This window comes from Cyanobium sp. NIVA-CYA 375 (genome assembly GCF_056108345.1).
Genome location: NZ_JBSYHW010000009.1, coordinates 1 through 54,614 on the forward strand (window position 1 = coordinate 1; position 54,614 = coordinate 54,614).

General features: G+C 62.2%; 60 protein-coding genes (1 of these 60 running past the window's edge). 42 read left to right on the forward strand and 18 right to left on the reverse strand.

Going from position 1 to position 54,614, the window contains the following annotated elements:
* Together AC01FP_RS04045 and AC01FP_RS04050 are read left to right on the forward strand one after the other, a co-directional pair.
* Positions 1-366, forward strand: a 366-nt coding sequence (locus tag AC01FP_RS04045) for an SDR family NAD(P)-dependent oxidoreductase (RefSeq protein WP_474478333.1), incomplete at its 5' end; no start/stop codon positions are given.
* A 123-nt stretch (positions 367-489) separates the two neighbouring features.
* Positions 490-1,059 carry an oxygenase MpaB family protein gene (locus AC01FP_RS04050; RefSeq protein ID WP_474478334.1) on the forward strand — a complete coding sequence of 190 codons (570 nt, stop codon included), beginning with the start codon at positions 490-492 and terminating at the stop codon, positions 1,057-1,059.
* Here AC01FP_RS04050 and AC01FP_RS04055 read toward each other — a convergent pair.
* The 3 genes from AC01FP_RS04055 to AC01FP_RS04065 are packed head-to-tail and all read right to left on the reverse strand — an operon-like array spanning position 1,036 to position 4,300.
* Entirely contained in the window at positions 1,036-2,331 is a 1,296-nt protein-coding gene (locus AC01FP_RS04055) for a cation:proton antiporter domain-containing protein (protein WP_474478335.1), read from the reverse strand. The genes AC01FP_RS04050 and AC01FP_RS04055 overlap by 24 nt on opposite strands.
* Before the next feature lie 11 nt (positions 2,332-2,342).
* Positions 2,343-3,008, reverse strand: coding sequence for a cob(I)yrinic acid a,c-diamide adenosyltransferase (cobO, locus tag AC01FP_RS04060; RefSeq protein ID WP_474478395.1), 666 nt, complete (start codon positions 3,006-3,008; stop codon positions 2,343-2,345).
* Between the two features lie 38 nt (positions 3,009-3,046).
* Entirely contained in the window at positions 3,047-4,300 is a 1,254-nt protein-coding gene (locus tag AC01FP_RS04065; protein ID WP_474478336.1) for a site-specific integrase, read from the reverse strand.
* A 122-nt stretch (positions 4,301-4,422) separates the two neighbouring features.
* Between AC01FP_RS04065 and hemH the strand changes: the two genes are divergently transcribed.
* The 5 genes from hemH to AC01FP_RS04090 all read left to right on the forward strand — a co-directional run bounded on the left by hemH (position 4,423) and on the right by AC01FP_RS04090 (position 8,727).
* The gene (hemH, locus tag AC01FP_RS04070; RefSeq protein WP_474478337.1) at positions 4,423-5,598 is read left to right on the forward strand and encodes a ferrochelatase; all 1,176 of its coding nucleotides are present in this window, start codon (positions 4,423-4,425) and stop codon (positions 5,596-5,598) included.
* Entirely contained in the window at positions 5,579-6,202 is a 624-nt protein-coding gene (locus AC01FP_RS04075; protein WP_474478338.1) for a M23 family metallopeptidase, read from the forward strand. The genes hemH and AC01FP_RS04075 overlap by 20 nt, the downstream gene beginning before the upstream one ends.
* Positions 6,203-6,341: 139 nt before the next feature.
* Complete coding sequence (gene ilvB / locus AC01FP_RS04080) at positions 6,342-8,114, forward strand: biosynthetic-type acetolactate synthase large subunit (protein WP_474478396.1); 1,773 nt, start codon at positions 6,342-6,344, stop codon at positions 8,112-8,114.
* Between the two features lie 50 nt (positions 8,115-8,164).
* Positions 8,165-8,500, forward strand: a complete 336-nt coding sequence (locus AC01FP_RS04085) for a nuclease (RefSeq protein ID WP_474478339.1) — start codon at positions 8,165-8,167, stop codon at positions 8,498-8,500.
* A gap of 20 nt (positions 8,501-8,520) precedes the next feature.
* Positions 8,521-8,727 carry a GIVxVP protein gene (locus AC01FP_RS04090; RefSeq protein WP_474478340.1) on the forward strand — a complete coding sequence of 69 codons (207 nt, stop codon included), beginning with the start codon at positions 8,521-8,523 and terminating at the stop codon, positions 8,725-8,727.
* A gap of 23 nt (positions 8,728-8,750) precedes the next feature.
* Here AC01FP_RS04090 and AC01FP_RS04095 read toward each other — a convergent pair whose 3' ends face one another.
* Positions 8,751-9,191 (reverse strand): hypothetical protein, encoded by a 441-nt coding sequence (locus AC01FP_RS04095; protein WP_474478341.1) that lies wholly within the window; start codon positions 9,189-9,191, stop codon positions 8,751-8,753.
* A 149-nt stretch (positions 9,192-9,340) separates the two neighbouring features.
* On the opposite strand from AC01FP_RS04095, the gene ppsA reads away from it, so the two are divergent.
* Positions 9,341-11,746: a phosphoenolpyruvate synthase gene (gene ppsA, locus AC01FP_RS04100; RefSeq protein WP_474478342.1), complete on the forward strand. Its 2,406-nt coding sequence runs from the start codon at positions 9,341-9,343 to the stop codon at positions 11,744-11,746.
* Positions 11,747-11,751: 5 nt separating this feature from the next.
* On the opposite strand, the gene AC01FP_RS04105 is transcribed toward ppsA, so the two are convergent.
* Positions 11,752-12,819 carry a metallophosphoesterase family protein gene (locus tag AC01FP_RS04105; RefSeq protein ID WP_474478343.1) on the reverse strand — a complete coding sequence of 356 codons (1,068 nt, stop codon included), beginning with the start codon at positions 12,817-12,819 and terminating at the stop codon, positions 11,752-11,754.
* Positions 12,820-13,094: 275 nt separating this feature from the next.
* On the opposite strand from AC01FP_RS04105, the gene AC01FP_RS04110 reads away from it, so the two are divergent.
* Positions 13,095-14,798, forward strand: coding sequence for an NAD(P)/FAD-dependent oxidoreductase (locus AC01FP_RS04110; protein ID WP_474478398.1), 1,704 nt, complete (start codon positions 13,095-13,097; stop codon positions 14,796-14,798).
* On the opposite strand, the gene AC01FP_RS04115 is transcribed toward AC01FP_RS04110, so the two are convergent.
* The 4 genes from AC01FP_RS04115 to AC01FP_RS04130 all read right to left on the reverse strand — a co-directional run bounded on the left by AC01FP_RS04115 (position 14,737) and on the right by AC01FP_RS04130 (position 18,246).
* Complete coding sequence (locus AC01FP_RS04115) at positions 14,737-15,099, reverse strand: AbrB family transcriptional regulator (RefSeq protein WP_474478344.1); 363 nt, start codon at positions 15,097-15,099, stop codon at positions 14,737-14,739. The genes AC01FP_RS04110 and AC01FP_RS04115 overlap by 62 nt on opposite strands.
* Positions 15,100-15,247: 148 nt before the next feature.
* Entirely contained in the window at positions 15,248-16,075 is an 828-nt protein-coding gene (pgeF, locus tag AC01FP_RS04120; RefSeq protein ID WP_474478345.1) for a peptidoglycan editing factor PgeF, read from the reverse strand.
* A gap of 6 nt (positions 16,076-16,081) precedes the next feature.
* A complete protein-coding gene (locus AC01FP_RS04125) occupies positions 16,082-16,966 on the reverse strand; it encodes a Tab2 family RNA-binding protein (protein WP_474478346.1) in 885 nt (294 codons plus the stop codon).
* Positions 16,963-18,246 (reverse strand): S1 RNA-binding domain-containing protein, encoded by a 1,284-nt coding sequence (locus AC01FP_RS04130; RefSeq protein WP_474478347.1) that lies wholly within the window; start codon positions 18,244-18,246, stop codon positions 16,963-16,965. Before AC01FP_RS04130 ends, AC01FP_RS04125 begins: the two co-directional genes overlap by 4 nt.
* A 50-nt stretch (positions 18,247-18,296) precedes the next feature.
* On the opposite strand from AC01FP_RS04130, the gene AC01FP_RS04135 reads away from it, so the two are divergent.
* The 6 genes from AC01FP_RS04135 to folE all read left to right on the forward strand — a co-directional run bounded on the left by AC01FP_RS04135 (position 18,297) and on the right by folE (position 23,511).
* Entirely contained in the window at positions 18,297-19,100 is an 804-nt protein-coding gene (locus AC01FP_RS04135) for a creatininase family protein (protein WP_474478348.1), read from the forward strand.
* A 35-nt stretch (positions 19,101-19,135) separates the two neighbouring features.
* Positions 19,136-19,864: an aldehyde oxygenase (deformylating) gene (locus AC01FP_RS04140; protein ID WP_474478349.1), complete on the forward strand. Its 729-nt coding sequence runs from the start codon at positions 19,136-19,138 to the stop codon at positions 19,862-19,864.
* A 61-nt stretch (positions 19,865-19,925) separates the two neighbouring features.
* Positions 19,926-20,978 carry a long-chain acyl-[acyl-carrier-protein] reductase gene (locus AC01FP_RS04145; protein WP_474478350.1) on the forward strand — a complete coding sequence of 351 codons (1,053 nt, stop codon included), beginning with the start codon at positions 19,926-19,928 and terminating at the stop codon, positions 20,976-20,978.
* Between the two features lie 30 nt (positions 20,979-21,008).
* Positions 21,009-21,998, forward strand: a complete 990-nt coding sequence (locus AC01FP_RS04150) for an acetyl-CoA carboxylase carboxyltransferase subunit alpha (RefSeq protein WP_474478351.1) — start codon at positions 21,009-21,011, stop codon at positions 21,996-21,998.
* Between the two features lie 38 nt (positions 21,999-22,036).
* A complete protein-coding gene (locus AC01FP_RS04155) occupies positions 22,037-22,759 on the forward strand; it encodes an SDR family oxidoreductase (protein ID WP_474478352.1) in 723 nt (240 codons plus the stop codon).
* Between the two features lie 8 nt (positions 22,760-22,767).
* Positions 22,768-23,511, forward strand: coding sequence for a GTP cyclohydrolase I (folE, locus tag AC01FP_RS04160; protein WP_474478353.1), 744 nt, complete (start codon positions 22,768-22,770; stop codon positions 23,509-23,511).
* A gap of 62 nt (positions 23,512-23,573) precedes the next feature.
* Here folE and AC01FP_RS04165 read toward each other — a convergent pair whose 3' ends face one another.
* Positions 23,574-24,077 carry a hypothetical protein gene (locus tag AC01FP_RS04165; protein WP_474478354.1) on the reverse strand — a complete coding sequence of 168 codons (504 nt, stop codon included), beginning with the start codon at positions 24,075-24,077 and terminating at the stop codon, positions 23,574-23,576.
* A gap of 41 nt (positions 24,078-24,118) precedes the next feature.
* A complete protein-coding gene (locus AC01FP_RS04170; RefSeq protein ID WP_474478355.1) occupies positions 24,119-24,811 on the reverse strand; it encodes a phosphoribosylanthranilate isomerase in 693 nt (230 codons plus the stop codon).
* 56 nt (positions 24,812-24,867) lie between these two features.
* Between AC01FP_RS04170 and AC01FP_RS04175 the strand changes: the two genes are divergently transcribed.
* A complete protein-coding gene (locus tag AC01FP_RS04175) occupies positions 24,868-26,130 on the forward strand; it encodes a site-2 protease family protein (RefSeq protein WP_474478356.1) in 1,263 nt (420 codons plus the stop codon).
* Here AC01FP_RS04175 and AC01FP_RS04180 read toward each other — a convergent pair.
* The gene (locus AC01FP_RS04180) at positions 26,037-26,780 is read right to left on the reverse strand and encodes a lipoate--protein ligase family protein (protein ID WP_474478357.1); all 744 of its coding nucleotides are present in this window, start codon (positions 26,778-26,780) and stop codon (positions 26,037-26,039) included. The two genes, AC01FP_RS04175 and AC01FP_RS04180, sit on opposite strands and share 94 nt — an antisense overlap.
* Before the next feature lie 93 nt (positions 26,781-26,873).
* Between AC01FP_RS04180 and AC01FP_RS04185 the strand changes: the two genes are divergently transcribed.
* Positions 26,874-27,641 (forward strand): sulfite exporter TauE/SafE family protein, encoded by a 768-nt coding sequence (locus AC01FP_RS04185; protein WP_474478358.1) that lies wholly within the window; start codon positions 26,874-26,876, stop codon positions 27,639-27,641.
* Here the strand turns inward: AC01FP_RS04185 and AC01FP_RS04190 are convergent.
* Positions 27,624-28,103 (reverse strand): CRR6 family NdhI maturation factor, encoded by a 480-nt coding sequence (locus AC01FP_RS04190; RefSeq protein WP_474478359.1) that lies wholly within the window; start codon positions 28,101-28,103, stop codon positions 27,624-27,626. The genes AC01FP_RS04185 and AC01FP_RS04190 overlap by 18 nt on opposite strands.
* Positions 28,104-28,192: 89 nt before the next feature.
* Between AC01FP_RS04190 and psaM the strand changes: the two genes are divergently transcribed.
* The 3 genes from psaM to AC01FP_RS04205 all read left to right on the forward strand — a co-directional run bounded on the left by psaM (position 28,193) and on the right by AC01FP_RS04205 (position 29,813).
* Positions 28,193-28,297 carry a photosystem I reaction center subunit XII gene (psaM, locus tag AC01FP_RS04195; protein ID WP_197149960.1) on the forward strand — a complete coding sequence of 35 codons (105 nt, stop codon included), beginning with the start codon at positions 28,193-28,195 and terminating at the stop codon, positions 28,295-28,297.
* 86 nt (positions 28,298-28,383) lie between these two features.
* Positions 28,384-28,806 (forward strand): hypothetical protein, encoded by a 423-nt coding sequence (locus AC01FP_RS04200; protein ID WP_474478360.1) that lies wholly within the window; start codon positions 28,384-28,386, stop codon positions 28,804-28,806.
* Between the two features lie 26 nt (positions 28,807-28,832).
* Positions 28,833-29,813: a protochlorophyllide reductase gene (locus AC01FP_RS04205; protein WP_474478361.1), complete on the forward strand. Its 981-nt coding sequence runs from the start codon at positions 28,833-28,835 to the stop codon at positions 29,811-29,813.
* Here the strand turns inward: AC01FP_RS04205 and AC01FP_RS04210 are convergent.
* Entirely contained in the window at positions 29,810-30,283 is a 474-nt protein-coding gene (locus tag AC01FP_RS04210) for a hypothetical protein (protein WP_474478362.1), read from the reverse strand. The genes AC01FP_RS04205 and AC01FP_RS04210 overlap by 4 nt on opposite strands.
* A gap of 182 nt (positions 30,284-30,465) precedes the next feature.
* Between AC01FP_RS04210 and AC01FP_RS04215 the strand changes: the two genes are divergently transcribed.
* Complete coding sequence (locus AC01FP_RS04215) at positions 30,466-31,224, forward strand: BMC domain-containing protein (protein ID WP_474478399.1); 759 nt, start codon at positions 30,466-30,468, stop codon at positions 31,222-31,224.
* 28 nt (positions 31,225-31,252) lie between these two features.
* Here the strand turns inward: AC01FP_RS04215 and AC01FP_RS04220 are convergent, their stop codons facing one another.
* Positions 31,253-31,834: a non-canonical purine NTP pyrophosphatase gene (locus AC01FP_RS04220; protein WP_474478363.1), complete on the reverse strand. Its 582-nt coding sequence runs from the start codon at positions 31,832-31,834 to the stop codon at positions 31,253-31,255.
* 116 nt (positions 31,835-31,950) lie between these two features.
* Here AC01FP_RS04220 and AC01FP_RS04225 point away from each other — a divergent pair, with 116 nt between their 5' ends.
* The 17 genes from AC01FP_RS04225 to AC01FP_RS04305 all read left to right on the forward strand — a co-directional run bounded on the left by AC01FP_RS04225 (position 31,951) and on the right by AC01FP_RS04305 (position 47,750).
* Complete coding sequence (locus tag AC01FP_RS04225; protein WP_474478364.1) at positions 31,951-32,946, forward strand: sodium-dependent bicarbonate transport family permease; 996 nt, start codon at positions 31,951-31,953, stop codon at positions 32,944-32,946.
* Between the two features lie 4 nt (positions 32,947-32,950).
* On the forward strand, positions 32,951-33,232 hold the full coding sequence (locus tag AC01FP_RS04230; protein WP_474478366.1) for a P-II family nitrogen regulator: 282 nt from the start codon (positions 32,951-32,953) through the stop codon (positions 33,230-33,232).
* Between the two features lie 231 nt (positions 33,233-33,463).
* Positions 33,464-33,775: a BMC domain-containing protein gene (locus AC01FP_RS04235; protein ID WP_106502566.1), complete on the forward strand. Its 312-nt coding sequence runs from the start codon at positions 33,464-33,466 to the stop codon at positions 33,773-33,775.
* A gap of 68 nt (positions 33,776-33,843) precedes the next feature.
* Complete coding sequence (locus AC01FP_RS04240; protein WP_106502475.1) at positions 33,844-35,253, forward strand: form I ribulose bisphosphate carboxylase large subunit; 1,410 nt, start codon at positions 33,844-33,846, stop codon at positions 35,251-35,253.
* Between the two features lie 153 nt (positions 35,254-35,406).
* Positions 35,407-35,748: a ribulose bisphosphate carboxylase small subunit gene (locus tag AC01FP_RS04245; RefSeq protein WP_322765916.1), complete on the forward strand. Its 342-nt coding sequence runs from the start codon at positions 35,407-35,409 to the stop codon at positions 35,746-35,748.
* Between the two features lie 117 nt (positions 35,749-35,865).
* Positions 35,866-38,244 (forward strand): carboxysome assembly protein CsoS2, encoded by a 2,379-nt coding sequence (csoS2, locus tag AC01FP_RS04250; protein WP_474478368.1) that lies wholly within the window; start codon positions 35,866-35,868, stop codon positions 38,242-38,244.
* A gap of 7 nt (positions 38,245-38,251) precedes the next feature.
* Positions 38,252-39,757, forward strand: coding sequence for a carboxysome shell carbonic anhydrase (locus AC01FP_RS04255; RefSeq protein WP_474478369.1), 1,506 nt, complete (start codon positions 38,252-38,254; stop codon positions 39,755-39,757).
* Between the two features lies 1 nt (position 39,758).
* On the forward strand, positions 39,759-40,040 hold the full coding sequence (locus AC01FP_RS04260) for a carboxysome peptide A (protein ID WP_474478370.1): 282 nt from the start codon (positions 39,759-39,761) through the stop codon (positions 40,038-40,040).
* The gene (locus tag AC01FP_RS04265; RefSeq protein ID WP_254937079.1) at positions 40,040-40,291 is read left to right on the forward strand and encodes a carboxysome peptide B; all 252 of its coding nucleotides are present in this window, start codon (positions 40,040-40,042) and stop codon (positions 40,289-40,291) included. Before AC01FP_RS04260 ends, AC01FP_RS04265 begins: the two co-directional genes overlap by 1 nt.
* Before the next feature lie 63 nt (positions 40,292-40,354).
* Positions 40,355-40,984 (forward strand): BMC domain-containing protein, encoded by a 630-nt coding sequence (locus AC01FP_RS04270; RefSeq protein WP_474478372.1) that lies wholly within the window; start codon positions 40,355-40,357, stop codon positions 40,982-40,984.
* A 5-nt stretch (positions 40,985-40,989) separates the two neighbouring features.
* The gene (locus tag AC01FP_RS04275) at positions 40,990-41,457 is read left to right on the forward strand and encodes a ferritin-like domain-containing protein (protein ID WP_474478374.1); all 468 of its coding nucleotides are present in this window, start codon (positions 40,990-40,992) and stop codon (positions 41,455-41,457) included.
* A gap of 22 nt (positions 41,458-41,479) precedes the next feature.
* On the forward strand, positions 41,480-43,339 hold the full coding sequence (locus AC01FP_RS04280; protein ID WP_474478375.1) for an NAD(P)H-quinone oxidoreductase subunit F: 1,860 nt from the start codon (positions 41,480-41,482) through the stop codon (positions 43,337-43,339).
* Between the two features lie 7 nt (positions 43,340-43,346).
* Positions 43,347-44,891 (forward strand): NADH-quinone oxidoreductase subunit M, encoded by a 1,545-nt coding sequence (locus tag AC01FP_RS04285; RefSeq protein ID WP_474478401.1) that lies wholly within the window; start codon positions 43,347-43,349, stop codon positions 44,889-44,891.
* On the forward strand, positions 44,891-46,030 hold the full coding sequence (locus AC01FP_RS04290) for a CO2 hydration protein (RefSeq protein ID WP_474478376.1): 1,140 nt from the start codon (positions 44,891-44,893) through the stop codon (positions 46,028-46,030). The genes AC01FP_RS04285 and AC01FP_RS04290 overlap by 1 nt, the downstream gene beginning before the upstream one ends.
* A gap of 19 nt (positions 46,031-46,049) precedes the next feature.
* Positions 46,050-46,307 (forward strand): 4a-hydroxytetrahydrobiopterin dehydratase, encoded by a 258-nt coding sequence (locus AC01FP_RS04295; protein WP_474478377.1) that lies wholly within the window; start codon positions 46,050-46,052, stop codon positions 46,305-46,307.
* Positions 46,304-47,254, forward strand: coding sequence for a CbbX protein (cbbX, locus tag AC01FP_RS04300; RefSeq protein ID WP_474478378.1), 951 nt, complete (start codon positions 46,304-46,306; stop codon positions 47,252-47,254). The genes AC01FP_RS04295 and cbbX overlap by 4 nt, the downstream gene beginning before the upstream one ends.
* A 67-nt stretch (positions 47,255-47,321) precedes the next feature.
* Positions 47,322-47,750, forward strand: coding sequence for a hypothetical protein (locus AC01FP_RS04305; RefSeq protein ID WP_474478379.1), 429 nt, complete (start codon positions 47,322-47,324; stop codon positions 47,748-47,750).
* A gap of 23 nt (positions 47,751-47,773) precedes the next feature.
* On the opposite strand, the gene dnaA is transcribed toward AC01FP_RS04305, so the two are convergent.
* Entirely contained in the window at positions 47,774-49,201 is a 1,428-nt protein-coding gene (gene dnaA, locus AC01FP_RS04310) for a chromosomal replication initiator protein DnaA (protein WP_474478380.1), read from the reverse strand.
* A gap of 60 nt (positions 49,202-49,261) precedes the next feature.
* Here dnaA and AC01FP_RS04315 point away from each other — a divergent pair, with 60 nt between their 5' ends.
* The 3 genes from AC01FP_RS04315 to AC01FP_RS04325 are packed head-to-tail and all read left to right on the forward strand — an operon-like array spanning position 49,262 to position 51,716.
* The gene (locus AC01FP_RS04315) at positions 49,262-50,386 is read left to right on the forward strand and encodes a trypsin-like peptidase domain-containing protein (protein ID WP_474478381.1); all 1,125 of its coding nucleotides are present in this window, start codon (positions 49,262-49,264) and stop codon (positions 50,384-50,386) included.
* Positions 50,383-51,000: a TIGR04282 family arsenosugar biosynthesis glycosyltransferase gene (locus tag AC01FP_RS04320; RefSeq protein WP_474478382.1), complete on the forward strand. Its 618-nt coding sequence runs from the start codon at positions 50,383-50,385 to the stop codon at positions 50,998-51,000. The genes AC01FP_RS04315 and AC01FP_RS04320 overlap by 4 nt, the downstream gene beginning before the upstream one ends.
* On the forward strand, positions 50,991-51,716 hold the full coding sequence (locus AC01FP_RS04325; protein ID WP_474478383.1) for a TIGR04283 family arsenosugar biosynthesis glycosyltransferase: 726 nt from the start codon (positions 50,991-50,993) through the stop codon (positions 51,714-51,716). The genes AC01FP_RS04320 and AC01FP_RS04325 overlap by 10 nt, the downstream gene beginning before the upstream one ends.
* Here the strand turns inward: AC01FP_RS04325 and AC01FP_RS04330 are convergent.
* Positions 51,713-52,201 (reverse strand): GNAT family N-acetyltransferase, encoded by a 489-nt coding sequence (locus AC01FP_RS04330; protein WP_474478384.1) that lies wholly within the window; start codon positions 52,199-52,201, stop codon positions 51,713-51,715. The two genes, AC01FP_RS04325 and AC01FP_RS04330, sit on opposite strands and share 4 nt — an antisense overlap.
* 8 nt (positions 52,202-52,209) lie before the next feature.
* Here AC01FP_RS04330 and AC01FP_RS04335 point away from each other — a divergent pair, with 8 nt between their 5' ends.
* A complete protein-coding gene (locus AC01FP_RS04335; RefSeq protein WP_474478385.1) occupies positions 52,210-53,046 on the forward strand; it encodes an alpha/beta fold hydrolase in 837 nt (278 codons plus the stop codon).
* A 1-nt stretch (position 53,047) separates the two neighbouring features.
* Here AC01FP_RS04335 and AC01FP_RS04340 read toward each other — a convergent pair whose 3' ends face one another.
* Positions 53,048-54,614, reverse strand: partial view of an ABC transporter ATP-binding protein gene (locus AC01FP_RS04340; RefSeq protein WP_474478386.1) — the 3' portion only. 233 nt of this gene lie beyond the right edge of the window; the window shows 1,567 of its 1,800 coding nt (coding positions 234-1,800); its start codon lies beyond the right edge, outside the window; it ends in the stop codon at positions 53,048-53,050.

The following is a 54,614-nucleotide window of genomic DNA, read 5'->3' on the forward strand; positions in this document are numbered from 1 at the left end:
ATCAAGCAGAGACGCGGCAAAATTATCAATATTTCTTCGGTTGCTGCTGTGCTGGCACCTGTGGGCCATGCTGCCTACTCGGCCTCCAAGGGAGGCCTCAACTTGCTTACCCAGACGATGGCGGCCGAGTGGGCCCGTTACAACATCCAGGCGAATGCGGTTGCACCTACTGTGATTCTCACAGAGATGGGCCAGCAGGTGTGGGGAGAGGCCAATAAGGCAGAGCCGATGAAAGCGCGAATTCCCGCTGGACGCTTCGGTGAGCCATCCGAAGTTGCTGATCTAGTGCTATTCCTTTCATCCAATGCTTCCAACTTCATCTGTGGTCAAGTGATCCGTCTGGATGGCGGCCTGACTGCAGTTTGATATGTAAACGGGCGAATTGACTCACTCATGCAATCAAGCAAGAAATCTGAATACTTCCATGGCCGGAAGGGGTCTGAATGTGAATCGCAGAATGATCTCCTGGATCAACTCTGCCCCCACCCCATGACACTTGAGGCTTCCGAGGCCTGCTGTCACCGGCTGGCTGGTGTGCTCTTTCCCTGGGATGTAACCCGGGCCCTGGAACTGGCACTGCTGAAAACCTTTTGCGTTCCCTCGATCTCGGCGCTGCTGGCGCACACCGGCTTAATGGTGGCCGAGCTATTGCGTCACGGACTGGACAGCGCGCCAGGCGCGGCTGTGATCGACCGCATGAACCACATCCACGGCCACTACGCCATCACCAACGACGATTTCCTGTATGTGCTCTCCAGCTTCGTGGCCGAGCCGATCCGGTGGCTTGAGCGCTATGGCTGGCGTGGGCTCACAAACAAGGAGCGCGACCATCTGTTCCGCTTCTGGCAGGCGGTGGGGGAGCGGATGGAGCAGGAGATGTTCCGCTACGCCGCAAGCAACCAGAGAATTGTGGAGGCCACCCTGGCCCTGCGGCAACGCCTCGGCGGCGAGCCCTCGCCGCGCTTCTACTCGATGCACCCCACACCCAGCTACGGCCGCTGCTTTGCCCTCGAGCAACTGGGCCCGCCGCCGCTGTTACCGCAGTTGGCGCATCGCTAGCGGCTGCAGCACCAGATCGATCAGCACCACAGCGAAAATCAGGGCCAGGAGCTGCTCGGCGAGCGGTTCAACGGCAGCGGCCTTCATGCCCCCCAGGTGGGGCAGTTCCTCGGTGAGCGACACCGCGAGGGCCAGGGGCACGGCAGCGCGAAGCCCGCAGCCCGTCACGATCAGCCGCTCATTGCGGGGGAAGGCCGGCGGGCGCAGCACCACCCACACCCCCACCAGCCTGGCCAGGGGCAGCACCAGCGCCAGGGCCAGCCCCACCGGCAGCACCGCGACCAAGGCCTCCGGCTTCACCATCAGGCCAAGCAGCAGCAGCACCGTGAGTTCGGCGGCGGTGTTGAAGGGCTGCATCACCCGCCCCAGCGCCTGCTGCTCGAAACGAGCAATGCGATAACGGCCGTTGGAGAGACAGCCCCCGGCGATAAACACCGACAGCAGGCCGCCACCCCCCAGCAACTGGCCGAAGCCGTAGGCGACGAACGCCAGAGCGATCGCCACCAGCAGAAGCTGCTGGTCGGAGCGCACCAGCCAATCGATCAGGCGTGGAGCCAATCCGCCCACTGCCACGCCGGCCACCAGCCCGGCCAGCACATGCAGGGCCAGCTCTGCCAGTTGCTCCGGCAAGCGGCTAACTAGGGCGGCTTGCAAGGCCTCGTTTCCCCCATGGGCTTGGCCCTGCAGGATCGCCGAGGCAAACCCGAAGCCGAGCAGGGCCATCACGGTGCTGAGCGCTGCTTCGAATTGGAGCAGGTGGACCAGCGGGCCACGCACTCCGTGGCGTAGGGCCACCAGAAGATCCTCCAGGGCGCCGCTGTCGGTCGCCGCCAGGCAACACACCACTAACCAGACCACGGGCGCCGGCAGCCCTCCTGGCAGGGCAGGCGCCAGCAGCAGCAGCGCCATCCCCGTGATCCCCACCGTGATCAGCAGGCCCAGGGTGCCCAGCCGCAGGCCGGCGGCCTCCATGCCGCGGATGCGGCGCAGATCGGTGCGCAGGCCGGCATAGAAGAGCAGCAGCGCCAGGCTCACCCTGTGGAGCGTCTCGAGCTGCAAGGGGCCCAAGGGCTGGGCGCGGACCAGCAGATCGTTGGGGATGGCGAGGCCCAGCAGCAACACGGCCGCCGCCCCGGGCAGCCGCCAGTGTGCCGCCAGGCGATCGAGGGCCAAAGCAGCTAGATAGATCAGTCCCATGCCGAGGAAAAAGCCTCGCGGTAAGAGGGCCCCGGCCAGGTGGGCCTGCGTATCGGGCGAGGTTGTGAGCAGCATCAGCACCTGCTTCAGAACTCAATCCCCCGTTGGGCCTTCACCCCTTGCTCGCGGAAGGGGTGGCGCACCAGCTTCATCTCGGTTACCAGGTCGGCCCGCTCCAGCAGGGCCGGCGGCACGCCGCGGCCGGTGAGGGCCACATGGGTGAGCTCGGGCCGCAGTTCCAGCCCCTCGAGCACCTGTTCCACCGTCAGATAGCCCAGCTTGAGGGCCACGTTCACTTCATCGAGCACCACCAGCTTGCGGTGCCCGTCAGCCAGATAGCTGCAGGAGCGCTCCCAGGCCAGCTGTACTAGCTGACGATCGCGTTCGCGGTCCTGGGTTTCCCAGGTGAAGCCTTCGCCCAGGGCGTGCCAGGCCAGGGCGTCGCCAAACAACTCCAGGGCCTTGGCCTCGCCCGGCTGCCAGCCCCCCTTGATGAACTGCACCACCGCCACCGCGTCGCCGTGACCCAGGGTGCGCAGCGCCAGGCCAAGGGCCGCCGTGGTCTTGCCCTTGCCGTCGCCGGTGAACACCAGCACCAGCCCCTTCTCCAGGTTGCGCTCACCCACCCGCTGTCGCTGCACCTCCTGGCGGCGGGCCATGCGGCGTCGATAGCCATCAGCGTCTGCTTCCGGTGCCAGATCGCCGCCGGGGCCGAGCTCGGCAGCCACCGCATCGAGAGTCGACCCTGACACTGCGATGTCGGACTGGTTTGCGGCGCTATCGGGCTGGCTCACGGTGGGGCAATGGCACTGGCGGCACTCTGGCGCGCCAGGGCCGCATCCACCGCCTGCTGCTGGTCGCGTCGGGTGATCCAGTGGTGATAAGTGCGGGTATGAATAGCCACCGAGTGGCCCATCATCCGAGCCGCCACCGTGTCCGGTAGGCCGATGTGAACGGTGCGCACCGCCCAGGCATGGCGCAGGTCGTAGGGGGTGATCGGCAACTCGTAGCGGCGAAACTGCTCGGCCACCCGCCGGCCCACCTGCTGCAGAGTCGTGTGGCGCAGGTCGGTCGCCACTGGTGGCAGGGGGGGCTGGAGCGAGCCCAGTTGCTCCAGGCCGAAGTGCTCCACCCACTCCGGCTGGAAGGGCCACACCTGGTGCTCCCCGGTTTTGGAGGTGGGCAGAACCCGGATCACCCGGTCACCGCCAGAGGCCAGGGCCGAGAGGTCGGAGAAGAAGATCTCGTGGTTGCGCAGGCCGTAGGTGGCCATTAGGCCGTAGGCCAGGCGCCAGCGGGGATTGGGGATCTGGTCGACCAGGGCCAGGATCTGCTGATCGCCAGGCAGACGCCGGAACTGGGCTGCGTGCAGGCCGTAACCCGCTGCCCTCTCGCTCCAGTTCTCGGGCAGGGGCAAGCCCAGGTGGCGGGCCAGGGCCGCCAGGGCGGTGCCGCACTGCTGGCGGCTGCGGCTGCTGGCGGCATAGCTTTCTAGAGCCATCTCGAGCAAGGGCAGTCCCAGGGGCAGGTCTCGCTCGGCCGCAATCGCCGCCAGGCGCCGCAGGTAGGGCAGGTAGGCGCTGGTCCAGGTGGTGCGACAACCGGCGGGGTTGCGGCGGCGGCGGGGATCGGCAAAAAATGCCGCTTCGAAAGCTGCCAATCCATGGGGATCGCCAGCGGCGGGCTGAACAAGTGACAGTGGCGGTGACGGCCTCTGCGCTGGTCGAGCCCCCCAGGCACTCCAATCGAAGCGCCCTTGCTGCAGCTGACGCAAAACCTCTTTAAGCCGCTCCCTGGCCAGCCCAAGACCAGCAAGATCAGCTGGTAGCCCAAGACTGATGCGCTGCACCGGGTGCCGCCCCGAGCCCCGGCGGCAGGGCAGTGGCCCGCGCAGTCCCAACCGTTGGCCGCGCAGCTCTAACCGCAGGGAGACCCCGGCTTGGACCAAGGCTTGATTTGCATGGGCGAGGCCGAGCTGCAGGTTGGCCTCGGCTGCAATGGCAGCTGCATCTGCCAGATCCAGCTCCACCGCTGCTTTTGCCATGGGCCGAGCACAAAAGCTGACGTTCCAGCAAAGAAACTGACGTTATCGATCTACCGCCCTGGCCGCTAGGGGAGTAGCTGCAGCGTTACGCTCTCAATCTCTAAGCCGAGCGGAATGAGGGCATGGCCAAAGTTGGCGTGCTGCTGTTGAACCTCGGTGGGCCCGAGCGTATTCAGGACGTGGGGCCGTTTCTCTACAACCTGTTTTCTGATCCGGAAATCATTCGGCTGCCCAATCCAGCCCTTCAAAAACCGTTGGCCTGGTTGATCAGCAGCCTGCGGGCCGGCAAATCTCAGGAGGCCTACCGCTCCATTGGCGGAGGGTCACCGCTGCGGCGTATCACCGAGCAACAGGCCCGCGAATTGCAGAGCGAATTGCGCACTCGCGGCATTGAAGCCACCAGTTATGTGGCGATGCGCTACTGGCATCCATTCACTGAATCGGCAGTGGCTGACATCAAGGCCGATGGGGTGGAGGAGGTAGTAGTGCTGCCCCTCTACCCCCACTTCTCGATCAGCACCAGCGGCTCGAGCTTCCGCGAGCTGCAGCGGTTGCGCCAAGCCGACAGTGGCTTTTCACGGCTGCCGATCCGCTGCATTCGCAGCTACTACGACGATCCTGGCTACGTGGGTGCCATGGCTGGCCTGATTGCGCGCGAAATCCAGGCCTGCCCCGAGCCCTCAACGGCCCACGTGTTTTTCAGTGCCCACGGGGTGCCTAAGAGCTATGTGGAGGAGGCTGGCGATCCTTACCAAAAAGAGATCCAAGTCTGCGCCCAGCTGATCATGGAGCGCCTTGGTCATGATCTGGGCTTCACCAATCCCTCCACCTTGGCTTACCAAAGCCGGGTGGGTCCGGTTGAGTGGCTCAGGCCTTACACAGACGACGCCCTGCAGGATCTCGGCGCCGCCGGCGTGAAGGATCTAGTGGTGGTGCCGATCAGTTTCGTCAGCGAGCACATTGAAACCCTCGAGGAGATCGATATTGAGTATCGGGAGATAGCCACGGAGGCGGGGATCATCAACTTCAGGCGTGTGCCAGCCCTCGACACCACCCCGGCCTTCATCAATGGCTTGGCTGATCTGGTGCAGCAGGCCATGGCCGGGCCTGAGGTGAACCTCGACCAGGCCGCTGAATTGCCCAGCAAGGTGAAGCTCTATCCCCAAGACAAATGGGCCTGGGGCTGGAACAACAGCTCTGAAGTTTGGAATGGGCGTTTGGCGATGGTGGGATTTTCCGCTTTCTTGCTGGAGCTGCTCAGTGGCAAGGGACCCCTGCATGCGCTGGGCCTGCTCTGATCGCCGCTTAACGCAGGGCGGACTGCTCGCGGCGGCGGTTGTTTTCAGCGGCACCGCCTGCTGGCTGCTGCCCAGCTCGGCTGCACTGGCCCAGAGTCGTTGGCAGATGGGGGTTTTTCCCGTCACCAGCTTCCTGGCCTACACCAGCCATTTCGGCACCCGCACCGGCCCCTGGGGGCGGGTGGAGCCCCATTACGGCTTGGACATCGCCGCACCGATGGGATCGCCGATCCGCAACTGGTGGGCTGGCACAGTTCAGGACGTGATCAAAGACGGAGGCTGCGGTTTAGGGCTGGTGATTCGTTCGGGCGATTACGAGCACATCTACTGCCATTTATCCGGGCGGGTTTCAGGCGGCACCTACAGCAGTGGCCAGGTGCTGCTGCGCCAGGGACAGGGCGTACGCACGGGCCAACTAATTGGCCACGTGGGCATGAGCGGTCGCACTACGGGTCCACACCTGCATTGGGGCATGCGCCATAAAGGTCGCTGGCTAGACCCGGCCCAGATCCTGCGGGCCATGGCCGCTGACCGGCGCCAGCAACCAGGGCGGACAGCTGCGCCAAAAGCCACGCCGGCACCTAGGGTTATCACAACCAAATAGTCGCCAAATTGATTGGCCTGCAGCAGCAGTGACGCTGACATCCCTCACCTCTGCGGCCAAGTCCGCTCCCGCCACAACTAGTGGTGATGTCAATAGCGAAGCTTTTGCCTCCCAGAGAGTGAATGGCGGCTATGCCCTGATGGACGCCCTGCATCGCCATGGAGTGCGCCACATTTTTGGCTATCCCGGCGGCGCGATCCTGCCCATCTACGACGAACTGCACAAGGCAGAGTCCCGTGGCTGGCTGAAGCACATCCTGGTGCGCCATGAGCAGGGAGGCACCCATGCGGCCGATGCCTACGCCCGTGCCACCGGCAAAGTTGGCGTTTGCTTTGGCACTTCGGGGCCCGGCGCCACCAACCTGGTAACCGGCATCGCTACGGCCCAAATGGATTCGGTGCCCATGGTGGTGATCACCGGGCAGGTGCCGCGGGCTTCGATTGGCACCGATGCCTTCCAGGAAACCGACATTTTTGGCATAACCCTGCCGATCGTGAAGCACTCCTGGGTGGTGCGCGATCCCCGCGATATCGGCCGGATCGTGGCTGAAGCCTTTTTGATTGCAGCCAGTGGCAGGCCCGGCCCGGTGTTGATCGATGTGCCCAAGGACGTCGGCCTTGAGGAATTCGACTACACGCCCGTGGCCCCGGGTTCGGCGATTCCCGCAGGCTTCAAATTGCCACCCAGCCCAGACCCCGTTGCCGTTGCAGCGGCCCTGGCCTTGATCCGTCAAGCCCGTCGCCCCCTGCTCTACGTCGGTGGCGGAGCCATCAGCAGCGGTGCCCATGGCGCCGTGAAACAGCTAGCCGAACGCTTCCGGCTGCCTGTCACCACCACCTTGATGGGTAAGGGAGCTTTCGATGAGAAGCACCCCCAATCGGTGGGCATGCTCGGCATGCATGGCACCGCCTACGCCAATTTCGCAGTCACAGAGTGCGATCTGCTGATTGCCACCGGTGCCCGTTTCGACGACCGGGTCACCGGTCGGCTGGATGGCTTTGCGCCCCGGGCCCAGGTGATCCACATCGATATTGACGCGGCGGAGATGGGCAAAACCCGCCTGCCCGATGTGGCTTTGGTGGCCGATGTCCAGGCCGCGCTAGCAGCTCTTCTGGCCGCCTCAGCCCAGGACAGCTCGGAGGGTCGCACCGAGGCCTGGTTGCAACGCATCGACAGCTGGAAGCAGAACTATCCCCTGGTGGTGCCCGCCCCCGAGGGAGACATCGCCCCCCAAGAAGTGATTGTCGCCCTGAGGGAGCTGGCACCGGATGCCTTCTACACCACAGATGTGGGCCAACATCAAATGTGGGCCGCCCAGTTTTTACATAATGGCCCCCGGCGCTGGATCAGTTCGGCGGGCCTGGGCACGATGGGTTTCGGCATGCCCGCAGCCATGGGTGTGCAGACCGCCTTCCCGGATGAGCAGGTGATCTGCGTCGCCGGCGACGCCAGCATCCTGATGAATATCCAGGAGTTGGGCACCCTCAGCCAATACAACCTGCCGGTGAAGGTGGTGGTGATCAACAACGGCTGGCAGGGCATGGTGCGCCAGTGGCAGGAGAGCTTCTACGGCGAGCGTTATTCCGCCTCGGAAATGACCAATGGCATGCCCAATTTCGCGGCCTTAGCGGAAGCCTTCGGCGTTCTAGGCGTACGCATCGAAGAACGGGCCAACCTGCGCCAGCAACTCCAGGAGGCCTTTGACCATCCCGGACCTGCCTTCATCGATGTCAAGGTGCGCCGCAACGAGAACTGCTATCCGATGGTGCCCCCCGGCGCCAGCAACGCTCAGATGGTGGGCCTGCCATCCCATCCGGAGTTGGCAATCGACACCAGCCGCCACTGCCAGGCCTGCGGCAGCACTACCGAAAGCGCCCACCTGTTCTGCCCCAGCTGCGGCGCCAAACTTTGAGATGGCTCGCTGCATTGCTCACGGTTCTGCTGTTGTGGCCTGGAGCTGCCTTGGCAGCTGAGGTGCTGCAGGTGCGAGGAGCAACCCTGCTGCAGCTGGGCGACCAAAACCGCAGCTATACGGTTCAGCTGGCCTGTGTGGAGGTAGCTGAAGCTCAGCAGGCTGAGGCAGTGGCCTGGTTGCGCCAAGCCGTTCCTCGCCATACCCGTGTCAATTTGCGGCCGATGGGCCAAAACCAGGGAGTGCTTTTGGCAAAGGTTCAGCCGCTTGCTCCTGTGCGTGGCAGCAAAAGCCAAGCAGCAGATCTAGGCAGCGGTTTAATCGCAGCTGGTCTTGCCCAAGCCGAATCCCAAAGCAACGCCGATTGTGCCAACGTCGCAACCTGAATGCGGCCACTTATCTGCCCATGAGTCTGAATCGCACCGCCAAGGGCATCGTGCTGGTGCCCTCCCTGTTGCTGGGAGGTGCCTTCCTGGCGGCGGGGGTATGGAGTGAGGGCCCCGCGGCGAGCAATAAAACCCTGGCCCTTAGCTTGGGCGGGTTGCTGATGGCGGCTGGGCTACTGGCCCAACTCCTACCGGAGAGCAAGCCAGAGTCTGCCGACTCCGACTGATCTCCAGACAGAGGGCAAGCGGATTACTTCTTGGGCTGGGCCTTGGTGGCCTGTGCTGTGTATTGGGCGATCACTTCGTCTACGAATTTTTTATCGGCAGCGGTAATTTTGGGGTAACAGCCCTGCTTAACCCGGCCCACAATCTGCACAATGCTGCCGTTGACAATTTGGGCGGCTTCGAGCTTGCCGCTGCCGGCAATCTGACTGCCATGAACAGCGGTCACCACATAGGTGATCGCCTTGGCATTCGAGATCACAGCGTTCTGCACGGCCAATTTTTGCTCCACGGCCAGCTCACAGACGTTGACGGCGGCGGCAAGGGCCAGCGCGTTCATGGTCTCAAGGCTGATGGGTTTGGCAGCGGCAGCAGCTGCCCCAGGCGACTGGGCCAAGGCAGGGGCTCCCAGCAGGGCTGAAGTGCTGAGGGCGGAAGCGGCGATCCAGGCAAGGGAAAAGCGAGACACAGAAATCGGCGTGCAACGAAAATGCATCAGCCCACTGTGCCATCCATTTTGAACCGGCGGCAGGGGGTATCGGGCCTGCATCGCTGGCTTCACAGTTAAGACAATGCCCCAAGAAAGCGTCAGAGTTGGTTGGCGGCCGCCAACCACCCATGCCTTCCGCCGAGCTGCTCATAGTGCCGTTCGCGGCAGTTGGCATCGGGGCTATCGCCGAGGTTGGCGGCAAAAACGCCTCCCTCGGCGAAATGATCCGCGAGCTTGCCGGCAAGGGCGTGCGGGTGCCTGGAGGCTTCGCCACCACAGCTGCCGCCTACCGCCACCTGTTGCGCACCAATGGCCTCGACGGTCCGCTGCGGGCCCTGCTGGCGGGGCTTAATACAGAAGACCTCGCCGCTTTGCAGGCCGCTGGCAAGGCCGCCCGGGCCCTGCTGTTGAACGCCAGCCTGCCGGCCGATCTGAGCGCTGCAATCCTGGCTGCCTATCGAGAGCTGGCAACACCAGATGGCGTTTTGCCAGCGGTAGCGGTGCGCTCCAGCGCCACCGCCGAAGACCTGCCCGATGCCAGCTTCGCCGGCCAGCAGGAGACCTTCCTCAACATCCAGGGCGAGGCCGCCCTGCTGCAGGCCTGCCGGCGTTGCTACGCGTCGCTGTTCACCGACCGGGCCATCTCCTACCGCCAGCTCAATGGCTTTGACCATCTGGAGGTGGCCCTTTCGATCGGTGTGCAGCGCATGGTGCGCTCCGACCTGGCTTGCGCTGGGGTGATGTTCAGCATCGACACCGAAACCGGCTTCCGCGATGCGGTGCTGCTCACCGCCGCCTACGGCCTCGGTGAAAACGTGGTGCAGGGCGCCGTCAACCCCGATGAGGTGCTGATTTTCAAGCCAACGCTTGAGCAGGGCTTTGCGCCAATCCTCAGCAAGCGACTGGGCAGCAAGGCGATCCGGATGGTGTACGGGGAAGCGGGGATCACCGTGATCAACGAGCCCGTACCAGAAGCCGAATGCAACCGCTTCGCCCTCAGAGATGACGAGTGCCTCACCCTGGCCCGCTGGGCCTGCCAAATCGAGCGTCACTACAGCGCTAAGCGTGGTGCCCCCACGCCGATGGACATCGAGTGGGCCAAAGATGGCCTCACAGGCGAGTTGTTCATCCTCCAAGCCCGCCCGGAAACCGTGCAGTCGCGGCAGCAGCAGGCGGTGCTGCGCAGCTGGCACCTAGAGCCCCACAAAGCGGAAACCCTGGTGAGCGGCCGCGCCATCGGCGCCTCGGTGAGCAGCGGCGTAGCCCGGGTGATTAAAGATCCCGGCGAAATCAGCCGTTTTGAGGCTGGTGACCTTCTGATCACCGAACGCACCGACCCCGACTGGGAGCCGATCCTCAAGCGAGCCAGCGGCGTCGTCACCGACCAGGGCGGCCGCACCTGCCATGCGGCGATCATTGCCCGCGAGATGGGCATCACGGCCATCGTCGGCACCGGTGATGGCACCCAGCGCATCCAGGACGGCGATGCCATCACGATCAGCTGCTGCGAAGGCGATGTGGGCCGGGTCTACCGGGGCACCTTGCCGTTCACGCTGACGGAGCAGCCGATCACCGACCTGCCGGCCACCCGCACCCAAATCCTGATAAGTGTGGGCAACCCGGAGGAGGCCTTCAACCTGGCCGCCATTCCCTGCGATGGGGTGGGCCTGGCCCGGCTGGAGTTCATCATCGCCAATCACATCAAGGTGCACCCGCTGGCCCTGCTCCAGCCCGAACTGGTTGCTGACGCCCAGCAGCGGCAGCAGATAGCCCGGTTAACGGCCGGCCACACCAGCCCCGCCGAGTACTACGTGGATCTACTGGCCCAGGGCATGGCCCGCATTGCAGCGGCTTTCTATCCCAGGCCGGTGATCCTGCGCTTTTCCGACTTCAAGAGCAATGAATACGCGCGCCTGCTGGGGGGAGCTGCGTTTGAACCCAACGAGGAGAACCCGATGCTCGGCTGGCGGGGGGCTTCGCGCTACTACGCCCCCGCCTTCCGCGCTGCTTTTGCCCTGGAATGCCAGGCCCTTAAACGGGTGCGCGATGGCATGGGCCTCACCAATGTGATCCCGATGGTGCCCTTCTGCCGCACCCCCGAGGAGGGGGATCGGGTGTTGGCACAAATGGCCCGCTCCGGCCTGGTGCGCGGTGAAAACGGTTTGGAGGTGTATGTGATGTGCGAGCTACCCAGCAACGTGATCGCGGCAGAGGCGTTTGCCGAGCGCTTCGATGGCTTCTCGATCGGCTCCAACGACCTCACCCAGCTCACCCTGGGGCTGGATCGCGATTCAGCCTTGGTGGCTGAGTTGTTTGACGAACGCCATTCGGCCGTGAAGGCCATGATTCGCCTGGCGATCCAAAGCGCCAAGCGCTGCGGCCGCAAGATCGGCATCTGCGGCCAGGCCCCCAGCGACTACCCCGACTTCGCCCGCTTCCTGGTGGAGGAGGGCATCGATTCGATCAGCCTCAACCCCGACGCCGTGATCGCCACCCGTCTGGAGGTTGCCAGGATCGAGGCCAGCTTGGCCTGAGCTTCTCAGCCGATCCGCCGCAGCGACGGTCCCTGGCTGGGTTGAATCTGGGCCGGTAGCTGCTGGCTGCTGATCGACTCCAGGGTGGTCATGTTGTAGCTGGTGTAGGTCGTGCGTCCCGCGCCCTCACCCTGGGGCCAGAAGGCATCGATCACGGTGAGGGTCTGCACCGGAGCCGTGCTGTCCTGAATCCGGCGGCGCGGACCGCTGCCCAGGGCGCCGAGATTTAGCAGGTCCAGTTGACCCACCCGGCCTGGGAAGAAGGCGTGATGGTGGCCGCTGATGTAGGCATGGGCTCCTGTGCGCTCCAGCAGCTGGCGCAGGGCTTCGCTCTGCTGCAACACCTCGCCAGGCCGGTCCCGGCCCTGGCCTACGGCCAGCAGCGGCAGATGGCCAAGCACCAGCCGCAACCGGGCCGATTGGGCCTCGGGGCTGCGCAGCTGGCGCTCGGCCCAGGCCACCTGTTCGGCGGGCAGGGCGGCCGAGGAGGCATCCCACACCAGTAGGAACAGGTCGTGCTGACGCACGCTGTAAGCGAAGGGAAAGCGGCTGGCATCAATAAACTTGAGCCCCAGGGCGTTCTGCTGGCCGCGCCAATAGCGCTCCGCTTCCTGGCGATCGAGCTCAAATATGTACTGGCCCGCAGAGCGGGCGGAAGAGGCGTCGTGGTTGCCCATGGTGATCGCCACCGGCAGCCCCGCCCGCCGCAGTGGCGCTAGCAGCTGGCGGTGGAAGGAAGCCCACATGGCACTCAGGTGCACGCGGCTGAGGCCCTGCTTCTGCCCGGCCACCATGTCGCCGCCGCAGAGCACCAGATCGGGTTGCCAGCTGGGGATCAGTTCAACGGCCCGCAGCACCTCCGGCAGATAGCTGGTGGAGCCGTAGCTGCTGTTGAGATCGCTGATCGCCACCAGGCGCAGGTCGCCCCGGGGCGGCAGCAGCGGCTTAGCACTACCCCTAGGGGCGGCAGCGGCATCAGGGCGCAGGCCTGATACCGCCAAAGCGGTCACTCCCAAGCCAGCCAAGCTGAGGAAGCCACGTCGGGAGACGAAGGCACCAGGCCAGGTCACCATCTTCGGTGTGCTGCGCTGGAACATGCCCATGGTTTAGCGCCCCGCTCAGACCGACAGGCGCCAGAGCAAGGTGCCGTGGGCCGTGGCTCGCAGCACACAAAGGGCGGCCAGGGCCATGCAAAGGGGGCAGTGGGTAATCGACAAAGAATCGATGCCGCATCGGCCTCCAGCCTGGCAGCCCAATCCAATTTCAGGCGCAGTGGAGCCAATACTGCTGAAATAACGCCATGAATAAGCGCCCGGCTCCCGTCCAGGCGCCCCCCCGGGAGTCGGTAGTGCTGCGCCTGAGCGAATTGAAGCTGCCCCTCGACCACAGCGAGGCAGACCTGGCGGCGGCAGTGCTGAGGCGCCTGAGGCTCGCCCCCGATCAACTACTTGGGTTGCGGCTGGTTAAACGCAGCGTTGATGCCCGCAAGAGCGCGGCGATCACCCTTGTTTACAGCCTGGATCTGGATTTGGACCTTGATGCCCGGGCCGAGGCCCGGCTCCTGAAGCGCTTTGCCGGCGACCCCCACCTGCGGCCCAGCCCCGACACGACTTATCACCCCGTCGTAAGCGGAGCCAACGCAGCCAAGATGCGACCAGTGGTTGTGGGAGCTGGTCCCTGCGGCTATTTCGCGGCCCTGCTGCTGGCCCAGATGGGGTTACGTCCCCTATTGCTGGAGCGGGGCAAGGCGATCAAGCAGCGCAGCGCCGACACCTTCGGCTTTTGGAAGGGCAGCGCTGACTTCAATCCCGAATCCAATGCCCAATTTGGCGAGGGTGGGGCTGGCACCTTCTCCGACGGCAAGCTTTACAGCCAGGTGAGCGAAGCCAAGCCCTACGTGCGCAAGGTGCTTGAAGAGCTAGTCGCCGCAGGCGCTAACCCAGACATCCTCACCCTGCACCACCCCCACATCGGCACCTACAAGCTGGCCACTGTGGTGCGGGGGTTGCGCCAGCGAATCGAGGCCCTAGGGGGCGAGGTGCGCTTCGAGTGCCGGGTAGACGGCCTGGAGCTAAATCCCGTGGACCGCTCCATCGAGGGCCTGCAGCTCGATAGTGGCGAACGAATTGCCGCTACTCAGGTGGTGCTGGCCCTTGGTCACAGCGCCCGGGACAGCTTTGAGATGTTGAAAACCGCCGGCGTGGCGATGCAGCCCAAGCCTTTCGCAGTTGGTCTACGCATCGAACATCCCCAGAGCCTGATTGACAGGGCCCGCTGGGGGCAGGCCGCTGGCCACCCCCGCTTGGGTCCAGCGGAATACAAGCTGGTGCACCACTGCAGTGAAACAGCCAACCTGGGCCGCAGTGTTTACAGCTTCTGCATGTGCCCTGGAGGATTAGTTGTAGGGGCTACCTCGGAGCTCGGTCGGGTAGTAACCAATGGCATGAGCCAGCACACCCGCAATGAACGCAACGCCAACAGCGGCATTGTGGTGGGCATCGAGCTGGCCGATCTAGCGCCATATGGCGAAAGAGCCGGCGATCCCCTAGCCGGCGTTGCTTTTCAACGCCATTGGGAGGGTCGCGCCTTCGTTGCAGGTGGCTCCAATTACCAAGCCCCAGCCCAGCGTGTAGGTGATTTCATCGCCAACCGTCCCAGTTACGCTGCCACTGGGGTTATTCCCTCCTACCAACCAGGGGTTTGCTTCGGAACTTTGGCTGGCTGCTTGCCTGAGTTTGTGCTGACCGCGATCCGGGAGGCTCTGCCGGCTTTCGAACGCCGTATTCCCGGCTTCTTGATGGAGGACGCCCTGCTCACCGGCGTTGAGACCCGCACCTCATCGCCGGTGCGACTACCCAGAAACGAAACAACCCTGGAGTGTTGTAACACCCCAGGGTTGTACCCAGCCGGCGAGGGGGCTGGGTATGCCGGCGGGATCCTCTCGGCAGCGATTGATGGCATCAAAGTGGCCGAACAGGTGGCCCTAGCGATCACTCTTCCTCGTCCTCAGAACCCAGTGGCACCAAGCGGATCTGCTTCCTGCCCAACTTGATTTCAAACTCGTCTCCGGGCTTGAGATCAAGCATTGCTGTGTAGGCCTTGCCCACCATTAGGTTGCCATTGAACTGCACCTTGGTGTTAAAGCTCAGCTTGCGGCCGCCTTTGCCAGTTTTGGCGGCACCACCAAAATCGACGCCTTTTGCATTCAGGAGAGCTTCGTAGAAGGCTGTGAAATTCAGCCGTTCTGAACCGTCTTTTTTGTGGGAGACATAACCGCAAACGCGAACCAAGTCAGACTTGCTCACATCCCCGAGTTCTTTGACCTTGGCAAGAAGGTCAGCGCCAGTGAGCATTGATGAGAATTATGCAACTAACGCATTATTGCCTAGCAATAGGCCCGATTGCAAGCGAAGCAACCTGAATTTGATGCAAATCCAGCTCGAAACGGCGCCAAAACACTTGCCTTGACTGACATCAAGCTGAATGGTATCTCTGCAAGATTCAGTTCTGGGAAACGATTCCGCTCCACTGCACCGCTTTGACCTGATCGCGCCGCCACGAATGAAATAGCAGCGGTTCGCTGGCTGTGCAGAGGGGACAAATGCCAATTTGCGCTTTTGGCACACCAAGCCGCTCCAGTTGGAGCTGGGCTGCAAGGCGGATGTCAAGGCGGTCTCGCTTGGGGTCGGGGTCTGCCTGCAGAGCGCCGCACTGACGCAACTGATCAAGCAAGGCCGGCAGCTGGGCCGGATCCCCCGGGCGGGCGGCGGGAGGGTCCAATGCCGCCGCAACCTGCTCCGACACCATCCGCTCCACTTGATATGAGCGGCCGCCTATCGCCGGTCCTAGGGCCACCAGCAGGTCGGCCGGCCGGCTGCCGACTGCCTGCAGCTGATGCAGGGCGCGGCTGAGGATGCCCCCCGCCACCCCGCGCCAACCGGCGTGACAGGCCGCCACTCGGCCAGAAACGGGATCGGCGATCAGCACCGGGGTGCAGTCGGCGCCACAGGCCCAGAGGCTTTGGCCGCCGGCATCACTGACAAGACCATCAGCCTCGGGCCAGGGATCGGTGCCGGCCTGGCTAGCAGGCAAAACCAAGGCGCTGTGCACCTGACGCAGACGGTGCACACTCACTCCAGCGCTCACATAGGCCGCCAAAACCTCCGGCCCCCGTCCCTGCCACTGGCGTGTGAAAAACCCGTGCTCAAACGACTGGAGCAGATTGCACTGAAGGTAGTAGCCCCCGTAGGTGCCGACCCAGGTCCAGCCGGACAAGGCATTGAAGTCCCGGTCGGGACGATCAAAGGGGGGATCAACAGCTTCGGCCATGGGGCGTCAGGCGTCAGGAAGGTCGCGCAGCAACCAGAAGCCCTCGAAACGCTCGTCCTGTTCACTGGCTTGCACAGCGAGAAACTGCATGCCACCAGCCTGCTGGCGGGCGGCAGCGAAAGCGTCTGTTGCCGCCTCAGCCTCTTCAGCCGGCAAGTTGGTCAGAAGCCAGCGATCTTCAAGGCCGGCCTCGAGCACCAGTTGTAGGCCGCTGATCTCCAGCCGCACGGGTTCGAGCCCAGCCAGCCAGCCGGCTAAGGCCAGGGCCCGTGCGGCGCTGAAAAGACGAATGCCCGGCACCGGCACCTCGTGGGATAGCCCATCTGGTAAGGGCACAAGACCGGCAAAGCCGAGATCCCACTCCGATGCGGCGGACAGGACGCCCAAAGGCAAGTTGGCCCAAGCCCAATTATCGCCCCGTGCCGCTTCCGGCAAGGGCACGGCAATCGGACGCAGCGGCTGGGGGGGTGGGGCTAGGGGGCCTGCCATGTAGCCAGGCTCCTGGGGGTACACCAGACGCTCCCGCTCCTGCAGCCAGCTCACTAGGGCGTAGGTCCGGCGGCTGGGCACCAGCTCCAACCCCAGCCCCTCGGCAGCCCGCTGCACCATGGTGCGCATCGAGGCACGCCAGCAGCGCAACCGCCGCGGCGGCCCAAAACCCTGCTTGGCAGCATCTTTAAGTGCCGCCTCTAAAGACTCTCTCAACCAAATCGAATTGACACTTGTGGCTGGGCAGGCCTGAACCCAGCGGAAGCAATTGCTCGGTACCCCAGCAGGCTCGGCCATCTCTGGGGTGGAACAGATCAGCAGCTCCCAGCGTTTCTTGCCATCGGGCTCGAGGATGGGACGGGAGTAGTAATCAAGCTCCCAATCCAGAGCGGCCTGGCTCATCCGGCTGCTTGCTCCTGCTGACGCAGCACGGAGCGCGCCCGGTTAGCCCGGTCGACGGCTTCGGCCATCACCTTGTCACGATCGATCAGCAGTTCACCAGGCTGCCCCTCCAGGAGAGCCGTATTGAGGGCGATGCGACCCCGGCCGGGATCCAAATCGGTGATCAGGGCTTTGACTCGGTCTCCCTGGCCAAACACCTCACGCACATCTCGCAGCTGACCGCCGCTAATCGCCGATTGGTGCAGTAGACCACTCACACCGCCGAGATCGACAAACAAGCCATAGGGCTTGATCGCCACCACCTGGCCTTCGACCAGCTGACCCACCTCCAGGTTTTGGAACAGGGCTGCAGTGGCAGCTTTCTTCTCCGACAACACTAACTTGCGGGTCTCTGGATTGACTTCTAAGAAGGCGGCACCAAGGGTTTTGCCCACAAGAGCTTCGTGGTTTTCGCCCTCCTGCAGCTGGGAGCGGGGGATGAAGCCCCGCAAACCCTCGAGGTCGCAGGTGACACCGCCTCGGTTGAAGCCATTCACTTTCACCTGAACCACCTTGCCCTCTTTCTCCAAGAGCCGCACCTTCTCCCAGCTCTGACGCAGGGCCAGGGCACGGGCGCTGATGGTCACCATGCCATCGGCGTTTTGTTCGCCGGTGACGAGCACATCCACCTCAAGCCCCTTCGGGAAGGTCTCCTTGAGGTTGGTGATCACCCCCAGACCGCACTCTTTCTTGGGCATGAAACCCGGCGCCTTGCCGCCGATGTCCACGTAAACGCCATCGCTTTCAACGCCGATCACGGTGCCGCGCACCACCTCTCCAGTGGTGCCATGGGGCTCGTGGTCATCGAGAGCCGCCAGAAAGGCTTCTTCGTCAAAGTCGAAATCGTCGACGCTCCGTGCCGCGGGCTTGGTGCTGGGCTCTCCGGCAACAGCAGCCTTTGCTGCACGCTTCTGGCTGGGGTCAGGGCCCAACAGATCGGCCATGGTGAGGCCCTCCATGGACCCCAGGTCAAACAGCTCGTCGTCGTTTCGGGCGAGAGCGGCGGCAGGTGCAGCAACCCGGTTAAGGGGAGCGAGCTGAGAGGGAGCCTGGGGAGCTGAGGCAAGCGCAGACTCGGTCGCAGCAGGTGCCGGGGCGGGCTCGTCCTTGCGGATCATCAATACCTGGGGCGGCTTGCGCAGGGGCGCAAGCGGCTGGGGGCGCGCAGGACCTGGGCGGGCAGGGCCAGGGGGCACGGGCCGGGACGAGGATGAGGGCGGTTGACTGCCGGTACCGGCCATCTCCACTCGGGGAATGAGAGCCCCACACTGTAGAGACAGGCTTAAAAAAAATGCCCCACCAGCGCCACCTTGAGCAGCTGGCCTGGCCCCAGGTTCAGCAGCTTGCAGCCCAATCGGGAAGCACGGTGGTGTGGCCCTGGGGCTCGGTCGAGCAACACGGGCCCCAGCTGCCGCTCGGAACGGATGGCCTGTTTGCCGAGCGAGTGCTGGACGCAGTTTTGGCAGCGCTGGAGCCAAGCCTGCCGATCGTGCGGCTACCGCTGCAGAGCATCGGCTTCTCACCCGAGCACCGCAGTTTCAGTGGCACTCTCAGCCTCCCCCCCAAGCTGCTGATCGAGCAACTAGTGGCCGTGGGCCATGAACTGGCCAATACCGGTTTTCAGCGCCTGGTGTTGCTAAACGGACACGGAGGCCAAATAGCCCTGCTGCAAACTGCCGCCCGCCAGTTGCGGGCCGAGCGCCCCGAACTGGCCGTGCTGCCCTGCTTTCTATGGAGTGGTCCCGAGGGGGTCGCCGAGCTGATCCCCGAGCCGGAGCGCTCCGACGGGCTGCACGCCGGCTTAGCGGAAACAAGTTTGATGCTGCACCTTGCCCCCGAGCTGGTAGGCGATCAGCGTCCATGTGATGGCAAACAAGGTGCGGCCATCCCCGCAGGCTGGAGCCTGGAAGGGGCCGCCCCTCTTGCCTGGCTTAGCCAAGAACTCAGCCACACCGGGGTGATCGGCGATGCTCGCGGCGCTTCTGCCGCCCTGGGGGCCAAACTTTTTGACCTGTTGGTGGCCGGTTGGCAGCACCGTTTCGAAACCCTGCTGGCAAGCACCTGGCCAGGCCAGGGGGCGGCCAAGGTTCGGTAGGGGGTGGTTACAGTCGAGCAATCAGATCCAACCGCATGGTCGACATGGCAGTTCTTGCTCCCACCAGCATCTCCGAAGCGTTTTCCGCCGACCAGCTTCCCGACTTCAGTACCGACGCTTACAAGGACGCTTACAGCCGTATCAACGCGATTGTCATAGAGGGCGAGCAGGAAGCTCACGACAATTACGTGTCGATCGGCGGACTGCTACCCGATCAAGCCGAAGAGCTCACCAGGTTGGCCCGCATGGAGCTGAAGCACATGAAAGGCTTTACAGCTTGCGCAAACAATCTCGGCGTCACAGCCGATATGCCCTTTGCCAAGGAGTTTTTCTTCCCCCTGCACGATAATTTTCAGAAGGCGCTTGCAGATGGCAAGGTGACAACTTGCCTGCTAATTCAGGCGATCTTGATTGAGGCATTCGCGATTTCGGCATACCACATCTACATACCTGTGGCTGATCCGTTCGCGCGCAAAATCACCGAGGGTGTAGTCAAGGATGAATACACTCATCTCAATTACGGGCAGGAGTGGCTGAAGGCCAATCTCGAGACCGTCAGAGATGAACTGGTGCAGGCCAACAGAGAAAATTTGCCCCTGGTGCGCAAAATGCTCGAGCAGGTTGCAGGCGATGCGGCGGTTCTGCACATGGACCAGGAGGATTTAATGGCTGATTTCCTCAGCTCTTATCAAGAAGCTCTGCTAGAGGTTGGTTTCACCTCCCGGGAGATTGCCAAAATGGCAGCCGCAGCGCTGATCGGCTGAAGCCATCTGCCATGGCTGTCGTGGCAAGATGTAGTGTCCGCGACATCCTCTGGGGCAGTTCATGTTCGGCTTGATCGGGCACTCCACAAGCTTTGAGGCGGCCCGTGCCAAGGCTCGCACCCTTGGTTTCGAGGAATTTGCTGATGGAGACCTCGATGTGTGGTGCAGTGCTCCACCCCAATTGGTAGAGCACCTTCAGGTCACCAGTGCCACGGGCAAGACCATTGAAGGCGCCTACATCGATTCCTGTTTCGTACCAGAGATGCTGAGCCGGTTCAAAACGGCACGGCGCAAAGTGCTTAGCGCCATGGAACTGGCTCAGAAAAACGGGATTGACATCACTGCCTTGGGCGGATTCACTTCAATCATCTTTGAAAATTTCAACCTGCTCAAGGAGCAGCAAATCCGCTCTACCACCTTGGAGTGGGAGCGATTCACTACCGGAAACACCCACACCGCATGGGTTATCTGTCGCCAGGTGGAAACCAATGCCCCGGCGCTCGGCATCGATCTAAGTCAAGCCCGGGTCGCAGTCATCGGCGCCACCGGCGATATCGGTAGCGCTGTTTGCCGCTGGCTGAGCCAGCGCACGGGAGTCAAGGAGCTTTTGCTGGTGGCTCGCCAGCCCCAACCACTGCTGGATTTACAGCAGGAGCTTGGCGGCGGCCGAATCCTCAAATTAGAGGAGGCACTGCCTGAAGCCGATGTGGTGGTGTGGGTGGCCAGCTTGCCCCAAACCCTGAGCATCGATGCCGCCAATCTCAGGTCGCCCTGCCTGATGATTGATGGCGGCTACCCAAAAAACTTAGACACCAAGGCCAGTGGCACCGGCATCCATGTCTTGAAAGGCGGCATCGTTGAATTTTTCAGCGACATCACCTGGCAAATGATGGAAATGGCTGAGATGGACAATCCAAAACGTCAGATGTTTGCCTGTTTCGCCGAGGCCATCCTGCTGGAGTTCGAGGGTATCCATACCAACTTCAGCTGGGGGCGAAACAACATCAGCCTCGACAAGATGGATTTGATCGGCGCCGCTTCCCTGCGCCATGGCTTCCAGGCCTTGGGTCTATCTGCCCAGATCGATTCCACCCCGGCCCTGACTACAGCCTGAATTCGCCTCGTCCCCTTGCCCATCCCCGCCATGGCCAGCCGCGCCTTGCTGGAGTTCGAAAAACCCCTGGTTGAGCTCGAAGAACAGATCGAGCAAATCCGCCAGTTGGCTCGTGACTCGGAGGTGGATGTCAGCCAGCAGCTGCTCCAACTCGAGACCCTTGCCACTAGGCGCCGCAAGGACATCTTCGATGCCCTAACGCCTTCCCAGAAGATCCAGGTGGCTCGCCATCCCCAGCGGCCCAGCACCCTGGATTTCATCCAGGTGATCACCGACGAGTGGCTGGAGTTGCATGGCGACCGACGGGGCAGTGACGACCGGGCCCTAGTGGGCGGGGTTGGCAGGATCGGTGAACAGGGGGTGGTGCTGCTCGGACACCAAAAAGGGCGCGACACCAAGGAAAACGTCGCCCGGAACTTCGGCATGGCATCCCCAGGGGGCTATCGCAAAGCGATGCGCCTGATGGAGCACGCCGATCGCTTTCGCCTACCGATCCTGAGTTTCATTGATACGCCGGGGGCCTACGCGGGTGTGCTGGCTGAGGAACAGGGGCAGGGTGAGGCGATCGCCGTAAATCTGCGCGAGATGTTTCGACTGCGGGTGCCGATTTTGGCCACGGTGATCGGTGAAGGCGGATCTGGCGGTGCTCTGGGCATCGGCGTAGCCGACAGGTTGCTGATGTTCGAGCACAGTGTTTACACAGTGGCCAGCCCGGAAGCCTGTGCCTCGATCCTGTGGAGGGATGCAGGCAAGGCCTCTACTGCCGCTGAGGCTCTCAAGATCACAGGTCCCGATCTGTTGAAGCTCGGCGTCATTGACCTGGTGTTGCCCGAGCCTTCCGGCGGCAACCACTCGGCTCCTCTCCAGGCCGCTGAAACCCTGAAAGCAGCCCTGCTAGAGCAACTCAGCGAACTGCAGGGCCTGAGTGAATCCCAATTGGTCGAGCAGCGCTATGCAAAATTTCGCCGTATGGGAAGAGTGCTCGACAGCGAGTCCCCAATTACCTCCCCCAGCTCTTAAGATTTGCTTTATGTACCGTTGCCTCCCTGAAACTGCCTTTGCCTGATTCCGCACCTGTAGCTCTGATCACCGGCGCCTCCAGAGGCATAGGTGCCGCAGCAGCACGCAAGTTTGCCGCTGCTGGCTACGACTTGCTCCTACTGGCCAGGAGCAAGTCCGATCTCGAGAGCCTTACGACGGCGTTAGCTCCCAGTGGCAGGAGAGTCGAATCCATCGCTCTAGACTTAGCCGAGCCAGCCACTATTGCCCCAGGACTGGAAGACCTCTGCAGCAGAGGGCTTACTCCTACAGTTGTGATTAATAACGCTGGGGTTGCCTACACCGGTTCTCTGGCATTGATGCCACTGGATCAATGGCAACGGTTGATGCAGCTGAATCTCACTGCTGTATTTCAGGTGTGCCAGTCGCTGCTGCCTCGACTGAGGGATGCTGGCGGCGGACACATCATCAATGTGAACAGCCATGCAGCCCACCAAGCCTTCCCGGACTGGGGTGCTTACTGCGTAAGCAAGGCAGCCCTCGTCTCGCTCAGCCGATGTTTTGCCGTCGAAGAGCGCCCCTCTGGCATACGGGTCAGCACTCTCACCCTGGGTGCGGTAAACACGCCTCTCTGGGAGAGCGAAACCGTCCACAGCACGTTCGATCGCCGTGCCATGCTTGACGCCGATAGAGCAGCTGAAGCCCTGCTGTACTTGGCCCAGCAACCCTCCGCCTCAGTGGTGGAAGATCTCACCCTTATGCCGGCCGCCGGCGCGCTTTAAGCCTCCCTATGACTACCACCCTGCCGTCCAACCGTCCTTCGGTCACCAGTGCACCTGACGCAGCCCCCCTGCCCATAAGTCTGCGAATCCGTGAGCGTCTTGACGCAGCGGGAGTTGCCTACCTCGCAAACGACAACATCGCTGACCACCTCCGCGATGGTGAGCTTGAGCAACTAGAGATTGAGGTTGCCGGCAAAGTTCGTGAGTTACTACGTAGTCTCGTCATTGATATAGACAAAGATCATAACACCGAGGAGACCGCAGAGCGGGTCGCCCGCATGTATTTGCATGAAGTCTTCAAGGGCCGCTATCATGAGCAGCCAAAGATTGCCAGTTTTCCTAATGTCAAAAAGCTTGATGAAATTTATACCGTAGGGCCTATTACTGTTCGCTCGGCCTGTTCGCACCACCTAGTTCCAATTCTGGGTAATTGCTGGATTGGCATTAAGCCAGGTGACCGAGTGATTGGCCTGTCTAAATTTTCCAGAGTTGCCGACTGGGTATTTTCTAGGCCCCATATTCAGGAAGAAGCAGTAATAATCTTGGCCGATGAGATCGAGCGCCTTTGCGAGCCTCAAGGTCTTGCGATTCTTGTTAAAGCTCAGCACTACTGCATGAAATGGCGTGGTGTCAAAGAACCTCAAACCAGCATGGTCAACTCAGTAATGCGTGGAGATTTCCGCCTCGACCCCAGTCTCAAGGCTGAATTCTTTGAGTTGGTTAAGCAGCAGGAATCCCTGCTTTCCACCTAAGCAGCTAGCTCTGGTGGAAAGTTGCCTAACCTTGTAATTAGTCGCCTTTGGCAATTGGCTCCTTAAGGATTACCTACGGGGCCGATGGCAGTAGAAGCTTGGCGTCTAGCTCCACCTCCGGGGTCTGATACTGCAACAACCACCATCACCTGGGCCGAAACGTCTTGGGGTTGCAATAAGTAGGTGGGCCCAGCGGCGCCGTCAATTAACAACCATTGGCTGGCGCCCGGATTACGCCGGTACCAGTGAAAGGCAGATGGTGGCAAGGAGGCCAGCAGATCGGCTGCTGCCACCGCCTGCAAAACTGCACCTTGCACGGCCTCACCTTGCAATACCAGTTGCTGCAATCCGTTGATCTGCTGTTGAACCGCACTCTCCTGTTGCAGATCTGAATTGATCTGCTGGCGTAGGGCGCGGATTTGGGCCTGGGGGTCGGCACTCACGCCCGGCACACAGGAAAGCTGACCGTCCACCAACTGGCAGCCCACCAGGTCCTGGGAACGGGCCGCTGGCAGCATGGCCAGGGCTACACCCCAGCCGAGGGCCAGGGCCAGGGATCCGGTCAAATGGGAGGGGCGTAAAAGTGCAGATCTACAGAACAAACCCACTAGCCAGGTGCAAGACCATCCGATCTTGGCGGGGAAGGCGCAGTAAGGCCAGCAGCACGCACCGCTGCCACCAAAGTTGCCACCTGACCAAGATCCTTATTGCCTGGGCTGCGCTCCACGCTGCTGGAGGCATCCAGGCCTGTGGGGGTTAATCGAGTCAGCAGTTCCGGTACCCGGTCGGCCCGAATGCCCCCGGCCAGCCACCAGGGAATAACTGGCGTAAATCCCTGGAGCCACTCGATCGGGATGCGGTGGCCGGTGCCACCCAGCTGATCGGGGACCCAAGCATCGAGAAGCAGGGCATCCACCACCGGCGCGTATTCAACGGCCCGCTGTAAATCCTCGGGGCTGCGGATCCTCAGCGCTTTCCAAAGTTCACAGCCCAAGCGGGCGCGCAGTTGGGCGCATTGCTGCGGCGTTTCCGAGCCGTGCAGCTGCACTACGGCATGGCCCCGGCCTGCTTCCAGTTGCGGCCAGAGCTTCTGCGGAGGATCGGCTACCACCAGCACACCCCAGCAGCCAGGCGCCGCAGCCCGCATCGCCCCAAAAAGCGCCTGTCGGTGTTCAGCCTCCAGGAAGCGAGGCGAGCCCGGCACACCGATCACACCGATCGCATCCACACCTAAGTGGGCCACCGCTGCGGCTTGGCCAGGATTCCGTAATCCGCAGATCTTCAGCAAGCAGGGGGCCATGGCACGGGCAAAGGCCGTTGCCCCCTTTCTAGGATCAGACACCAAGACAGAGAGCAGTGGGAGAAGGCTGGCAAATTTTCAAAATTCGGGGAATTCCCCTACGAATTCACCCCAGCTGGTTTGTGATCCTGGTGCTTGCCACCGCGGCCTTCCAACAGCAATACAGCCTCACCCTTAAGGATCCTGTGAGTGGTGGCTTGCTTTGGGGTCTGGGTTTGGTCACGGCAGTTTTGTTGTTCTTTTCGGTGCTGCTGCACGAACTGGGCCACTCCCTAGTGGCCCTGGCCCAAGGGGTGGAGGTACGCAGCATCACCCTGTTTTTGCTTGGCGGAGTGGCCAGCGTCGAGCGCGAGTGCAGCACCGCACGCGGCGCCTTGCTAGTCGCCGCAGCGGGCCCGGCAGTGAGCCTGGTGCTGGGTCTTGGCCTGCTGGCCGCAACCCATCCAGCAGACCATCTCTCTCCCCTGCTTGGCGCCATGGTGTCCGAGCTGGGAACCCTCAACCTGGTGCTGGCCCTGTTCAACCTGCTGCCGGGCCTGCCCCTTGATGGTGGCCTGATCGTGAAGGCCCTTGTATGGCAGGCCAGCGGTAGTCAGCGGCGCGGCGTAGAGGTGGCCAACAGCTGCGGCCGCTTCCTCTCCCTGCTGGCCATTGGCATAGGCATCGTGCTGTTGCTGCGCGGAGGTGGCCTCAGCGGCGCCTGGTTGATGCTGCTTGGCTGGTTTGGGCTTGGGGCATCGCGCAACCAGCATCAAATGCTTGCCTTACAGAAAACGCTCAAAGAACTCAAGGTACGGGATGCTGCTGGGCGGCGGTTCCGGGTGCTGGAGGCGGCAGGCCGTCTGCGGGAGCTAAGCCAGCTGCGGGTCTCCCAGGCCAGCGAAGTCGACCAGGGCGACTGGCTGCTGGTGTGCGATCGCGGCCGCTGGCAGGGCTTCATCGATGACGCGCCGCTGCAACAACTACCAGTGCAGCGTTGGGATACGGACAGCATCGGCGATCACATCCAGCCACTTTCAAGCCTTCCCTCTATCCGGGAATCTGCACCGCTATGGCAGGCGGTGCAGCAGCTCGAAGACAGCGGCCGCAACCGTCTGCTCGTGCTCAGCCCCGCTGGACTGCCTTGCGGCACGATCGAACGCCCCGAGCTCGGTGAAGCGGTGCTTGCCAAGCTGGGACTCCGCCTACCAGCACCCTTGCTTGAGGCGGCCCGCCGCCAAGGCACCTATCCGCTTGGCCTCGCCCTGTCCCAGGTGGTGCGCTCCATGGTGGCTTCTGGCGAGGCAAGGGAAGACGAACCAGCCACCACCAGTCGGTAGCTGGCCTCGGTCGAAGTAATCCGTTCCCATTCCTCGTCGCTGAGGGGATTAATCCTGCAACCCGCAGCAGCCACAGGCAGACAAGCTTGGGCAGATTTGATCAAACGCAGCTCCAGCTCAGCGCGGTCAATGGGCAGGGCTGGTAATCGAGGTGGCGGGTTGCCAAATACAAGCTGCCAGAGGTCAGCGGGGGGATCAAGCAGAATCGAGCCGTGCTGTAGCAGGCAGCCGCTGCGCCAGAGCTGGGCGCTGCCGATCCGCTTGGCGCCGCATGCGTGTACCAGATCGGCGGCCGTACTGGTTGCAAAGCAGCTGCTCGGTTGCGTGCTGACGGCCTGGCGGCCTGCCTGCAATGGCAGGCCCAATGTGGCAAAGCAATCGACCAGCCAAGCGCAAGCCCGGCTGTACGCCTGCAGACGCGACAAGGGGGGGTCAGGCCACACCAGTGCGTAGGTGAGTTCTCCGGCGTGGAGCACGGCACGGCCGCCACTGGGACGCCTCACTAAATCAACAATTCCCGCCGCCGCCAGCCCCTGCCAGTGGGGTTCGATGCAGCGCTGGTGAAACCCCAGCGACAGGGTCGGCCGCTGCCAGGAGTACAGCCGCAAGGCCGGGGCCCTTTGTTCCAATAGCAGGACGTCTATCGCCATGTGCGTTGCACCGCCAAGGCAGCTGCTGGATAGCAACCGCAGGGTTGGTGTAGGAGATGCTTGAAGGTCGTTCATTACCCAATGGTTGGCCGGATGCTGTGGAGCCTGTTGCCCTATCTGCCCCTTGGCCTGTTAGCTGGGCTGCTATCTGGCTTTCTTGGCATCGGGGGCGGGCTGGTGTTTTCGCCCTTGTTGCTGCTAGCGGGACTAGATCCCCACCAGGCCCTGGCCACCAGCACTCTGGCGATCGTGCCCACCACCCTGGGTGGCACCTGGGCCCACCTGCGCAACCGCAGCCTCCCATGGAGTGGGGGTCTGGCAATTGTGCTGGGCGCCAGCCTTGGTGCCGGCCTGTTCAGCCAGGTGGGACTGGTGCTGCATGGCTGGATGTTGCTGGCATTGCAATCGTTGATGTATGGAGGGCTGGCCTTGAGCTTTCGCCCCCCCACAGCGCAGGCTGCCATCAACACCCCAGACTTGAAGCTGGCGGGTTTGGCGGCCACGGGCATGGTGGCAGGCATGGCCACCGGCTTGCTCGGTCTCGGCGGTGGCCTGGTGATGGTTCCCTTGATGGTGCAGCTGATGCAGGTGCCGATTCACCTGGCGATCCGTTTCAGCACCTTGGCGGTGCTGACCTCGGCTTCGGTGGCCTCAACCACCTTCATGCTGGATGGCCGCGGCATAGTGCCGATCGGGCTGGCTCTTGGAGCAACTGCAGCAATTACTGCCGGCTGGTCAGCCGACAGACTGGACAGGATTAGCAACGCCAAGTTGGCGTTGCTGCTGCGGGCGCTGACCATAATCCTTGCGGTTGATAGCGGTCGACGCGCCCTGTCCTTGCTGTTAGCCCAACCGAGCTGAAAGCGGCGCCCAGAATCCCTCATCCAGCTCGTAGCCCAGCACAGCAGCCATTTGGGCCAGGCCTTGACGGCAACTCAGGCCATGGAGGCGCGCCCAAGCATCAAGGCTGAAAAGCCGGTGGGTAATCCAGAGCTCCAAGGACTCGGGGGCAAAACGGATTCCCTCTGTGCGGCTGAATTGGTGGGGCAACACCATCGCCACATGGCGGGTGAGTTGGCCGCCACTGCGCTCCAGCAACAGAGGCAGCCAGGGTGCTTCTGCGTCAGCCCGGAGGGACCAAAGCCGCAACTCGGCAATCTCAGATAGCTCCCGCGGGTCATCGTCGGCTCGGGGCCAGTGGAACAGAAGCTCCAGCGAGCCGGCCTGCTGAACCAGGGCCGCAGGGCCAAGACGGACCCAGGGCTGGAGAGCGGCAAGATCCAACTCGCGGATCTGGCGCTCGGAAATTTCCACAGAGGCCATCAAGAGCTGTGACAGCAGGGCGGGTGAAGCTGGACCGTAGCCACTGAAGGGCAAAGAATGGGGCGAATCCTGTTGCTTACAGCTCTCCAATGGTTTCCACTCTCAGCCTGGCCGAAGTGCTGATTGCCCTGGTGGTAGCCGCCCATGCAGGCGTGCTTGCCGTACGGCTCTGCTTCAGTCTCTACAAAGCTTGAGGAGCTGCAGACGCCCCCTTGGCAAAACGGGGCTGGCCAGCTAGAAGCGTGCAGGACCCAGCGGGGTTCGATCCTCTGGTGTTTCCATGCCGCTTCGCGCACCACGCAACTCCAACGCCCGGCACAAGCAGCCTTTGCAGCCAGAGCCAAGGCCTGGCTCGCGGCCTGAATCCCGGATTATTTCTGGTGGCGAAGCAGCAGCACTTCAGGCTCTCTCAAGCGAGCGCCAGGAACTGCTCTGCAGCCTGATCGGCCTATCCCTCAAAGTGGGCCTTGTGCTGGTTGCCGGCGTCAGCTTGGTGCGGCTTGCCTCTGCCTATCAGGAGCGGATGGAGCGCCAGGGTGAGTTAGCTGCGGTGCTCGACCTAGAGCAAGCCAAGCTCTCCAAAGCACGCGAACGCTTTGACCACTTGTTCATGGTGGCAGGGGAACAACGCCTGATCCGCGAGCAAAATCAGTGGATTGCCCCTAACCGCCTGCGGGTGGTTTGGCAGCAGACCACCCCGTAAGTTGGGGCCCTGTCTCAACAAGCTTGATGGCCTCAGCTGCTGGCGCCGGAACGGTTTTGATCACCGGCACCACCTCGGGGGTGGGCCTCAATGCCAGCAAGGCCATGGCCGAGCGCGGCTGGCATGTGGTGACCGCTAACCGAGATCCCGTCAAGGCCGCTGCTGCCGCTGCCAGCCTAGGAATCCCTCCGGATCAGCTCAGCCATCTGCGTTTTGATCTCAGCGATCTCGACAGCGTGCGGGTGGGAGTTGAAACATTGGTGGCGTCCCTTGGACGACCTCTGGACGCACTTGTGATCAATGCGGCCGTCTACAAACCCCGCTTGAAGCAGCCCGAGCGCTCGCCCCAGGGCTTCGAGATATCGATGGCCACCAATCACCTCGGCCAATTTTTATTGATTCAGTTGCTGCTTGAAGATCTGCAGCGCTCCAGCCATCCCTCACGGCGAGTGGTGATTCTCGGCACCGTGACGGCTAACTCAAAGGAACTAGGCGGCAAGATTCCGATCCCTGCGCCAGCCGACCTAGGCGACTGTGCCGGGTTCAAGGCCGGATTCAAGCCCCCCATTGCCATGGCCAATGGCAAGGCCTTCAAGCCTGGCAAGGCCTACAAGGACAGCAAACTCTGCAACATGATTACGACTCAGGAGCTACATCGTCGGCTCAATGAAAACACTGGAATTGTGTTCAGCTCGCTCTACCCAGGCTGCGTTGCCGACTCTCCCCTATTTCGCAGCACGCCGCGGGCATTTCAAACGATCTTCCCCTGGTTTCAAAAGAACATCACCGGTGGCTATGTCAGCCAAGCTTTGGCGGGGGAGCGGGTCGCCCAGGTGGTGGCCGACCCGGATTTTTCCGCCTCAGGGGTTCACTGGAGCTGGGGTAACCGCCAAAGCAAAGGCTCTCAGCAATTCAGCCAGGAGCTCTCAGACAAGGCCAGCAACCCTGAAACTGCACAGACCTTGTGGAATGAATCGATGAAGTTGGTGGGGCTTGTCCCTGACTAGAAGCGGCGACGGAAGGCGTCGTCGCTGCTGCGGCTGGAGCTGTCTTCAGCGAGGCTCAATTTCCAGACGTTACGGCTGAGCCGGCGGGCCTTGAGGCCGCCACGTTCCACAATTTCACTGGTAGGGCGGGCACCAAGCAACTGACTCACTTCTGAGGTGCTGAGAGGGGCTCCGGTTTGGACTGCCAGCTGGGTGAGTTCGAGGCGCTGCTTGAGAGCTGCCAAATCGGCTAGGTCACCGTCTTCGGCCTCAGACCACAGCCAGGGCAGGTCTTGGGGCGAACCAGCCATTTTCTGCATGAGCCCCAAACCAATAAAAGCCAGCGCTTGCTCCGGTTTGACTCCCTTGGCTGCGGCTTCCGCCATCCATTCGGGCATCGGGTTATTGCTAACAGTGTCCCCAGCGGGCATGGGCTCGGCCTGGGCAGCCCGAGTGCGGCTGGAGCTGGAAGTGGTGCGGCGGGTGGCCATGGACGTCCCCTGAACGTTGCGCGGACGGTACCGGCTCAGCCGCAATGGGCAAGGGGCAGGGGGCTTCAGGGTTAAGATCCAGCCGCAGCAAAGCCGATGTGAGGGCTAGCTGTTCGAAGGATTTTCCCTTGCCATCCCGCCTTCCCTCCCGAGACGAACTGGCGTCGCGCCGGCGTCGGGAGATGGCGCTTGGCTCCAGCTCCAGTAGCGGCGCCCAGATCACTGGCACTCGGGTGGGTAACGACAGCTCGGGCGCCAGTTGTGTGATTACCACCGACAGCGAGGGCTCCCGGCTGGCACGCCAATCCAGCCATGTGCAGTCGATTGAGCTGCGCACATACGTATTTCTTGATTCGCTGCAGCCCCAGCTAGCTGCCTATATGGGCACGGTTAGCCAGGGCTTCCTGCCCATTCCCGGTGACGCCTGCTTGTGGCTGGAGGTATCGCCGGGTATGGCTGTGCACCGGGTCACCGACATTGCCCTCAAGGCCAGCACGGTGCGTCTTGGCCAGATGATCGTGGAGCGGGCCTTCGGCTCCTTGGCGCTCTACCACCGCGACCAGAGCAACGTGCTCCACTCCGGCGACGTGGTGCTCGAGGCCATCGGCAGCCGGGTTGAGCTCCGCAGCCGTTGCGAGGTCAGCTGGACCGAGATCATCCGGGCGATCACCCCTGACCACGCCGTGCTGATCAACCGGCAGAACCGGCGCGGATCGATGATTCAAGCTGGGATGAGCATGTTCATCCTGGAAACCGAGCCCGCCGGTTACGTGCTGATCGCAGCCAATGAGGCAGAAAAGGCATCCAACATCACAGTGGTTGACGTGAAAGCTGTGGGCGCCTTTGGCCGCCTAACCCTGGCGGGGCGGGAGGGTGATGTGGAGGAGGCCGCCGCCGCCGCGATGCGGGCGATCAGTCACATCAACAACAAGGCCAGCTGAACCAGGAGCCTGCTCTGGCGACTGAGCCTCAGTTTCCCAACTCCAGCAATCGGAGCAATTCGGGGGCGAGCGCGCGAGCTGCTTTGCCGCGACTGCCGAGTTTGGCCTTGAGGTGGGGGCTCATCAGGGCGTAGGAGCATCCTGCTTCCCGCACATAAAAAAGGCTGTCGTAACCAGGGCCATGGCCCTGGGGAGCCCTCAGTATCTGGCCACGGCAAATACCCTCAGCTTCGGCCCTGATGGTGCCGGACGGATCGGCTAGGGCCATGGCGCTGCGGAAGCTGGCTCCCCGATAAAGGCCGTCGCCCAGTTCTTTCAACAGACGGTGAATGCGCTCGTGGTCAGTGGGGGCATAGCGGGCCGAAAAAATACCTGGGGCTCCACCCAGCGCATCCACCTCGATGCCAGAGTCGTCGGCGAGGGCCCAGTGGCCGGTGATGCGGGCAACGGCCTCGGCCTTGAGACGGGCATTAGCGAGATAGGTCGCTCCGGTTTCCTCAATCTCCAGACCGGGAGGCTGGGGCAGCACGTCTAGCTCAACCAGCTCAAGCATCGCGCCGATTTCGGCCACCTTGTGGGGGTTGCCACTGGCGACGACCAGGGAAAGCATTCAGCTGGAATCGGAGCATCCCATTGTCCTCCAAGGGGGGTTCAATTTTGAGTCCACCGGCCCTACGGTTGAAGAGCCCCCTTTGCCCCCACGTGATTGGGTTCCTGGGGTTACGGATGGACCCAAGCCTGATTCTGCAGAACCTGGTCAGCCCGCCGGTGCTGTTTTTTTTCCTAGGGGTCACCGCCGTACTGGTGGGATCGGATTTGGAAATCCCAGCCCCAATCCCAAAGCTGTTCTCCCTCTATTTATTGCTCGCCATCGGTTTCAAAGGTGGATTGGAGCTGCAGCACAGCGGCCTCGGTGGCCAGGTGTTGCCCACCATCGCCGCCGCCATGGCGATGTCGCTGCTGGTGCCGCTCTACAGCTATCTGGTGCTTAAAACCAGGCTGGATGGCTTTAACGCCGCCGCCATTGCCGCCACCTACGGATCGATCAGTGCGGTGACATTTATCACCGCCGAGAGCTTTCTGGAAACGCAAAGCCTGTCCTTCGATGGCTTCATGGTGGCCGCACTGGCCCTGATGGAATCCCCGGCCATCATTGTGGGCCTGCTTTTAGTCAAATTGGCAGCCCCGCCTCAACAAGGCGATGCCCCGAACATGCGCTGGAGCTCCGTACTGCGGGAGTCTTTTTTAAACAGCTCGGTATTTCTGTTGGTAGGGAGTCTGTTGATTGGCTTGTTGGTTGCAGCGTTCAGCCCGGCCAGCATCGACAAAATGCTGCCTTTCACCGACAAACTTTTCTATGGATCTCTGAGTTTTTTCCTGCTGGATATGGGGATTGTTGCAGCCCAACGAATCCGGGATTTACGGCAAGCGGGTGCTTTCCTGATCGGCTTTTCAGTGCTGATGCCACTTTTCAATGCCCTGGTAGGCACATTGATTGCCCGTGGACTGGGACTAGGCCTTGGTAACGCCCTGTTGTTTGTGGTGCTGTGTGCCAGCGCCTCCTACATCGCGGTACCAGCGGCGATGCGGATGACAGTGCCGCAGGCAAATCCCAGTTTGTATATCTCGACAGCGCTGGGAGTCACATTTCCGTTCAACATCATTGTTGGGATTCCCCTCTACATGGCCATGATCAAAGCCCTGCTCCCCGCTGCCGAATAAATCAATGAAACGCCTCGAATTGATACTAAGCGAGCGGGAGCTGGATGCGGTGATCCAAGCAATGGAAGCCGCGGGTGTGCCCGGGTACTCGGTGGTAAGGCACGTCACAGGCAAGGGCCCGCATGGCTCCGTGTCCGAGGGCATGGAGTTCAGCGGCTTGGGCGCAAATGCCCATGTGATTGTGTTCTGCAAAGCAGATTTGCTGTCTGCGTTGCGCACGGCACTCCGCCCACTTTTGACTTACTACGGCGGAGTGGCGTATGTCACAGACGCCGAGGCCCTTTAGGTGCTCGACAAGCAAATTCTGCCCAAGACGGGACTAGTTGGGCTGAAACTCCTTGCTAGCACTGCATGGGCAAGCATTACCTAACGTTTTGTGATGCACTGATCAGACTGCCTTATCTAAGGGCGACGCAACAGTGATGGTCGGTTCCGGCCAAATGGCTTGACGAGGGGTTTGGCTGACGACCATGGTTGCAAGTGAACACATTCCACCCCCCTCCACTAGGAGCAGGTAATGGCAACTGAATCCATGGGCATCGCCCTCGGCATGATCGAAACTCGGGGGCTGGTGCCCGCGATCGAGGCGGCTGACGCCATGACCAAGGCCGCCGAAGTGCGCCTTATCGGTCGTGAATTCGTCGGCGGCGGCTACGTCACCGTGATGGTGCGCGGTGAAACCGGCGCCGTCAACGCAGCTGTGCGCGCCGGGGCTGATGCCTGCGAGCGCGTGGGCGACGGTCTTGTGGCCGCGCACATCATTGCCCGCCCCCACCGCGAAGTGGAGCCTGCCCTGGGCAACGGCAACTACGCCGGTCAGAAGGACTGAGTTGACCAACGTCTGAGGCGTTAACCAACCCATTTCCTTCCCTTACCGACCCAACCGGAGAATCACTCATGGCTAAGAAGTACGAATCCGGGGTCAAGGAGTACCGCGACACGTATTGGACTCCTGATTACATCCCCCTCGACACCGATCTGCTGGCCTGCTTCAAATGCACCGGCCAGGAAGGCGTCCCCCGCGAAGAAGTTGCCGCTGCTGTGGCCGCTGAATCCTCAACCGGCACCTGGTCCGCCGTGTGGTCAGAGCTCCTCACCGACCTCGACTTTTACAAAGGCCGTTGCTACCGCATCGAAGACGTTCCTGGCGACAAGGAAGCCTTCTATGCCTTCATCGCCTACCCCCTCGACCTGTTCGAAGAAGGCTCCATCACCAACGTGCTGACCTCCTTGGTCGGCAACGTTTTCGGCTTCAAGGCCCTGCGCCACCTGCGTCTGGAAGATATCCGCTTCCCGATGGCGTTCATCAAAACCTGCATGGGTCCCCCGAACGGCATCGTGGTTGAGCGCGACCGTATGAACAAGTACGGCCGTCCTCTTCTGGGCTGCACCATCAAGCCGAAGCTCGGCCTGAGCGGTAAGAACTACGGCCGGGTTGTCTATGAGTGCCTACGCGGCGGTCTGGACTTCACCAAGGACGACGAAAACATCAACTCCCAACCTTTCCAGCGTTGGCAGAACCGTTTCGAGTTCGTTGCTGAAGCTACCAACTTGGCTCAGCAGGAAACAGGCGAGAAGAAGGGGCACTACCTCAACTGCACCGCTGCAACTCCTGAAGAGATGTATGAGCGCGCCGAGTTCGCTAAAGAACTGGGCCAGCCCATCATCATGCACGACTACATCACTGGTGGCTTCACCGCTAACACCGGTCTGGCCAAGTGGTGCCGTAAGAACGGCATGCTGCTGCACATTCACCGTGCCATGCACGCTGTGATTGACCGCCATCCCAAGCACGGTATCCACTTCCGAGTGCTGGCCAAGTGCCTGCGTCTCTCCGGTGGTGACCAGCTGCACACCGGCACGGTGGTCGGCAAGCTGGAGGGCGACCGCCAGTCGACCCTCGGCTATATCGACCAACTGCGCGAATCCTTCGTCCCCGAAGATCGCAGCCGCGGCAACTTCTTCGACCAAGACTGGGGCTCCATGGGCGGCGTGTTCGCAGTGGCCTCCGGCGGTATCCACTGCTGGCACATGCCCGCACTGGTTGCCATTTTTGGCGACGACTCGGTGCTGCAGTTCGGTGGTGGTACCCACGGTCACCCCTGGGGTTCGGCTGCTGGTGCTGCGGCTAACCGCGTGGCCCTCGAAGCCTGCGTCAAAGCCCGTAATGCCGGTCGTGAAATTGAGCGCGAAGGCCGCGACATCCTTCTGGAAGCAGCGAAGCACAGCCCTGAGCTAGCTATCGCCCTGGAGACCTGGAAGGAAATCAAGTTCGAGTTCGACACCGTCGACAAGCTCGACACCTGAAATCGCCAGTCTGAGTTGGTGAGTGGGGCAGGCAACTTGCCTACTCACCTCCCAGAACGGAATATTCAGAACTAGAGATTAAATTAATCTCTACGAACGAGATCAAGAGCCTTTTATGCAAGGTTCAAACATTCCATCCACATAAGGATCCCCATGCCTTTCAAGAGCACCGTGGGTGACTACCAAACAGTCGCCACCCTGGAGACATTCGGCTTCCTGCCGCCGATGACCCAGGACGAGATTTACGATCAAATCGCTTACATCATTGCCCAGGGTTGGAGCCCGCTCGTTGAGCATGTCCATCCCAGCAACTCCATGGCGACCTACTGGTCCTATTGGAAGTTGCCCTTCTTTGGCGAGAAGGATCTGGGGGTGATCGTGAACGAGCTTGAGTCTTGTCACCGCGCCTACCCCGACCACCACGTTCGCTTGGTGGGCTACGACGCTTACACCCAAAGCCAGGGCTCCTGTTTCGTGGTTTTCGAAGGACGCTGATCCCAGCCCTTCCGGGGCTCGCGCCATTGGCCTGGGCCCCAACCCCTTTCCTCTGTTGGCTAGTTCGCGCTGCGGACTGGTCGGCACCTTTTCAGATATTCCATTCGACGGGCGGACATGGCCAGCACATCCAGCCGGGAAGCAGCTCTGGAGCGCCGCAGGGCTCTCACCAACGGCGGCAAAAAAGCCGCCAGCCGGTTCACCTCCGGCCCGAGCCGTGTGCGCTCGGTTGAAGACGCTCGCCCCACCCGCACAGCAACAGCGTCGGAGTCTCCAGCATCGGTGGCCAAGGCCGCTCCAGTAGCTGCCCCGGCTGTGAACGCCCGGGCGGCTTCCTCTCACCGCAGCCTTGCTGCACCCACCGGCTCCAGCCGGACCACCCAGGCCCGTCCAATCGCAAATCCCAGTAGAGATTTGGTGCTTGCCCGACGGGAAGCCCTTTCCAAACGCGGCAAACGTGCCGACACCTCCAGCGACCGCACGCGTACGGACCTGGCAAAAATTGCACCAAAAGTCCAGGCACCTGCAGCGGAAGCCAAATGCAAGTGTCAAGACGAGACCGCTGCTGCACCGGCTCTATTGAGCCTCAGTAATCGCTCTAGCAAAACAAGTGGAAGTGGTGGCGATCGCCGTGCCACGGCCAAGCGCCTCTCCCAACTAGATCCCAGTAGAGCCCTTGTGCTCGCCCGGAGAGAAGCTCTCTCTAAGCGTGGCAAATCCGCTAATGCGCCTAAGAGCACTACAGCTGCTTCGGTATCCCGCCAAGGCAATCCTGATATGAGCGCCCGCGAACTTTCCCAGAAGGTCCGTGAACTGCGCGCCAAGGTGGGCAGCGCTGGTTCCAGCAGAGTCGCCGGCACCCGCCCCTCCGGCCCAAACCGCCACGGCGCCAAACAGGCAGCTGCCGCAGAAGCCCACTGGAAAGTGGGAGTGAGCGAAACCAGCTCTGGTCAGGTGGTTACCGGAACCCAGGCCAATCGCTCAGAGAAAACAACTGGTAACGAAGCTGCTACCTGCCGCGCCATTACGGGCACCGAATATCTCGGCGCCGAGGTGTTCCAGGCCTTCTGTCAGAGCGGTCCAGTGGCAAGTCAACCTGCCAAGGTGCGCGTCAGCGCCACTACCCATGGCAACCGCGTCACTGGTAATGAGGTTGGTCGCTCTGAAAAGGTGACCGGCGATGAGCCCGGTACTTGCAAAAACGTCACCGGCACCGAATACGTTTCCGCCAATCAGTCAGCAGCCTTCTGCGGCACCTCCAGCCCCAGCCCTAGCCCACGCAAGGTTGGACGCAGCCAGACCGAGGGAGGTCAGTCAGTTTCAGGTGTGATGGTTGGTCGCTCAAGCCTTGTCACGGGTGACGAACCCGGCTCGGGTAAGCAGCTCACCGGCTCCCAGTACATATCTGATCAAGGCCAGGTGACTGGACGGGCTCCTACCAAGGTTGCAAGCTTGCATACCCTTCGTGGCACTGGCATCACTGGCACCCATGTGGGCCGCAGCGAGCATGTCACCGGTGATGAGCCCGGCAGCTGCCGCCTTGTAACTGGTGATGAATACGTCGGCAGCCAGCAATACGCCGATTTCTGCGGCAGCAAGCCTGAGCCAGAGGCTGCCAAGGTGGGCTTCAGCGTCACCAATCGGGCCCAGATCGTCAGCGGTACCCACACTGGCCGCTCCTCCAATGTCACCGGTGATGAGCCCGGCACCTGCAAGGTCGTAACCGGCACGCCCTACGCCGGCCTTGAGCAGGCAGGAGACTTCTGCAACAGCAAGTCTGTCGCCGAAATCCGTCAGCGCACTCCGGTGCGGGGCTCTAACCGCATGAGTGGCATACAGCCAGGCATTGGCGGTGTCCTCACTGGTGCGGGCCGCGGAGCCTGCGAAGCCGTTACCGGCACTCCCTACATCGGTGGCGATCAACTCGCCAAGGTCTGCGGTGCCGCCGCAGCCCAGGACTCCGATTTCCCCCAACCCCTGGCGGGCAGCCAGCCCTGGCAGCAATTCAGCATCCAATCCCCGGCTCGCTCAGCCCAGGTGGGGCGAGAACCAGCCGGGGCAGTAACCGGCACCAGCTACGAGCAGGGCAGCAGGATTACCGGCCCTTTTGACCTGGCCGGTGACATGGTCACCGGCACCGAGCAATTCCGCTTCGACCGTCGCGGCAGCAGCCAAATCGCTCGGGGGCCCATTGAGGTTCCTATGAGCGTTGACGCGGATGCCCGTCCAACCTCCAGGGTGACCGGCGAAGGCATCTCTGCTGGCTTGAAGATCACTGGTGATGACTGGGATCGGGGTGAACGGGTCACCGGCACTGAGGGTGTTTCAGCCCGCCGCCGCAACCCCACCCGGCCAGGCTCGAAGACCTCGATGCCCGCCGCCCTCCAGCCGAAGCGCAACGAGGAGCGTCCCGAGCCAGTCAGCCGTGTCACCGGTTCTAGCGGCAACACCACAGCCGGCTCCCTGATCACCGTGTCTGGCGGGGCCCGCGGCTGAACCCCTGATGCCCCGACGCCCGCTCGCCACTCCCTATCGCCCGCTGGCTCCAACGGCTCCCCGCCGTCGGCCCGGCGCCGCCGCCGCGAGCGAGCTAGTGGCGCCTGGCTTGCATCCGCTTAGCAATGGTCAGCTCAATGGGGTCCTGAGGTCCTACGAAGACCAGGTCAAAGGTGCATTCGATCGCATTGTGCCTTTGCTCAAGCGCCTTTCAGCCCTGCAGCACGAGGCTGATTTCATCGAGCAGGCCCAGTTGCTATCAAGGGCTGAACTGGGCTTTGAGTTGCCGCTGCCCATCCTCGAGAAGGCCTGGGTCAGCCAGCTCGACATGCGCACCTTGTTTGCCTGGTGTGTATTTGAAACCTACGAACAAACCAGCGACTCCTTCTTTCAGCACGACCCTCTGGGAGGCAAGCCTGGCAGTGCCGCTGCCGAAGCCTTCAATGAGTTTCTACTGGCCTGTGGCTTCCACCTACTCGACGCAACCCCATGCGCTGACGGGCGCCTAGCCCATGCCATGGCCTACGCCCTGAGAATTCCGTTTAGTTCAGTACGGCGGCGTTCCCATGCCGGTGCCCTGTTTGACGTCGAAAACACGGTCAACCGCTGGGTCAAAACTGAACATCGCCGCTACCGGGAGGGTCAGCCCAATTCGGCGCACGATGACACCCGTTACCTCAAGGTGGTGCTCTACCACTTCAGTTCAAAAGATCCACTGCACGAGGGCTGTGCTGCCCATGGCAGTGATGATGCCTTGGCTGCCTCCTGTGGCCTAGCCCGGCTCAAGGATTTCCAGCAGGCCGTCGAAAACAGCTTCTGCTGTGGTGCCTCAGTAGATCTGTTGCTACTAGGCATCGACACCGACACCGACACGATTCGTGTGCATGTGCCGGGCATTGATGGCAGCACCAATCTGGAGAGCTGGCTGGATGCCAAAGCGGCCTATGAGGCCACCCACCATCTCAATGCGGTTGAGGGCCGGGCCCGCATTCAATCGCTGGTGGAGCAGGCAGCGGCCAGCAGTCCCGACCCGGGCATGGTGAAGCTGATAGCCCGCCTGATCGAGAACAACATCTCCCAGATCGACTATGTACGCCAGTACCACCGGGGCAGCTACGGCGATGCTGGCCATGCGGAGCGCTTTATCGGTGTGGGCATAGGCTTCAAGGAAATCCACCTGCGCAACCTGACCTACTTCGCCTACATGGACACGGTGGAGGAGGGAGCGCCCGATCTGGATGTAGGCATCAAGATCTTCAAGGGCTTGAACGTTTCTCGGGGCCTGCCTGTGCCAGTGGTAGTGCGCTTTGACTACAACGGCCAGGTGCCCGGGGCGAGGCAGCGAGCGATCCGCAATTGCCAGCGGGTGCAAGCCGCCATGGAAAACCGCTATCCCGAGTTGTTTGAGCAGGGCCTATTGCATGCCCTGCTTACCGTGCGGGATCAAGACCGTCACACCCCAGCTGAAGCTGTAGGTTCCACAATCACATTCGCGAGCGGAGGAGGGCACTGACATGTTGATCTGCAAGGTGGTTAAACCACTGGTGTCTACCAATCGCATTCCAGATTTTGAGCACAAGCACCTGCAGGTGGTGCTCGATGGCAGCACTCAGAAAGTGGCAGTTGATGCCGTGGGTTGCATACCAGGTGACTGGGTGATCTGCGTCGGCAGCTCAGCTGCGCGCGAGGCCGCCGGAAGCAAGTCGTACCCGAGCGATCTAACGATCGTGGGAATCATTGACCACTGGGATCCTGATGCTGGCAAGGCTCAAGCTCCGTCAGGAGGGGCCAGCTAATGGAAATCATGCAGGTCACCGGCTCTCTGGTTTGCAGCCAGAGGGTTGCCGGATTAGATCACTCCAATCTGCGCGTCTTGCGCACCGCCAAGGGCAAGCTGAGCGTTGCTGTCGACCCAGTCGGTGCATCCCCAGGTAACTGGGTATTCACCGCCAGTGGCTCTGCAGCCCGCTTCGCCTGCGGTAACCCCGAGGTGCAGACCGATCTGACTATCGGCGGAATCATTGATTTCTGGGAGCCCGACGGCTAGGTGGCCCGGGTAGCTCGCTGCCCGATCGACCTGTCATCACTCCAGCCCCCATACTCCTGAGCCATGGCCACCCCCACCCCTAAATCCACCACCAGCGGAGCTCCTGCTGCCAAATCCGCCCCCGCGGCTGCGGCGGCCAGCTCCACACCGGTGGCTGCAGCGGCGGCGGCCAGCTCGAACCCACCTGCAGCGGCCCCCAAGGCCCTGCCGGCGGCGGCGGCCCAGCCCACTGCGGCGAAAGCCGTAGCCAAGCCAGCTGCCTCGACAGCGCGCCGTGCTTCCAGCACGACACGCCGCTCTAGCGCCAGCTCAACCGGCTCCCGTTCCGGTGCCGGCAAGGGCGCCGGCACCACCCCACCCACAACTCCTTCGCGCAGCAACGCCATGGCTCCTTCCATTCAGGGCATCGCCCTCGGCATGATCGAAACCCGTGGCCTGGTACCGGCGATCGAAGCCGCAGACGCCATGACCAAGGCCGCTGAAGTGACCCTGATCGCCCGTGAGTTCGTTGGCGGTGGCTACGTCACCGTGATGGTGCGCGGTGAAACAGGTGCGGTGAATGCAGCAGTGCGTGCCGGCGCTGATGCCTGTGAGCGCGTCGGTGACGGCCTGGTTGCTGCCCACATCATTGCCCGTCCCCACAGCGAAGTGGAGCCTGCCCTGATCGCAACTGCTACCACCCGTCGCCTCTGATGGCCATGGGCGCCGTTCATCCGCGCGTCCTGGGTTACCTCGGCCGCGCCCTGAGCTTGGAATTTTCCGCAGTTCAGCAGTACATGACCCAGGCCTCCCTAGTGGAGCTCTGGGGAGACGGTGATTCGGCTACCCGGTTTCGACGCGAAACCGTGGAAGAAATGCAGCATGCCGAACGCCTGGTGCAGCGCATGCTTGCTTTGGGGGTGGCTCCTGCCGCATCCCAGTTGAGGCCCGTTGCCCATGCCGCCGACCTAGTCGGACTGCTCCGGCTCAATCTCGCCCTCGAAAACGACCTGATCCATCACTACGCCGAGGCGGTTCGCTTTTGCGTCTTGGTGGGTGATGGCGCTAACGAAGCCCTGTTCAGGAGTCTCTGCAACGACGAACAGCACCACGGCGAAGAGCTGGGGGCCTGGCTGCGCAGCCTTGGCTTCAGCCCCAATCCCTCGATGGAACGGGCCACCTTCTGAGCCGACCGACGCCCATCCCCCCTTGTTCGCCCCACCCCTGCCACTTTCGATCCAGCTGGCCTGGTTGATCCCCCTCTATGGGTTCAGCGGCATGGTTTTGTCCCTGCCGTGGGCTGCTGGCTGGATCAAGCGTCACGGTCCTCGCCCTGCGGCCTATCTCAACCTGATCGTCACGCTGCTGGCGGTGGTGCATGGCACCTTGATCCTGCAGCAGGTATGGCTGCTGGGTCCCCAGCACATCGAGCTGCCCTGGTTTCAGGCTGCCGATCTCGACCTGCGCATTGGCTTCGACCTATCCCTGACCAATCTGGCCGCCCTTGAGCTGGTGACCGGACTGAGCTTGGTGGGTCAGGTATTTGCCCTGGGCTACCTGGATAAGGAGTGGGCCCTGGCCAGGTTTTATGCCCTGGTGGGTTTCTTTGAAGGCGCCCTTGCCGGAGTTGTACTGAGCAGCAATCTTTTCATGAGCTATTTCCTGCTGGAAATGCTCACTCTCTCCACCTATCTGCTGGTGGGGTTCTGGTATGCCCAACCGCTGGTCGTTACGGCGGCCAGAGACGCCTTTTTGACCAAGCGGGTTGGCGATGTATTGCTGCTGATGGGCGTAGTCGCTCTCTCAGCCTGGGCTGGCTCGATGGAATTTGACGACCTTTACGTATGGTCAGCTGAAGCCCATGCCAATGGTTCGCTAACCCCGCTAGCGGGCACCCTGCTCGGACTGGGCCTAATCGCTGGCCCCATGGGTAAGTGCGCCCAGTTCCCCATGCACCTCTGGCTTGACGAGGCCATGGAGGGTCCAAACCCAGCCTCCATTCTGCGCAACTCCGTAGTTGTGACCGCTGGAGCCCTTGTGCTGCTCAAAGTAATGCCGCTGCTGCGGTTTTCACCGCTGGCGGTTGATGTGTTGTTGGTTGTGGGCACAATCAGCGCCCTGGCTGGTGCGCTGGTGGCGATCGCCCAGGTGGATATCAAGCGGGCCTTCTCCTACTCCACAACCTCCTATCTGGGCCTGGTTTTCATTGCAATTGCCCTGCAACAGCCGGCTATTGCCCTGTTGCTGTTGTTTGCCCATGGCCTCGCCAAGGCCCTGCTGTTCATGAGTGTGGGCAGCGTTATTGCCACCACCAGCTGCCAGGACCTCACCGAGCTGGGTGGCCTCGGCTCCCGCATGCCTGCCACCACCACCGCCTACCTGGTGGGGGGAGCGGGCCTGGTGGGCTTGCTGCCCCTTGGCTGCTTCTGGTGCTTCGGCCTGCTGGTGGAGGCGCTAGGCCGCACTGCACCATTTTTTGCCGCAGTTGTGCTGATCACCAATGCCCTGACAGCCTTCAACCTCACCCGGGTATTCCGGCAGGTGTTTATGGGAGCGCCTCTGCCAAAAACCAAGCGGGCCCCTGAGGTCAACTGGCTGATGGCCCTACCGATGGTGAGCCTGACCGTGCTGGTAGCTCTCCTGCCAGCCTTGATGGCCCGGCTAGATTCGGTGCCTGGCTTGGCCTCCTTCCCTCTGCCCCTCGCTACTGCAGTGGTGGCAAGCGGCGTGGCTGGAGTATTCGGCGGCTGCCTGGTGCCCCTGCACAAGTTCTGGTCCCGATCGATATTCCAGCCCCTGCGGTTGCTCCAGGATCTACTTGCCTACGACTTCTACACCGAGCGCATCTACAGGGTGACGATTGTGGCGGCGGTGGCTGGCCTGGCGCGATTTAGCAACTGGATCGACCAGGCCCTGGTGAGTGCCTTTGTTAATGGCATCGGCAGGCTTTCCCTGGCGAGCGCTGAAGGGCTGAAGCTCTCGGTGAACGGCCAGCTTCAGACCTATATCCTAACGGTCCTGTTGGCGATTGTGCTGCTGCTCACCTCGCTGCAGTGGTTGCACGGATGAGGAGCGCCTGATGCTAAGCCTGCTTCTACTGATCCCTCTGCTGGGAGCACTTGTCCTGGCCCTATGGCCCGGCAACCCCTCGCCCGGACGCATGCGCACCGTGGCCCTGGTGGTGTTGGGCCTGCAATTGATCTGGAGCCTGCTGGTGCTGCTCCGCTTCGACACCGGCCTCAATGGCATGCAGCTACAGGAGTCATTTGTCTGGGTGGGCAGCATCGGCCTCGACTACCGGCTCGGGGTCGATGGCTTATCAATGCCGCTGGTGCTGATCAATTGTGCCCTCACCTTGGTTTCGGCGATCTGTACCCGCGACATCAACCAGCGGCCCCGCATCTACTTCGCCCTGTTGCTGGTTATCAGCGGCGCGGTCAACGGTGCTTTCTTAGCCGAAAACCTGCTGCTGTTTTTCCTGTTCTATGAGCTGGAGCTGATCCCACTCTGGTTTCTGATCAGCATCTGGGGCGGAGCCAACCGGGCCTATGCGGCCACAAAATTTCTGATTTTTACAGCGGTGTCGGGGATGCTGATCCTCGGAGCCTTCCTGGGCCTGGCCCTATTAACCGGCAGTGTGGATTTCAGCCTCACCCCGGTCACCAGTGAAAGGCTGGCGATGGGAGGACAGCTGGTGCTGCTCGGGGCCCTGCTGGTGGGATTCGGCATCAAGGTGCCCCTATTCCCATTTCACAACTGGCTACCCGATGCCCACACCCAGGCCTCTACACCAGTGTCAGTGCTGCTGGCAGGAGTGCTGCTGAAGCTGGGCACCTACGGTTTGCTGCGCTTCTGCATGGGTCTTTTCCCGGAAGCCTGGGCCTTGTTAGCACCGGGATTGGCCATCTGGGCAGCCGTATCTGTGCTGTTTGGCTCCCTGGCAGCGATCGCCCAGCAGGACATGAAGCGGATGGTGGCCTACAGCTCCGTGGGTCACATGGGCTACATCCTGCTAGCCGCTGCCGCTGCCACACCGGTCGCCCTGCTCGGGGCGGTGTTCCAGATGGTCAGCCACGGCCTGATTTCAGCCCTGCTGTTTCTGCTGGTCGGCATTGTGTATCGCAAGACGGGCACCCGGGATCTCTCGGTGCTGCATGGTCTGCTCAACCCGGAACGGGGTCTGCCATTCACAGGCACGCTGATGATTTTGGGGGTTATGGCCAGTGCCGGTATGCCTGGCATGGCCGGCTTTATCTCGGAGTTCATGGTGTTCCGCGGCAGCATCACCGCCTTCCCCCTGGCGACCTTGCTTTCAATGGTTGGTTCGGGCCTTACGGCGGTTTATTTTCTACTGCTGGTTAATCGTGCCTTCTTCGGACGCCTGGCAGTGACACCGGCCAGTGATGCGGAGGCTGATGGTCGACTCGATGTGCGCCTGGCCGCCGTGGCGCCCCGTGAAACCATCCCGGCCATGGGCCTGGCCTTTGCCGTAGTGGCCATCGGCCTGCTGCCCTCGGGCCTTGGCAAGTTGAGTGAGGCTGCATCCACCTCCATGGCCCAACTGCCAGCTCTGGTGGCAGCAATGCAACTAGCAGCCCTACATCCATGGGGGGTGGGCTGATGCCAATCATTTCTGCCGAACTGGTCCACGCTGGGGGTAGGCCTGCTGCCGCCGAACTCGAACAGCAGCTACTCAGCGGCCAGACCCTGCTCAGTGAATCCGCAGACCACCTAGTTGAGGTGGTGGATGTGCTCAAGAGCTATGGAGAAGTGCTGGATGCCTACAGCATCAACCTGATCTTCCAAGCCGAGCAGCAGTTTCTGCTGCCCTTCCCACTGTTCAAATACCTCGATGGTGACAAAAATCCAGCCAAGATCTGGCGCCATCTGATCCACGACCGGATCAACTTCGAATACGCCGAATACTGCATGAAGGCCATGCTCTGGCATGGCACCGGCGGACTTGATGCCTATCTGGATTCCGATCAGTTTGCGGCCAACTGCGCAGCGATCATTCGCCGCAAGACCAGAATTGATCCCCTTCTTGCCCTGCTCAACCCCCTGTTCAGGGGTTTCCTGCCCGAGCTGATTCGTACGGCTGCCACCACCCACGCTCTCGGTCAGTTTTGGCGGGTCATGAGCGATCTGTTTATCGATCTTGCTGAGGCTGAGGCAGATGGCAGGGTGGGCTCTATCGATGCTGTTGTCGAATTCATCAAGGACGGACTCGTAGCCGCAGCTGCCAACCCGATCACCTACGGAGTGGAGGTTGACGGCGAACACTTCTGGGTGCTGCCACCGGAGGCCGGTCTCACCTTCCTGTTGGATGTGGCCGTGCCCTACGTGGAGGCGGTCTTTCTACGGGGCATGCCGTTCCTGGGCACGGTGAGCTTCAACGCCCAGGCCCAGCAGATCTCACCAGACCAAGCGCAGTTTGCCTACGGCGCCCTATTTGCCGACCCCCTCCCGAGCATGGGCGCCGGCATTCCACCCAGCCTGCTGATGCAAGACATGTTCCGGCACCTACCGGAGCGGCTGCACCAGTGTTACCTCGAGCGCACTAGGGGGGAGGGGGATGTGCGGGTAAAAATCTGCATGAGCTTCCAAAAGTCGATGTTTTGCGTCACCAATGCGGCAATCCGGGGCACCTTCCCCCAGCCGCTCAGCAGCAGCGAACCAGCAGCCCAGGCTGCTAACCGGGCTTACGCAGCTGCCTGGGCATCCCGGCTGGCCCAGGCCCGCACCGACTGCCTCGACTGACCTGTCCTAGCTTCAATTTATGGACCAACCCTGGACCCCGCGCCCCAAACCCGAGCAGGCTGAAAGGCTGGAGCGGCGGGTTGAATTTGGCGACTACGCCAGCACCAGAGACTTTCTGGAGCGGCTCAATGCCCTCTGTGAAACCGAGCAGCGCTTCCCGGACATCAGCTTCGGGCGCACCTATGTGAACCTGACGCTGCGCGCAGAAGCCGATGACGCCCCAATCGACGTCGAGGATTGGGCCTTCACTGCAGCCATTGATGCCCTGGTCTGTTGACGCCCCCAACAACCCAGCCCGCTAAGGGCGCCGCCTCTGACAACGACACGGTGATCGATTTGCAGGCGGCCTATGAAGGGGCCGGCATTCAGGAGATGCTCGATCAACTCGACTTGGAGTTGATCGGCCTTCGACCAGTGAAGGCGCGCATCCGAGAAATCGCGGCCTTACTTGTGGTTGATAGGGCTAGGCAGCAGGTAGGGCTCGAGACCAAGCCGCCCAGCCTGCACATGTCATTCACGGGTAGACCGGGCACGGGCAAAACCACAGTTGCCGCTCGAATGAGCAAAATCCTCCACGGCCTTAGCTACGTGCGTAAGGGCCATGTGGTGACCGCCACCCGCGACGACCTGGTGGGGCAATACATCGGCCATACCGCCCCAAAAACCAGAGAAATACTCAAGAAGGCAATGGGCGGGGTGTTGTTCATCGATGAGGCTTATTATCTCTATCGACCAGAAAATGAAAGGGATTACGGCGCCGAAGCCATTGAGATCCTGCTGCAGATGATGGAGAGCAACCGCGACGATTTGGTGGTTATTTTCGCGGGCTACAAGGACCGGATGGACATCTTTTACCAGTCCAATCCAGGCCTCTCATCCCGAGTTGCAAACCACATCGATTTCCCGGACTACAGCGCCGAGGAACTCTTAGCTATTGCTCAACTGGTGCTCGCAGCTGAAAATTACCGCTTCAGCGAAGAAGCCACCGCAGCCTTCGCCGACTACATCCCCCTGCGCATGCAGTTGCCATTTTTCGCCAACGCCCGTTCCATCCGCAACGCCATCGATAGGGCACGGATGCGTCAGGCCAACCGTCTATTCAGCCGCCTCGGCAGTCCACTTACCAAGCTCGACTTGATGACGATCGAGGCGGAAGACATCACCGCTAGCCGCGTCTTTGCAGGCGAAGTTGAAGGTCTAGACCCATCTAGGCCCCTCACCTAAAGTCAAACTAGTTTCTGATCGCCCTATGTCTTTAACACGTCTTGCCGCTGCCGGATTCGCACTTGGCATGGCCCTCTGGGGCGGCAGCGCCGGTGCAGCAACCACCTGCACCTTCCTGCAACCGGTTGGTGGAAGTGGCACTTCACCAATTGTCTCTAAGTCTGTGGGGCGGGGCAAGTTGATCGGCAAGACAAATTGGAATACTGATTTCTTCGTCACCCAGCCCTACACAAGCTTCAAGTTTTTCTTCACAGCTAACTCTTCAGATTCGCAAGCCCAATACCCAGTGGAAGGCAATATGAAGTTCAGTGATGGCTCAAGCCTGCAGATGTTCAATACCCTGATGAATCCACCTATGGGCACTGGCAAAATGTTTGGACCTTTTGCCAGCGTGCCAGGCAAGCAAGCAACCCAGATGAACTTCAAAGTAGGGGCCAGCAACGATCCTGCTGCTCTGGGTTTCAGTTACAGGATTTCAGTACAGGGCTGCCGCTGATTAAATAATATTTAATTTGAAATCTAACGGCGTTTACGGGAGTCGATCTGCAGCAGGTCTCGCACCTGCTGCACTTGGCGAGAAAGGGCTGGATCGCTATTAAGTTTGCGGTCTATTTGCTCAACGGCATACATAACCGTGGAGTGGTCTTTGCCGCCAAAAGCCTCACCGATGCGCGGCAGGCTCAAATTGGTGCTCTGGCGCATTAGATACATGCCCACCTGGCGGGCCTGACTGACAGCTCGCTTGCGGCTAGCGCTGCGCATCTCTTCAACGCCCACACCAAACACCTCGGCTACCTTCTCGATTACCTGGCTGGGTTTCACCTCCACATCTCCACCACCGGGATCGAGCATGGGGGCCACCGATTCAACCGTCATCGGTAGGCCGGTGATCGAGGCAAAGGCCACCGCCCGAGTAAGTGCCCCTTCCAGCTCGCGGATGTTGGAAGTGAAGCGACCGGCGATGAATTGGATTAGGTCGCGGGGCAGCACCATCTGCTCCTGTTCGGCCTTTTTATGCAGGATCGCCATGCGGGTTTCCAGGTCAGGCGCCTGGATGTCGGCAATTAGGCCCATTGAGAAGCGGGAGATCAGCCGCTCCTGCAGCCGAGGAATCTGGTTGGGGGGCCGGTCGGAGGCGATCACGATCTGACGCCCAGCTTCATGCAGGGCGTTGAAGGTATGGAAAAACTCCTCCTGGGTGTATTCCTTGCCCTCGATGAACTGGATGTCATCGACCAAGATCAGGTCGGCAGCGCGGTATCGGTCGCGGAAGGCCTGCATGCCGTCCTTGCGGATCGCCTGGATCAGGTCGTTGGTGAAGGTTTCAGTACTTATGTAAAACACCCGCGCGTCAGGGTTGATTTCCAGCCGGTAGTGGCCGATCGCCTGCATCAGGTGGGTTTTGCCCAGCCCCACCCCGCCGCAGAGAAAGAGGGGGTTGAATTCCCTCCCGGGCGCTTCGGCCACCGCCAGGGAGGCCGCGTGGGCCATGCGGCTGTTGGGCCCCACCACAAAGCGATTGAACACATAGCGAGGGTTGAGACCCGGCGCCAACTTGCGTGGCGTTTCACCGGTAGCCCGTGGCACAACATTGCGGCCGCCCACGGCCACGAGTGCAACCGCCGCTTCGGCACCACTGGCGGCGGCGGCAATGACGTCATCACCGCTGGCAGCGGAAACCAGAACCTTCACTGGCAGACCAGCGATCTCACTGGCAACCGCCTCGATTGTGACCAAGTAATTCTTGCGCAGCCAGCCGCAAGCAAAGCTATTTGGGGCCTCCAGCTGCAGCAGTCCAGCCTCAAACGACTGACAGCGGGCCGGTCGAATCCAGGTCTCGAAAGTGGGTTTACTGAGGTTGGCCTGAAGGGCCTGCTGAACTAGGTGCCACAGCTCATCTCCCTGCTGCACCAACCCCGTCGTCTCAAAGAAGCCGAATCTACGCATGGTTACGCCGCAGGGCCGTCTTTAATGAAACGGATTCAGACCTGGCCTAGTCCCATCCCCATGCTCCGCCTCTCCGTCTGTTGTCGAGCTGCGCTGATTGCCCCTGCGGCGCTGCTGTTGGTGGGCTGCAGCCAGGGTCTGCCAGGGCTGCCAGGCCGCCAGGGCACCCAGATACCGATCAGTGATGCGCCTCCCACGCCGCCGCTGCAGCAGGGCAACACCCTGATCGTTGATGCGGTGGCCAAGGTGGGTCCAGCTGTAGTGCGAATTGACACTGTCAAGCGGGTGGTGAACCCCCTGGGCGGCCTGTTTGGCCGCGGGCCCACGATTCAGCAGCAGCAGGGCCAGGGATCGGGCTTCATTACTCGTTCTGACGGAGTGTTGCTCACCAATGCCCACGTGGTGGAAGGAGCCAGTGAAGTGACCGTGACCCTGCCCGATGGCCGCAGCTTCACCGGCAAGGTGCTCGGTAGCGATCCGCTGACCGATGTGGCGGTGGTGAAGGTCGTGGCCTCCAAGCTGCCGGTGGCTCCGCTGGGCGATTCAGCCAAAATGCGACCCGGCGAGTGGGCCATCGCCATTGGCAATCCGCTGGGCCTCGACAACACCGTCACAGCTGGAATCATCAGCGCTATCCAGCGCACCAATGCGGTGGGTGAGGGGCAGCGGGTGCCCTACATCCAGACCGACGCCGCCGTCAATCCCGGCAACAGTGGCGGCCCCCTAATCAATGATCGGGGTCAGGTGATCGGCATCAACACAGCTATCCGTCAGGCCCCCGGTGCCGGCCTGAGCTTTGCCATCCCGATCAACGTGGCCCGCCAGATTGCCGCCCAGATCCTGGAGAAGGGCTCCGCCAGCCACCCCTATATCGGCGTGCGTCTGCAAGCCCTCACACCCCAGTTGGCTAAAGAGATCAACGCCAGCACCGATGAATGCCGGCTCCCCGAGGTGAATGGGGTGGTGGTGGTCGAGGTGATGCCAGGCAGCCCAGCCGCCGAGGGTGGCCTCAAGCCCTGCGACCTGATCGACCAGGTGGGCGGCAAGGCCGTAAAGAACCCCTCTGAGGTGCAGCTGGCGGTGGATCAGGGCCGGGTTGGTAAGCCCCTGTCCGTATCCCTGCGTCGCGGCGACGGGCGGTTGACCCTGCAGCTCAAGCCAGCGGAACTGCCCCGCCAGGGGTGAGCGCTGTGAGCACATGCCAGCTGATCGTGCTGGCCCGCTGGCCGGCCCCGGGCCGTTGCAAACGACGCCTGGCCCTATCGCTTGGAGCCGTCGCTGCAGCACGAATCCAAACCCGGCTGACGGGTCACACCCTCATGGCTGCCAAGCAGGCCTCCAGGGAGTTCGGCTTTGAACTGGTGCTAGTAGTTGAAGGTTTAGGCAGCCGCGCGGCCCGCCGCTGGGGCCAGGGCCTCGGGGCGGATCGAACCCTGCTACAGGGCCAGGGGGGACTGGGATTGCGCATGCAGCGCCAGTTTCAGCGTGCCGCCAGGGAAGGGGCCAGCCAGGTGGTGCTGATCGGCAGCGACCTGCCCCAGCTCGAAGGCGGCGACCTAGTAGACGCTTTTGCGGCCCTTGGGCGCCGGGAGGGGGTATTGGGCCCGGCTCATGATGGGGGCTACTGGCTGATTGGCTTGCGGCGTCCCGAGCCAGAGCTGCTGGCCGGCATAGCCTGGGGCGGTGCGCAGGTACTCGAGCAAACCCTGGCGGCGATGGCGCGCCGAGGCCTGGAGCCGGAACTGCTCACCACTCGCGGCGACCTCGACTGGGCCAGGGACCTAGTGCCATGGCGCTAAGTGCCGCGAGTGTCTCCATTGTGATTGCCGCCCGTAATGAGGCGCCGCGGCTGCCGCTGTTGCTTGCTGATCTGGCGTTGGGCTTGGAGTTGGTGGCTGAGATCGTGGTGGTGGATGGCAGCAGCGCAGACCCCACCACCCGGGTGGCTGCCCTTGCCGGGGCCAGGGTGCTGGCCAGCTCGCCTGGCCGGGGGGCCCAGCTCGCCCTAGGGATTGCCAGCAGCCGTAGCGATTGGCTGCTGCTGCTGCATGCCGATGCCCGCCTGCCGGACCGCTGGCAGCTGGCCGTGGCAAAGGCCATCGACCGAAGTGGGCAGAAAGATGATGCGGCCTGGTATTTCGACCTGGCTATCGCCGCGCCCAACCCGGCCCTGCGAATAGTGGAGGCGGGCGTAGCCCTGCGCAGCCGCTGGCGGCAGCTTCCCTACGGCGACCAGGGCCTGCTGCTGCCCCGATCGCTGCTGCAACGGGCGGGGGGCCTGCTGCCCTTACCCCTGATGGAGGACCTGGAGCTGGTGCTGCGGCTGCGGCGCCACTGCCAGCTGCGGCCCCTGGGTGCTCAGCTGAGGGTTGACGGTCGCCGCTGGCAGCAGCTGGGCGTGTGGCAAACGGCACTTAGCAACGCCAGGCTGCGGCGGGAGTGGCGCCTGGGCGGGAACTCACAGGAGCTGGCTAACCGTTACTACCAAGTAGGAAATAGGCCCAGCTGGAGCTAAGGCGAATACCAGAAAGCGCAACGTCGCTGCAGCGGCTCAAGCTCCCAGCCCTGAGCGACGTAAAAGGCCACCACGTCTGGGTCGGCGAAGAGGCTCACTCGATCCACTTCCATCGAGCGCAGCTGATCGAGGACATAAACCATCAACTGCTTCCCCAAGCCAGCGCCCTGGTACAGGGGGTGCACCGCTACGTCCCAGACGGTGGCCTCTACAACGCCATCGCCTGTGCAGCGGGCAAAACCCACCAACTTGGGCAGCCTGGGATCGTGGCGCCACAGGCCAACTCGCAGCAGGCTGTGTTGCAGGGCTTTGCGTACACGGCGCATGGGCCGACGGCTCCAGCCCACGGCATCACAAAGCTGGTCGAGCTCGATCAAGTCGATTTCCCGCTCACGGCTGAGCACCAGGCTGAGCTGGGAATTGGGCGTGGGGCAGAGCCGGTGCTGCTCCCCGTAGAGGCTGGTGAGGAGCTCGGCCGAAGCCACAGGGGCGGGTGCAACGCAATAGAACGATCCTGCCCGATGGTCGTTCTGACTGCGATCGCTGGGGCAGCCTGGCAGGTCTGGATTGCCAATACCTGGTGCACCAAGGCCCCTCCCCCCTGCTAGTAGCACTGCATGGCTGGCTGCTGGCCGGCCGTCTGTGGACGCCCCTAGCCACTGCACTGGCACCAAGCTGGGAGCTTTGGGCGCCTGATCTACCCGGCTTCGGCCAACGGCCCAGGCCCAGGGGGCTGCAGCCAAACCTGGCCAGCTACGGCCGCTGGCTAGCCGCAGCGGCCCAGCAGCAGGCAAAGGGCCGTCCGATCGTGCTGCTGGGCCATTCGCTCGGGGGCAGCGTCGCCCTGCATGCGGCGCCCCTACTCGGCGAGCAGCTTGTAGGGGTGATCCAGATCGCTGCCGGCGGTGGGGTTTATCAGCCGCGAGCCTTTGCCCAGGTACGCCGCGGCGGCGCCCTGTTTCTGCGCTGGCGGCCTGGCTGGCTGGCGGAGCTGCCGGGCAGCGATCCGGTGCGCAGCCCCCTGGTCGCCGAGCGCCGGGCTGCCCAGGGCCTGCTGGCCTGCAGCACCGGTCGGGGGGCGGTGCGCCAGCTGCCCCAGCTCACCGCCCGCCTGCAGGTGCCCAGCCTGTGGATCGCTGGCGAGCGGGACCAGGTGATGGCATCCCGCTACGTGCGCCATCTGGCCGGTTACAGCCCCCAGCACGAGTTCATCGAGCTGGCTGGAGCTGGCCACCTGCCTATGGGCCAGATGCCGGAGCAACTGGCCGCGCCAATTCAGCAGTGGCTGAGCCAGTTGCCAAGCAGCCAGTTGCCAGGGGCTAAAGATTGATTCAGAGCGCCGCCAGGCCCAGCTCCTGCAGGTCTGCTAGCTGGGCGTAGACCCCGCCCGCCAGGCGCAACTCGCTGTGGCTGCCTTGCTCAATCAAGTATCCCTTGCGCAACACCAAAATGCGATCTGCTGTTTCCACCGTGGCAAGGCGGTGAGCAATCACGATGGCGGTGCGCTGCTGCAGCAGGCGGGAAAGATCCCGCTGCAGGGTGGCCTCGGTGGAGGGATCCATGAAGGCCGTGGCCTCATCCATTACCAACACAGAGGGATCGCGGATCGCCACCCGGGCCACCGAGAGAAGCTGGCGCTCTCCGGAGGAGAGGTTGCCGCCGCGCTCACGCAGCTCGGTGGCCAGGCCATCAGGAAGGCGCCTCAGCAGGGGTTCTAGGCCAAGCTCAGCGCAGATTTGCTGCAAGGCGTCGCTGCTGATCGGGGCGTCAAGGCGCAGGTTGTCTGCCACGTTGCCGCTAAACAAAAAGGTGTCTTGCAGGACCACGCCAAGCCGCTGGCGCAAGGTGGGAATCGGCAACTGGCGGATGTCAATGCCATCGAGCAGGATCCGGCCGCGTTGGGGCTCATAGAGCCGGCACAACAGCCGAATAACTGTAGTTTTGCCCGAGCCGGTAGGGCCGACCAGTGCCACGTGTTCGCCGGGAGCAATGCGGAAGGAAAGATCGGTGAGGATCGGATCGTCTTCTCGATAGGCAAACGACACGTTGTCAAAGATCACTTCACCAGCGCTGGCCCGCCTACTGCCGCTCTGAATGGCCGCAGCAGTGCGTTCACTAGCGGGTAGATCAGCGATCTCGATCGGTTGCTCGAGCAGCTCGCCGATGCGTTCAACAGCGGTGAGGCCACCCTGGATCTGGGTAAAGCGCTCGGCCAGCTGTCGCAGGGGGTCGAACAGGCGTTGGGAATAAAGAATGAAGGTGGTGAGGGTGCCTAAGCCCATGGCACTGCCGAGCACCATGGCGCCCCCCAGGGCAAGCACCACGGCCACGGCGCTCAGGGCCACCCACTCGATGAAGGCCGAGATGGCGCTATCAAACAGGATTGTGCCGTTGACGGCCTCGCGATAGGCGGCGGTGACTTTGGAGAAACGGGCGCTGTTGGTGGCCTCGCGGCGGAACATTTGCACCACCTCCAAGCCCTGGAGGTTTTCCTGCAGATCCGCGTTGAGCTGGCTGAGCTCCTCACGCACCCGGTAGTTGGCCTTACGGAAGCGACTCTGCAACCAAAGAATGCCAAGCACCACCGGCACCTGGCTGACCAGCAGCAGCAGGCCTAGCCGCCACTCGATCGAAATCATCGTGACCGCAATCACCAACAGGGTGACTAGGTCGCCCAACACACCTACGGCGCCGCTGCCAAACACCTCGGCTAGGGCATCGACATCACTGGTGAGCCGGGTGAGCAGCTTGCCAACGGGGGTGCGGTCGTGGAAGCGCAGCGACAGCGCCATGGCGTGGGCAAACAGGTCGTCGCGGATGCGGGCGGTGAGCCGCTGGCCAACGGCCTGAACGTTGAAGGTTTGGATGCCCTGCAGGCCAAGACGCAGCAAAACCGCG

Coding starts and splice junctions, on each gene's coding strand:
- AC01FP_RS04050 (WP_474478334.1), top strand. CDS start 490: ATGACACTTGAGGCTTCCGAGGCCTGCTGTCACCGGCTGGCTGGTGTG.
- AC01FP_RS04055 (WP_474478335.1), bottom strand. CDS start 2,331: ATGCTGCTCACAACCTCGCCCGATACGCAGGCCCACCTGGCCGGGGCC.
- AC01FP_RS04065 (WP_474478336.1), bottom strand. CDS start 4,300: ATGGCAAAAGCAGCGGTGGAGCTGGATCTGGCAGATGCAGCTGCCATT.
- hemH (WP_474478337.1), top strand. CDS start 4,423: ATGGCCAAAGTTGGCGTGCTGCTGTTGAACCTCGGTGGGCCCGAGCGT.
- AC01FP_RS04075 (WP_474478338.1), top strand. CDS start 5,579: ATGCGCTGGGCCTGCTCTGATCGCCGCTTAACGCAGGGCGGACTGCTC.
- ilvB (WP_474478396.1), top strand. CDS start 6,342: ATGGACGCCCTGCATCGCCATGGAGTGCGCCACATTTTTGGCTATCCC.
- AC01FP_RS04090 (WP_474478340.1), top strand. CDS start 8,521: ATGAGTCTGAATCGCACCGCCAAGGGCATCGTGCTGGTGCCCTCCCTG.
- ppsA (WP_474478342.1), top strand. CDS start 9,341: ATGCCTTCCGCCGAGCTGCTCATAGTGCCGTTCGCGGCAGTTGGCATC.
- AC01FP_RS04105 (WP_474478343.1), bottom strand. CDS start 12,819: ATGGTGACCTGGCCTGGTGCCTTCGTCTCCCGACGTGGCTTCCTCAGC.
- AC01FP_RS04115 (WP_474478344.1), bottom strand. CDS start 15,099: ATGCTCACTGGCGCTGACCTTCTTGCCAAGGTCAAAGAACTCGGGGAT.
- pgeF (WP_474478345.1), bottom strand. CDS start 16,075: ATGGCCGAAGCTGTTGATCCCCCCTTTGATCGTCCCGACCGGGACTTC.
- AC01FP_RS04125 (WP_474478346.1), bottom strand. CDS start 16,966: ATGAGCCAGGCCGCTCTGGATTGGGAGCTTGATTACTACTCCCGTCCC.
- AC01FP_RS04130 (WP_474478347.1), bottom strand. CDS start 18,246: ATGGCCGGTACCGGCAGTCAACCGCCCTCATCCTCGTCCCGGCCCGTG.
- AC01FP_RS04135 (WP_474478348.1), top strand. CDS start 18,297: ATGCCCCACCAGCGCCACCTTGAGCAGCTGGCCTGGCCCCAGGTTCAG.
- AC01FP_RS04140 (WP_474478349.1), top strand. CDS start 19,136: ATGGTCGACATGGCAGTTCTTGCTCCCACCAGCATCTCCGAAGCGTTT.
- AC01FP_RS04145 (WP_474478350.1), top strand. CDS start 19,926: ATGTTCGGCTTGATCGGGCACTCCACAAGCTTTGAGGCGGCCCGTGCC.
- AC01FP_RS04150 (WP_474478351.1), top strand. CDS start 21,009: ATGGCCAGCCGCGCCTTGCTGGAGTTCGAAAAACCCCTGGTTGAGCTC.
- folE (WP_474478353.1), top strand. CDS start 22,768: ATGACTACCACCCTGCCGTCCAACCGTCCTTCGGTCACCAGTGCACCT.
- AC01FP_RS04170 (WP_474478355.1), bottom strand. CDS start 24,811: ATGGCCCCCTGCTTGCTGAAGATCTGCGGATTACGGAATCCTGGCCAA.
- AC01FP_RS04180 (WP_474478357.1), bottom strand. CDS start 26,780: ATGGCGATAGACGTCCTGCTATTGGAACAAAGGGCCCCGGCCTTGCGG.
- AC01FP_RS04185 (WP_474478358.1), top strand. CDS start 26,874: ATGCTGTGGAGCCTGTTGCCCTATCTGCCCCTTGGCCTGTTAGCTGGG.
- AC01FP_RS04190 (WP_474478359.1), bottom strand. CDS start 28,103: ATGGCCTCTGTGGAAATTTCCGAGCGCCAGATCCGCGAGTTGGATCTT.
- psaM (WP_197149960.1), top strand. CDS start 28,193: ATGGTTTCCACTCTCAGCCTGGCCGAAGTGCTGATTGCCCTGGTGGTA.
- AC01FP_RS04200 (WP_474478360.1), top strand. CDS start 28,384: ATGCCGCTTCGCGCACCACGCAACTCCAACGCCCGGCACAAGCAGCCT.
- AC01FP_RS04205 (WP_474478361.1), top strand. CDS start 28,833: ATGGCCTCAGCTGCTGGCGCCGGAACGGTTTTGATCACCGGCACCACC.
- AC01FP_RS04210 (WP_474478362.1), bottom strand. CDS start 30,283: ATGGCCACCCGCCGCACCACTTCCAGCTCCAGCCGCACTCGGGCTGCC.
- AC01FP_RS04215 (WP_474478399.1), top strand. CDS start 30,466: ATGGCGCTTGGCTCCAGCTCCAGTAGCGGCGCCCAGATCACTGGCACT.
- AC01FP_RS04220 (WP_474478363.1), bottom strand. CDS start 31,834: ATGCTTTCCCTGGTCGTCGCCAGTGGCAACCCCCACAAGGTGGCCGAA.
- AC01FP_RS04225 (WP_474478364.1), top strand. CDS start 31,951: ATGGACCCAAGCCTGATTCTGCAGAACCTGGTCAGCCCGCCGGTGCTG.
- AC01FP_RS04230 (WP_474478366.1), top strand. CDS start 32,951: ATGAAACGCCTCGAATTGATACTAAGCGAGCGGGAGCTGGATGCGGTG.
- AC01FP_RS04235 (WP_106502566.1), top strand. CDS start 33,464: ATGGCAACTGAATCCATGGGCATCGCCCTCGGCATGATCGAAACTCGG.
- AC01FP_RS04240 (WP_106502475.1), top strand. CDS start 33,844: ATGGCTAAGAAGTACGAATCCGGGGTCAAGGAGTACCGCGACACGTAT.
- AC01FP_RS04245 (WP_322765916.1), top strand. CDS start 35,407: ATGCCTTTCAAGAGCACCGTGGGTGACTACCAAACAGTCGCCACCCTG.
- csoS2 (WP_474478368.1), top strand. CDS start 35,866: ATGGCCAGCACATCCAGCCGGGAAGCAGCTCTGGAGCGCCGCAGGGCT.
- AC01FP_RS04255 (WP_474478369.1), top strand. CDS start 38,252: ATGCCCCGACGCCCGCTCGCCACTCCCTATCGCCCGCTGGCTCCAACG.
- AC01FP_RS04260 (WP_474478370.1), top strand. CDS start 39,759: ATGTTGATCTGCAAGGTGGTTAAACCACTGGTGTCTACCAATCGCATT.
- AC01FP_RS04265 (WP_254937079.1), top strand. CDS start 40,040: ATGGAAATCATGCAGGTCACCGGCTCTCTGGTTTGCAGCCAGAGGGTT.
- AC01FP_RS04270 (WP_474478372.1), top strand. CDS start 40,355: ATGGCCACCCCCACCCCTAAATCCACCACCAGCGGAGCTCCTGCTGCC.
- AC01FP_RS04275 (WP_474478374.1), top strand. CDS start 40,990: ATGGGCGCCGTTCATCCGCGCGTCCTGGGTTACCTCGGCCGCGCCCTG.
- AC01FP_RS04290 (WP_474478376.1), top strand. CDS start 44,891: ATGCCAATCATTTCTGCCGAACTGGTCCACGCTGGGGGTAGGCCTGCT.
- AC01FP_RS04295 (WP_474478377.1), top strand. CDS start 46,050: ATGGACCAACCCTGGACCCCGCGCCCCAAACCCGAGCAGGCTGAAAGG.
- AC01FP_RS04305 (WP_474478379.1), top strand. CDS start 47,322: ATGGCCCTCTGGGGCGGCAGCGCCGGTGCAGCAACCACCTGCACCTTC.
- dnaA (WP_474478380.1), bottom strand. CDS start 49,201: ATGCGTAGATTCGGCTTCTTTGAGACGACGGGGTTGGTGCAGCAGGGA.
- AC01FP_RS04315 (WP_474478381.1), top strand. CDS start 49,262: ATGCTCCGCCTCTCCGTCTGTTGTCGAGCTGCGCTGATTGCCCCTGCG.
- AC01FP_RS04325 (WP_474478383.1), top strand. CDS start 50,991: ATGGCGCTAAGTGCCGCGAGTGTCTCCATTGTGATTGCCGCCCGTAAT.